The 47,073-nt window shown below is 68.7% G+C and carries 44 protein-coding genes and 1 tRNA gene (2 of these 45 only partly in view); 27 read left to right on the top strand and 18 right to left on the bottom strand.

Translation table 11 applies throughout. The annotated features are described in order from the left end of the window. Both EI73_RS05935 and EI73_RS05930 read right to left on the bottom strand, forming a co-directional pair. Nucleotides 1–446 carry the 5' portion of a ribonuclease HII gene (locus EI73_RS05935; protein WP_034385073.1) on the bottom strand. It extends 184 nt beyond the left edge of the window, so the window shows 446 of its 630 coding nt (coding positions 1–446); its start codon is at nt 444–446; its stop codon lies off the left edge, out of view. Between the two features lie 17 nt (nt 447–463). Continuing rightward, nucleotides 464–2,029 carry an AMP-binding protein gene (locus tag EI73_RS05930; RefSeq protein ID WP_034385070.1) on the bottom strand — a complete coding sequence of 522 codons (1,566 nt, stop codon included), beginning with the start codon at nt 2,027–2,029 and terminating at the stop codon, nt 464–466. A gap of 47 nt (nt 2,030–2,076) precedes the next feature. Between EI73_RS05930 and EI73_RS05925 the strand changes: the two genes are divergently transcribed. From EI73_RS05925 to EI73_RS05885, 9 genes are all read left to right on the top strand, one after another. Beyond that, nucleotides 2,077–3,309, top strand: a complete 1,233-nt coding sequence (locus tag EI73_RS05925; protein WP_081908968.1) for an RNA-guided endonuclease TnpB family protein — start codon at nt 2,077–2,079, stop codon at nt 3,307–3,309. 327 nt (nt 3,310–3,636) lie between these two features. Continuing rightward, the gene (locus EI73_RS05920) at nt 3,637–4,419 is read left to right on the top strand and encodes an ABC transporter ATP-binding protein (protein ID WP_034385068.1); all 783 of its coding nucleotides are present in this window, start codon (nt 3,637–3,639) and stop codon (nt 4,417–4,419) included. Continuing rightward, complete coding sequence (locus EI73_RS05915; RefSeq protein ID WP_034385066.1) at nt 4,416–6,371, top strand: AMP-binding protein; 1,956 nt, start codon at nt 4,416–4,418, stop codon at nt 6,369–6,371. Before EI73_RS05920 ends, EI73_RS05915 begins: the two co-directional genes overlap by 4 nt. Nucleotides 6,372–6,425: 54 nt before the next feature. Then, nucleotides 6,426–7,322 (top strand): branched-chain amino acid ABC transporter permease, encoded by an 897-nt coding sequence (locus EI73_RS05910; RefSeq protein WP_156103468.1) that lies wholly within the window; start codon nt 6,426–6,428, stop codon nt 7,320–7,322. A gap of 267 nt (nt 7,323–7,589) precedes the next feature. Next, nucleotides 7,590–8,663, top strand: coding sequence for a branched-chain amino acid ABC transporter permease (locus EI73_RS05905; RefSeq protein WP_034385064.1), 1,074 nt, complete (start codon nt 7,590–7,592; stop codon nt 8,661–8,663). A gap of 70 nt (nt 8,664–8,733) precedes the next feature. Further along, entirely contained in the window at nt 8,734–9,921 is a 1,188-nt protein-coding gene (locus EI73_RS05900; RefSeq protein WP_034385061.1) for an ABC transporter substrate-binding protein, read from the top strand. Between the two features lie 91 nt (nt 9,922–10,012). Next, nucleotides 10,013–10,855: an ABC transporter ATP-binding protein gene (locus EI73_RS05895; protein ID WP_034385057.1), complete on the top strand. Its 843-nt coding sequence runs from the start codon at nt 10,013–10,015 to the stop codon at nt 10,853–10,855. Nucleotides 10,856–10,882: 27 nt separating this feature from the next. Continuing rightward, nucleotides 10,883–12,052, top strand: coding sequence for a phenylacetate--CoA ligase family protein (locus tag EI73_RS05890; protein WP_051935427.1), 1,170 nt, complete (start codon nt 10,883–10,885; stop codon nt 12,050–12,052). 37 nt (nt 12,053–12,089) lie between these two features. Continuing rightward, nucleotides 12,090–13,292 (top strand): class I SAM-dependent methyltransferase, encoded by a 1,203-nt coding sequence (locus tag EI73_RS05885; RefSeq protein ID WP_034385055.1) that lies wholly within the window; start codon nt 12,090–12,092, stop codon nt 13,290–13,292. Here EI73_RS05885 and EI73_RS05880 read toward each other — a convergent pair. Together EI73_RS05880 and recF are read right to left on the bottom strand one after the other, a co-directional pair. Continuing rightward, nucleotides 13,289–14,152 (bottom strand): DUF721 domain-containing protein, encoded by an 864-nt coding sequence (locus EI73_RS05880; RefSeq protein ID WP_034385052.1) that lies wholly within the window; start codon nt 14,150–14,152, stop codon nt 13,289–13,291. The two genes, EI73_RS05885 and EI73_RS05880, sit on opposite strands and share 4 nt — an antisense overlap. A 25-nt stretch (nt 14,153–14,177) precedes the next feature. Next, nucleotides 14,178–15,254, bottom strand: a complete 1,077-nt coding sequence (gene recF, locus EI73_RS05875) for a DNA replication and repair protein RecF (protein ID WP_034385049.1) — start codon at nt 15,252–15,254, stop codon at nt 14,178–14,180. Between the two features lie 89 nt (nt 15,255–15,343). On the opposite strand from recF, the gene EI73_RS05870 reads away from it, so the two are divergent. Further along, on the top strand, nt 15,344–16,132 hold the full coding sequence (locus tag EI73_RS05870; protein ID WP_034385047.1) for an N-formylglutamate amidohydrolase: 789 nt from the start codon (nt 15,344–15,346) through the stop codon (nt 16,130–16,132). A 21-nt stretch (nt 16,133–16,153) separates the two neighbouring features. Here the strand turns inward: EI73_RS05870 and EI73_RS05865 are convergent, their stop codons facing one another. Then, nucleotides 16,154–17,143 (bottom strand): polyprenyl synthetase family protein, encoded by a 990-nt coding sequence (locus EI73_RS05865; RefSeq protein WP_034385045.1) that lies wholly within the window; start codon nt 17,141–17,143, stop codon nt 16,154–16,156. Between the two features lie 70 nt (nt 17,144–17,213). Here EI73_RS05865 and EI73_RS05860 point away from each other — a divergent pair, with 70 nt between their 5' ends. The 7 genes from EI73_RS05860 (at nt 17,214) to EI73_RS05830 (ending at nt 23,818) form a co-directional block, all read left to right on the top strand. After that, complete coding sequence (locus tag EI73_RS05860) at nt 17,214–17,918, top strand: TVP38/TMEM64 family protein (RefSeq protein ID WP_034385043.1); 705 nt, start codon at nt 17,214–17,216, stop codon at nt 17,916–17,918. 46 nt (nt 17,919–17,964) lie between these two features. Beyond that, nucleotides 17,965–19,032, top strand: a complete 1,068-nt coding sequence (gene purM, locus EI73_RS05855; protein WP_034385041.1) for a phosphoribosylformylglycinamidine cyclo-ligase — start codon at nt 17,965–17,967, stop codon at nt 19,030–19,032. Beyond that, nucleotides 19,029–19,742, top strand: coding sequence for a histidine phosphatase family protein (locus EI73_RS05850; protein ID WP_034385039.1), 714 nt, complete (start codon nt 19,029–19,031; stop codon nt 19,740–19,742). Before purM ends, EI73_RS05850 begins: the two co-directional genes overlap by 4 nt. 150 nt (nt 19,743–19,892) lie before the next feature. Next, a complete protein-coding gene (locus tag EI73_RS05845; RefSeq protein WP_034385036.1) occupies nt 19,893–21,470 on the top strand; it encodes a diguanylate cyclase in 1,578 nt (525 codons plus the stop codon). 6 nt (nt 21,471–21,476) lie between these two features. Further along, the gene (gene meaB, locus EI73_RS05840) at nt 21,477–22,415 is read left to right on the top strand and encodes a methylmalonyl Co-A mutase-associated GTPase MeaB (RefSeq protein ID WP_034385033.1); all 939 of its coding nucleotides are present in this window, start codon (nt 21,477–21,479) and stop codon (nt 22,413–22,415) included. A 10-nt stretch (nt 22,416–22,425) separates the two neighbouring features. Next, entirely contained in the window at nt 22,426–23,286 is an 861-nt protein-coding gene (locus EI73_RS05835; RefSeq protein ID WP_034385030.1) for a hypothetical protein, read from the top strand. Between the two features lie 10 nt (nt 23,287–23,296). Further along, nucleotides 23,297–23,818 (top strand): isoprenylcysteine carboxyl methyltransferase family protein, encoded by a 522-nt coding sequence (locus EI73_RS05830; RefSeq protein WP_051935426.1) that lies wholly within the window; start codon nt 23,297–23,299, stop codon nt 23,816–23,818. Here EI73_RS05830 and EI73_RS05825 read toward each other — a convergent pair. Beyond that, the gene (locus tag EI73_RS05825; protein WP_034385027.1) at nt 23,815–24,291 is read right to left on the bottom strand and encodes a hypothetical protein; all 477 of its coding nucleotides are present in this window, start codon (nt 24,289–24,291) and stop codon (nt 23,815–23,817) included. The two genes, EI73_RS05830 and EI73_RS05825, sit on opposite strands and share 4 nt — an antisense overlap. A 123-nt stretch (nt 24,292–24,414) precedes the next feature. Here EI73_RS05825 and EI73_RS05820 point away from each other — a divergent pair, with 123 nt between their 5' ends. After that, the gene (locus tag EI73_RS05820) at nt 24,415–25,581 is read left to right on the top strand and encodes an MFS transporter (protein WP_034385025.1); all 1,167 of its coding nucleotides are present in this window, start codon (nt 24,415–24,417) and stop codon (nt 25,579–25,581) included. A gap of 114 nt (nt 25,582–25,695) precedes the next feature. Here the strand turns inward: EI73_RS05820 and EI73_RS05815 are convergent, their stop codons facing one another. The 5 genes from EI73_RS05815 to EI73_RS05795 form a co-directional block, all read right to left on the bottom strand. Then, the gene (locus EI73_RS05815) at nt 25,696–27,396 is read right to left on the bottom strand and encodes a DNA polymerase/3'-5' exonuclease PolX (RefSeq protein ID WP_034385022.1); all 1,701 of its coding nucleotides are present in this window, start codon (nt 27,394–27,396) and stop codon (nt 25,696–25,698) included. Continuing rightward, entirely contained in the window at nt 27,389–28,177 is a 789-nt protein-coding gene (locus EI73_RS05810; protein WP_034385019.1) for a histidinol-phosphatase, read from the bottom strand. Before EI73_RS05810 ends, EI73_RS05815 begins: the two co-directional genes overlap by 8 nt. Nucleotides 28,178–28,202: 25 nt before the next feature. Beyond that, nucleotides 28,203–29,294, bottom strand: coding sequence for a transposase (locus tag EI73_RS05805; RefSeq protein ID WP_231557293.1), 1,092 nt, complete (start codon nt 29,292–29,294; stop codon nt 28,203–28,205). 257 nt (nt 29,295–29,551) lie between these two features. Further along, nucleotides 29,552–30,547: an MBL fold metallo-hydrolase gene (locus EI73_RS05800; protein ID WP_034385015.1), complete on the bottom strand. Its 996-nt coding sequence runs from the start codon at nt 30,545–30,547 to the stop codon at nt 29,552–29,554. Nucleotides 30,548–30,556: 9 nt separating this feature from the next. Next, the gene (locus EI73_RS05795; RefSeq protein WP_034385013.1) at nt 30,557–31,453 is read right to left on the bottom strand and encodes an EamA family transporter; all 897 of its coding nucleotides are present in this window, start codon (nt 31,451–31,453) and stop codon (nt 30,557–30,559) included. A 97-nt stretch (nt 31,454–31,550) separates the two neighbouring features. Between EI73_RS05795 and argF the strand changes: the two genes are divergently transcribed. From argF to EI73_RS05780, 3 genes are read left to right on the top strand one after another with little or no spacing between them, the layout of a single operon-like run. Then, nucleotides 31,551–32,582, top strand: a complete 1,032-nt coding sequence (argF, locus tag EI73_RS05790) for an ornithine carbamoyltransferase (RefSeq protein WP_051935424.1) — start codon at nt 31,551–31,553, stop codon at nt 32,580–32,582. 9 nt (nt 32,583–32,591) lie between these two features. Further along, nucleotides 32,592–33,557, top strand: a complete 966-nt coding sequence (gene argC / locus EI73_RS05785) for an N-acetyl-gamma-glutamyl-phosphate reductase (RefSeq protein WP_034385011.1) — start codon at nt 32,592–32,594, stop codon at nt 33,555–33,557. 55 nt (nt 33,558–33,612) lie between these two features. Next, complete coding sequence (locus EI73_RS05780) at nt 33,613–34,044, top strand: hypothetical protein (protein WP_034385008.1); 432 nt, start codon at nt 33,613–33,615, stop codon at nt 34,042–34,044. Here EI73_RS05780 and EI73_RS05775 read toward each other — a convergent pair. From EI73_RS05775 to EI73_RS05765, 3 genes are read right to left on the bottom strand one after another with little or no spacing between them, the layout of a single operon-like run. After that, the gene (locus tag EI73_RS05775; RefSeq protein WP_051935569.1) at nt 34,041–34,784 is read right to left on the bottom strand and encodes a ScpA family protein; all 744 of its coding nucleotides are present in this window, start codon (nt 34,782–34,784) and stop codon (nt 34,041–34,043) included. The genes EI73_RS05780 and EI73_RS05775 overlap by 4 nt on opposite strands. 43 nt (nt 34,785–34,827) lie before the next feature. After that, nucleotides 34,828–35,826, bottom strand: a complete 999-nt coding sequence (gene trpS / locus EI73_RS05770) for a tryptophan--tRNA ligase (protein WP_034385006.1) — start codon at nt 35,824–35,826, stop codon at nt 34,828–34,830. 49 nt (nt 35,827–35,875) lie between these two features. Beyond that, entirely contained in the window at nt 35,876–37,807 is a 1,932-nt protein-coding gene (locus EI73_RS05765; protein ID WP_034385004.1) for a peptidylprolyl isomerase, read from the bottom strand. Nucleotides 37,808–37,847: 40 nt separating this feature from the next. On the opposite strand from EI73_RS05765, the gene EI73_RS05760 reads away from it, so the two are divergent. Continuing rightward, nucleotides 37,848–37,924: transfer RNA gene (locus EI73_RS05760), tRNA-Arg, on the top strand. 206 nt (nt 37,925–38,130) lie between these two features. After that, nucleotides 38,131–39,144, top strand: a complete 1,014-nt coding sequence (locus EI73_RS05755; RefSeq protein WP_034385002.1) for an SIS domain-containing protein — start codon at nt 38,131–38,133, stop codon at nt 39,142–39,144. A gap of 7 nt (nt 39,145–39,151) precedes the next feature. Here the strand turns inward: EI73_RS05755 and EI73_RS05750 are convergent, their stop codons facing one another. The 4 genes from EI73_RS05750 to EI73_RS05735 all read right to left on the bottom strand — a co-directional run bounded on the left by EI73_RS05750 (nt 39,152) and on the right by EI73_RS05735 (nt 43,287). Continuing rightward, nucleotides 39,152–39,403, bottom strand: coding sequence for a hypothetical protein (locus EI73_RS05750; RefSeq protein ID WP_034385000.1), 252 nt, complete (start codon nt 39,401–39,403; stop codon nt 39,152–39,154). Between the two features lie 46 nt (nt 39,404–39,449). After that, entirely contained in the window at nt 39,450–41,585 is a 2,136-nt protein-coding gene (gene recJ, locus EI73_RS05745) for a single-stranded-DNA-specific exonuclease RecJ (RefSeq protein ID WP_034384997.1), read from the bottom strand. Continuing rightward, on the bottom strand, nt 41,582–41,932 hold the full coding sequence (locus EI73_RS05740; protein ID WP_034384995.1) for a hypothetical protein: 351 nt from the start codon (nt 41,930–41,932) through the stop codon (nt 41,582–41,584). Before EI73_RS05740 ends, recJ begins: the two co-directional genes overlap by 4 nt. An 89-nt stretch (nt 41,933–42,021) precedes the next feature. Beyond that, a complete protein-coding gene (locus tag EI73_RS05735; protein ID WP_034387803.1) occupies nt 42,022–43,287 on the bottom strand; it encodes an S-layer homology domain-containing protein in 1,266 nt (421 codons plus the stop codon). A gap of 403 nt (nt 43,288–43,690) precedes the next feature. On the opposite strand from EI73_RS05735, the gene EI73_RS05730 reads away from it, so the two are divergent. The 4 genes from EI73_RS05730 to EI73_RS05715 all read left to right on the top strand — a co-directional run. After that, nucleotides 43,691–44,407 (top strand): purine-nucleoside phosphorylase, encoded by a 717-nt coding sequence (locus tag EI73_RS05730; protein WP_034384992.1) that lies wholly within the window; start codon nt 43,691–43,693, stop codon nt 44,405–44,407. A gap of 58 nt (nt 44,408–44,465) precedes the next feature. Beyond that, nucleotides 44,466–45,263, top strand: a complete 798-nt coding sequence (locus tag EI73_RS05725) for an enoyl-CoA hydratase/isomerase family protein (RefSeq protein WP_034384990.1) — start codon at nt 44,466–44,468, stop codon at nt 45,261–45,263. Nucleotides 45,264–45,265: 2 nt separating this feature from the next. Then, a complete protein-coding gene (locus EI73_RS05720; RefSeq protein ID WP_034384988.1) occupies nt 45,266–46,363 on the top strand; it encodes a phosphohydrolase in 1,098 nt (365 codons plus the stop codon). 76 nt (nt 46,364–46,439) lie between these two features. Next, nucleotides 46,440–47,073, top strand: the start of a protein-coding gene (locus EI73_RS05715) for a VanW family protein (protein WP_034384986.1). It continues 1,064 nt past the right edge of the window; only the first 634 of its 1,698 coding nucleotides appear in the window; it begins with the start codon at nt 46,440–46,442; the stop codon falls past the right edge of the window.

The following is a 47,073-nucleotide window of genomic DNA, read 5'->3' as shown; positions in this document are numbered from 1 at the left end:
AGCAGGCTGGCTGCCGCGACGCTGTAGCTGAGGGCGTCGGCCTTTGGGGGGGCAAGGAGGGGGAGGGCCGTGCGCAGCCTCAGGTAGTCGGTGACGAGGGCCTGCGGCGGGGGAGCGAGGCGGGCAAGGGCGCGTTCTGCCGCCGCGTGCGTGGCTCCCAGGATGTTCAGGCGCTCAATCTCCTCCGGCCAGGCGTGTTCGACGGCCCAGGCGACCGCCACCCGCCGCACCTGGGCCGCGAACACCTCCCGCTGGGCTGGCGTGAGCTGTTTGGAGTCGCGGAAAGGGTACTCGGCCGCCAAGCCGGGCAGGATGACCGCCGCGACCGTCACCGGCCCCGCCCAGGCCCCACGCCCCGCCTCGTCCACGCCCGCCACACGAAAGTGGCCGCGCCGCCAGTGTTCGCGCTCGAGGGACCAATCAGGGGTGATGAGGGGAAGAGGCATAGGAGCAGACACCGCCTTTAATCTGCCGGTTGTCCAGCGACCCGCTCGCGGGCCTGTTCGCGCAGCACGTACTTCAGCACCTTACCACTCGCGGTCTTGGGCAACTCCGGGGTAAACACGATGCGGGCGGGAAGGGCATGCGGAGGCAGGTGCGGGCGGGCAAAGGAGAGCAGCTCCCGGCCCTGCACCTGTGCCCCGGGGTGCAGCGTCACAAAGGCGACGGGCACGTCCCCGTCCTCGCCGCGCGCTGCGACCACGACCGCCTCGCGCACGCTGGGATGCCGGTACAGCACGGCTTCCACCTGGGCGCTGGACACAGGCTGCCCGGCGACATTGAGCAGGTCTCCGGCGCGGTCGAGGATCTCTAGCCGTCCGTCGGGATGCACGCAGGCCACGTCACCGGTGTGGAGCCAGCCGTCCCGCACGGCGCGGCGGGTGGCAGCGCGGTTTTTGTAGTAGCCCTTCATGATCTGGTTGCCGCGCAGAACAATCTCACCGGGGGTCGCGCCGTCGTGTGGCACGGGTGTGCCGTCGTCACGCACCACCGCCACCTGCCCGGCCAGCAGCATGGTGTACCCCTGCCGGGCGAGCAGCCGAACCTGCTCCTCCGGCGCAAGGGCCTGAGTCTCCGGCGTGGGGTCCGCCAGGGTCACAAGGGCGCTGCTCTCGGTCAGGCCGTACCCGTGGAGTACCTCGAAGCCCTGGGTCTGAAGGGCCGTGATGAGGCGGGGCGGCGGACTTGTTCCGGCCAGCATCACCCGCACGGGATGGGGGAGGGGCAGCGGCGCGGCGGTGTCGGCCAGCGGGGCCAGCAGCGCGGGCGAGGCACACAGGTGGGTGACGCCGTGCGCGGTGATCGCGCCGCGCAGCTGGGCGGGGCTGGGGTCCGGCAACATGACGTGTGTGCCGCCCGCTGCCGTCACGGCCCACACGCTGCCCCAGCCGTTCGCATGCGCGAAGGGCAGGGCGTGTAAAAAGACGCTGCCGGGCCGCAGGTTCAGGTGGTAGAGCATGTTGGTGACGCTCAGAAACACGCCGCGGTGCGTCAGCATGACGCCCTTGGGGTCGCTCGTCGTGCCGGAGGTGTAGTTCACGCTGATGGGGTCATTCTCGGCCAGTGGGTCGGGGAGGGTCAGCGGCGCGGGGGGCACACGCGCGAGCCGCTGCGCCAGGGTCCCCTGTGAGCCGGTCACGATCACCGGCACTCCCCGCTCGGCCAGCGTGGCCGCTACACGGGGAAGGTGCGCCGCGTCCACCAGCGCGAGCACCGGATCTGCGTGCGCGCTCAGGAAGGTCAGTTCGGCGTCACGAAAGCGCGGGTTCAGCGGCACGATGACGCCCCCGGCGAGCGGCACCGCGTGAAAGGCGGTCAGGGCATCGGCGGTGTTGGGCGAGAGCAGCAGGACATGGCCGCCCGGGGTCAATCCCTCCTCGCGCAGCAGCGTGACGAGGCGCGCGGTCCGGTCGGCGAGGCCTTCATAGCTCAGGTGTCCGCCACCGTCGGCCTCGATCAGCGCGGGCCGGGACGGATACACGCGCAGCGCGCGCAGCACGGGTTCCAGGGGCGTCAGCGGCGTCTTCACCGAAATCGCCCCCGGAAAAAGCCTGATGCCCGTGCCATCCTGTGTTCATGCACAGGGCGGAAACGGTCATTCTGAAGATCGCCGCCCCGACCACACGCAAACGCGACTGGCTGACCAGCACCGCGCAGGCGTTCCGGGACGGGGTGGGCATGGTCTTGAGGGTGGCCGAATCCGAGAAGACCAGCAGCCGCGCCAGGCTCCACAACGCCTGCTACGCCGCCATTCGGGAAAAGGCTGGCCTGCCCAGCGACTACGCCCGCATGGTGGTCAACGCGGGTGTGGCGCTCGCACGCTCCTACTGGGGTCTGCGGAAGGGCAAGCGCAAGGCCGGCTTCCCGAAGGTGGGGAAGTCGCAGGGCATCGGTCTGGGCGTCAACGCCTACGCCGTCCTGAAGCGCGGCGAGCGCTTCTTTCTGCGGGCTTCCACCGGGAAGCGAGGCGAGTCCATGTGGTTGCCCCTGGCTGTTCCTGTGCATCTGGCCTCCAAACTCCAGTTCGTTCATGGCGACGCCAAACTGTTCCAGCGCGGGCAGGATTGGTTCGTCATGCTGCCCTTGCGGCTTCCCCACACGCCAGCCGTCCGTGACGGTGAACCTACGGTTCTGGGCGTGGATTTGGGCATTGTCCGGCTGGCAACGGTGGTGACACCGGACGGCTGCAAAATCTGGAATGGCCTGCCTGTCCGCCATCGCCGTGAACACTTTGCTTCCCTGCGGCGTCGTTACCAGCGCCACCGCCGCACCGACCGCATCAAGGCTCAGGGTGGGAAGGAACGCCGCTGGATGCACGACCTGAACCACAAGCTCAGTCGTGAACTGGTGGACCTGGCCCGCTTCTACCCGAACGCCGTGATTGCCCTCGAGCAACTGGATGGGATTCGGGACCGGGTACGGGGCAGCAAGAGGTTCAACCGGATGATGAGCAGCTGGACGTTCCGTGACCTTGTGGACAAGGTGCGCTACAAGGCGGAGGCGGCTGGAGTGGGTGTGGTGTTCGTTGACCCGCGCCAGACCTCTCAGACCTGCCACCGTTGCGGGCACGCGACACGGAGCAACCGGACGTCTCAGGCTGAGTTTCGATGTGTGAGCTGTGGGTTCCGTGGAAATGCGGACATCAATGCAGCCACGAACATCGCTGCTGCCGGGCTGCGTGCCGTGCAGCAGGGGCCGCTTGACACGGCCCGGCCCGCTGAGGGCCAGGAGCTTCCCCAGTCGGAGGCTCTGGATGGGGTAAAGGAATGTGGCTTGCTGCATTCAGACCCTAACCTCGCAAGCCCCTAGCAGGGGAATCCCCCGGCTTGAGCCGTGGGGAGGATGTCAAAAAAGAACCTTGGGGCACTGACCAGGAAAGGAGACAGCGTCTGGCCGCCGTTCAGTCTGCGAAGGGCGAGGAGCTTCATGCTTCTTCCTGTCTAGACCAATAGACGGTCTCTGCCGTTAGAGCTTGTGTTGTCTAGACAAATCAAAAAGGTGAACGAGAGCACAGCCCTCATAATCCGGGCACCGACAGCTTCTGCCGTTCCACGCTCTGCCGACTGCGGTGCCAGAGCTGTGGCCCCTTCCGGTTTGTCTCTCCAGCCCGGTTGACCCCGGCCCACAGGAGGTGAAATGCCGCAACTGCATGTCGAGCACGTCACGCTCACCTTTGGGGGCCTGAATGCCCTGACGGACGTGAGCCTCACCGTGCCGGAAGGCGAGATCGTCAGCATCATCGGTCCGAACGGGGCGGGCAAAACCAGCCTGCTGAACTGCATCAGTGGCTTCTACCACCCCACGCGGGGCCGCATCACCTTTGGCGAATACGACCTGACGCACGCCGCGCCCAACGTCGTGACCCGCTACGGCATTGCCCGCGCCTTCCAGAACCTGGAACTCTTCCGGGGCCTCAGCGTCGTCGAGAACCTGCTTCTCGCTCGGCATACGCACCTGCGCTACAGCCTGCTGGACAGCCTGATCTTCTATGGCCGCGCCAGCCGCCGCGAGGCCGAGAACCGCGCCTATGTCGAGCGAATCGTGGACTTCATGGAGCTGGAACCCTACCGCACGCACCCGGTCGGCACCCTCAGCTACGGCATCCAGAAGCGGGTGGAGGTGGCTCGGGCGCTCACCCTCGCGCCGCAGCTTCTGCTGCTCGATGAGCCGATGGCGGGCATGAACGTCGAGGAGAAAGAAGACATGGTGCGCTTTATCCTCGATATCCAGCGTGAGCAGGGAATCACGGTGGTGCTGATCGAACACGACCTGGGGGTCGTGATGGACATCAGTGACCGGGTGTACGTCCTCGACTTCGGGCAGCGCATCGCGGGCGGCACTCCCGCCGAGGTCAGCGGCGATCCGCGGGTGATCGAGGCGTATACGGGCGTAGCGGAGCCGCAGGCGGTGGGCGCATGAGCCTGGGTGACGTGACGGCCCTCACCATCCCGCAACTGCTGGCGCGCCGCGCCGCTCTTACGCCGAAGGCCGTCGCGCTGCGCCACAAGAAATACGGCATCTGGAACGAAACGACCTACGCCGCCTACCTGGAGCGGGTGCGCGAGGTGGCCGCCGGATTGCACGCGCTGGGCGTGCGCCGGGGCGACAAGGTCGCCATCATCGCGGAAAACATCCCCGCCTGGGTCTTTATGGAACTGGGCGCGCAGGCGCTGGGGGCGATCAGCGTGGGGGTGTACCAAAGTAGCGCCCCCTCCGAAGTCCGTTACGTCGTGGACTACACCGACGCGGTTGTTGTGCTCGCCGAGGACGAGGAGCAGGTCGACAAGCTCCTCGAACATCGCCACGAGCTTCCCAAGGTCCGCCGGGTGATCTACGAGGATGGGCGCGGCATGCGCAAGCACGCTGGAGACGAGTGGTTCCTCAGCTTTGAGGAGTTGCTCGCGCTGGGCCGCCGGGACGCCTCGGACGTGTTCGAGCGGGAGGCCGCCCTCGGCAAGCCGGACGACATCTGCCACTTCTCGCTGACGAGCGGCACGACCGGTCTGCCCAAGGCCGCGATGCTCAGTCACCGCAACCTCCTCTACATGGGGCAGGCGCTGGGCGAGGTGGACCCCCTCAGACCCGGTGACGACTACCTCTCCTTTCTGCCGCTGGCCTGGATCGGCGAGCAGATGATGACGGTCGCGGTGGCGCTGGCCTGCGGAATCACGGTGAATTTCCCGGAGAGCACCGAGACGGCCATGCATGACCTGGTCGAGGTTGGCCCGCACGTGATGTTCGCGCCGCCGCGGGTATGGGAAAACATCCAGAGCCAGATGTTCCTGCGCGTGCAGGAAAGCTACAGCCTGAACCGCGCCGTATACCGCTGGCTGCTGAGGTGGAGTACCGATGCCGCTGACGCCAGCCTGACCGGCAAGAAACCGAACGCGCTCACCGCCCTGAAGCGCTGGCTGGCGTACTGGGGGCTGACCAGGCCGCTGCTCGATCAGCTGGGCTTTCTGCGTCTGCGCCGAGCCTACACCGGCGGCGCGGCCCTCGGCCCCGATGTGTTCCGCTTCTACCACGGCCTGGGGGTGAACCTGAAGCAAATCTACGGGCAAACCGAGATCGTGGGGATCGCCTACGTGCACCGCGACGGCGACGTGCGCTTTGACACGGTGGGCAAGATTCTTCCCGGCGGCGAGGTCCGCATCAGTGAGGAAGGCGAGATCATCAGCCGCAGCCCCGCCGTGTGCCACGGCTACTACAAGAAACCGGAAGCGAGTGCCGAAACCATCCGGGACGGCTGGTTGCACTCGGGCGATGCGGGCCGCCTGACCGAAGACGGCCACCTGATCGTGATTGATCGCCTCAAGGACGTGATGCAAAACGCTCGGGGCGAACGCTTTAGCCCGCAGTTTATCGAAAACCGCCTGAAGTTCAGCCCCTACATCAAGGAGGCGGTGGTGCTTGGGGACGGTCAGGAGGACGTCACCGCGCTGCTGAATGTGGACCCCCTCACCGCCGGGCAGTGGGCCGAGAAACGCCAGCTTGCCTACACGACGTACATGGACCTCAGCCGCAAACCCGAGGTGGCCGAGCTCATCGCGCGGGAGGTGCAGGCGGTGAATGAGCGCCTAGAACCGCACGAGCGGGTCAAGCGGTTCGTGCTCCTCTACAAGCAGCTGGATGCGGACGACGATGAGCTGACGCGCACCGGCAAGATTCGCCGGGGAACCATCCACCAGAAGTACGCCCCCATCATCGCCGCCCTGTATGACGGCTCAGACAGCGTGCGCGTGCAGGCCGAGTTCCGGTACCAAGACGGGCAGGTGCAGCGGGTCGAGACGGACGTGCCCATTCACCGGGTGCCGGGCGAGGTCGCCCCAGCGGCTCCGGCGGTTCTGCCGCGCGCGGCGGTGGGTGCCTGACCCCGGGCGCCCCCTTGGTGAACCCCCCACAAGACAGAGAGAAAGGACAGCTTCGTGGACCTTCTTCCGCAACTGCTTCTGGCCGGTATGGTGATCGGTAGCATCTACGCGCTTGCCGCGCTGGGGTTCGTGCTGATCTACAAGTCCAGCCGCGTCATCAACTTCGCGCACGGGCAGATCATCGCCACCGGGGCCTTTCTCGCCTTTGCCCTCACGCAGCGGGGGGTGAACTTCTGGCTGGCGGGACTGATCGCCATGCTGGCCACCTTCCTGCTGGGCCTGCTGATCGAGCGGGTGTTCCTGCGGCGGATGGTGGGGGAACCCATCATCGCGGTCATCATGGTGACCATCGGCCTCAGCAGCGTCATCGACGGCCTGATTCACCTCACGCCCTACGGGGCGGGCAGCTTCAGCTTTCAGACGCCCGCCGTCCTGAGCGGCGCGGGCCTCGAAGTGTTTGGTACGCCGCTTTCACGAACACAGATCGCCGGGGTGCTGGCGGCCCTCGGCCTGCTCGGCGCCTTGACCTACTTCTTCAACCGGTCCACCCTGGGCATCACCATGCGCGCCGTCGCGGATGACCAGCTGGCCGCCATGAGCGTGGGCACCAGCGTCGAGCGCGTCTTTGCCCTCGCGTGGGCCGCTGCGGGCCTCACCGCCGCCGCCGCTGGCGTCATCCTCGGACTGCTGAGCGGCCTGACGCTGGGCGGATTGGCCGGCATCGGCCTCAAAGTCTTCCCAGTGGTGATCCTGGGTGGCCTCGATAGCGTGATCGGCGCGATTGTCGGGGGGATGCTGATCGGCATTCTGGAAAACCTCTCTGCCGGGTACCTGGACGCCATCGTGCCGGGCGGCGGGACCCGTGACGTGTTCCCCTTCATTGTCCTGATCGCCGTGCTGCTGCTCCGGCCCTACGGCCTGTTCGGAACGAAGGAGATCGAGCGTGTGTAATCGCTGTGTCGTGTCCGCCCGCTTACCGGGCCGCAGAGTCGTCCGGATTCCGGTTGAGCAGGGATGCCATCCCTGTGAAGCCCAACCGGCGGAAGAAGGAAAAAGGACGGATTTCAGCATGGCGTTCGCCTTGGGCGCTTTCTTGGAGGCGAACACCTGGGGCGGAATCCGGAGCAGACTGTCTCGCCGCTCGGTGTGCCCGAGCCGCCTGGCCGTCTCGCCGTTTGCTTCGACCTGGCCGCCAAGCCGCCTAGCGGAGGCCCCCTGATGCCCGCTTCCCGCTTGACCCAGACCGGCAACTACCGCACGCGGTACACGCAGGACCAGACGATTTTTGCCACCGCGGCCGAACAGCTCTCGCTGATCGTGTTCGTGCTGTTGCTGCTCACCCTCCCGCTGCTGCTCCCCAAGACGCTGCTGCGGGACGTGAACCTGATCATGATCTACGCGGTGGCCGTGATCGGCCTGAATGTCACCACCGGATACACGGGGCTGATCAACATCGGGCAGGCGGCCTTTATGGGGGTGGGCGCGTATGCCACCGCTCTGGCCGCGACCCGGCTGAACCTTCCCTTTTTCCTGGCGATTCCGCTGGGTGGGGTGGTTGCCGCCCTGATCGGCACCCTGGTGGGGCTGCCCAGCCTGCGGCTGAAATACCTCTACCTGGCGATCGCTACGCTCGCTTTCCAGATCATCTTCGAGTGGACGGTGGGGCACCTGCCGGTGTTGCAGCAGGGGAGCGCGATTTCCCTGCCGACCGTGCAGGTGTTTGGTATCCGCGACACCTTTCTCAACCACAACGCGTTCTGGTACTACATCATCCTGCCTGTTCTCGTGCTGATGGCGCTGCTGTGGCGCAACGTCTTGCGGACCAGGCATGGCCGCGCCCTGATCGCTGTTCGCGACAACGACCGCGCCGCTGCCGCGATGGGCATTCACCCCGGTACGGCGAAACTCACGGCCTTTTTGCTGGGCAGCTTCTACGCGGGCATCGCGGGCGGGCTCTTCGCCTACTTTCAAAAGGCCGTTGTGATCGAGGACTACGGGCTGCACGTCAGCGTGCAACTGCTGGCGATGGCGATCGTGGGCGGGCTGGGCAGCCTGCCGGGTTCCTTCCTGGGGCCGCTCTTCATCGTGGCGCTCGACCGCAGCATGGAGGCCCTCAGCGGGTGGCTGGGTGCCCAAAACCTCTTCCCGGAAGGGGTGGACGTGGCGACCGCGCTGCGGCCCCTCGCCTTTGGCCTCACCATCATGCTCTTCCTGATGTTCGAGCCGCGCGGCCTGGCCAACTGGTGGCGGCTCACGCGGCTGTACTTCAAGAGGTGGCCGTACAAATTCTAGCTGCCCGCTTGTGACCCTGACGTTCTCCCGCTCCTCTGCCCTTCGCCCTTTTTCCTCCCTGGAGGTTCCTATGAAAAAAGCCCTGGCCCTGTCTGCCCTCGTCGCCCTCTCGCTTGCCGCTGCGCAAAAGACAGTCACGCTGGCGTGGTCGGGTGCGATCACCGGCCCCACCTCGGATGCGGGAGCGAGCTATGCGGCGGGTGTGGAGGACTACTGCAAGTACGCCAACGCCCAGAACCTGCTGCCCGGCGTGCGGCTGAACTGCGTGGTGCGCGACGACCAGTACAACAACGCGAACACGCAGCGCAACTTCGAAGACTTCGTGGGCAACATGAACGTGCCCGTTTTCCTGAGTTACAGCACGGGCAGCAACCTCCAACTCAAGGGGGTGATAGAGGAGACAAAGGTTCCTACCCTGCCCGCGAGCTACCACATCGGATTGATCGATCCGCCGAACAACACCTACATGTTCTTGCCGGTGAGCTCCTACAGCGAGAACATCGTGGCGCTGCTGGAGTACATCGCCAAAAAAGACCGCGGCGCGAAGGTGGCGCTGGTGGTCAATCCCAGTCCCTTTGGGCGTGATCCGGTGGTGGACGCCCGCAAGGCTGCGCAGCGCCTGGGCCTGAAGATCGTAGACGTGCAGGAGGTGGGGGGCAACAACCTGGACAACACCGCGATGCTGCGCCGCTTCGAGTCACAGGGCGTGAAGTACGTGATCAACCAGAACACCGCCGGACCGGTGGCGAACATCCTCAAGGACGCCAAGCGGCTGGGTCTGCTGGGCAAGATGCAGTTTATGGGCGCACACTACACGGGCGGCGAGGACCTGACCAAGCTGGCCGGGGACGCCGCCGAGGACTTTATCTGGGCCACGAGCTACTACCTCTACGACGAGGGTGACCGGCCCGGCATCCAGCTCGTGAAGAAGATCGGCGCGCAGTACGGACGCAAGGCCGACACCATTCGCAGCGTGCACTACACGAGCGGCATGCTGGCCGCCGCCATCGCCGTGGAGGCCCTCAAGCGGGCCAAAAATGACCTGACGGCGGCTGGGCTGTACAAGGGCCTGACCAGCATGAACGGCAGCCGCGCCTTTCAACCCGGCTTCACCGTGGGTCCCGTGACCTTTAGCGCCAAGGACCACGTGGGGGCCGAAAGCCTGCGCCTCTTGCAGGCCGACAAGACCGGCAACTTCAAGGCCATCACGGGACCGCAGCGAAGCCAGATGTTCCAGCTTGTACATCCGCTGCGCTAGGCCGAGCCCCCTTTCGCAGGGGTCTGGCTCGTTGACCCCAGAGGCGCGTGACGGCCAAGACGGCCCTTTCCCAGCCAGGAGGTGCTGACCCTTGACCCTCTCTTCCCCCCCGCCCGCCGCCGCTTCGCTCGTCGGGCCAGCGACCGCAGACCTCACGGTGAACAATGTGGAGGTCGTGTATCACGACGTCATTCAGGTGCTGCGCGGCGTGTCGCTGACGGTGCGCGCGGGCAGCGTGACCGCCCTGCTGGGCACGAACGGCGCGGGCAAGACAACCACCCTGCGCGCGATTTCCGGCCTGCTGAAGCCCGAGAACGGCAAGATCCGTGAGGGAACAGTGACCTTGGGCCAGCGGGTTCTGAGCACCCTGACCGGTTCGGAGGTGGTCAAGGCCGGGGTGGTGCAGGTGCCGGAAGGCCGCCGGGTGTTTAAGCATCTCTCCGTCGAGGAGAACCTGCGTGCCGGGGCGATTCTGGGGCGCGGGGACTGGCGAGCGGACCTCGAGCGCATCTACACCTACTTTCCCAAGCTGCGGATGCTGCGCGCGCGGCAAGCCGGCTACACCTCAGGCGGCGAGCAGCAGATGCTGGCCATTGGCCGCGCGCTGATGGCTCATCCCAAGGTCCTGCTGCTCGACGAACCCTCTCTTGGGCTCGCTCCGCTGCTCGTGCAGGAAATTTTCGAGAATGTGCGCCGCATCAACCGCGAGGAGGGCCTGAGTGTTCTCGTCGTCGAGCAGAATGCGAACATCGCTCTGCGCCACAGTGACTACGGCTACGTGATGGAAGGCGGGCGCATCGTGCTGGAAGGGGAAAGCGCGGCGCTTGCCCGCAACCCCGACGTCAAGGAGTTCTACCTGGGCGTCACCGAACAGGGCCAGCGCAAGAGCTTCCGCAACGTGAAAAGCTACAAGCGCCGCAAGCGCTGGATGTGAGCTCGCCGCCGCATCCCGGGGACCTGCATGACCGACACACTCGCACCCTCTGTTCACGCTCCCCCCAACGCCCCCAGCCTCCTCGCCCGGCTGCGTGCCCTGCCCCTGTACCGCAAAGCCCTGGCAACGGTTTCCGACGACGCCGACTGGCGGGCGGTCCCGCTTCTGACCCGTGAACGCCTGACCGAAGCGTGGGCGGCGGGCGAACTGGCTCACCCCCGGGCCGTGCGGGTTCATCTCACCCCCCATCCGGGTGGGGGCTGGCTTCCCGAGTACGCGACGCGAGCGGATATCCGCGCCCACGGGCGAGCGGCGGCGGCGGCCTTGGCGCGGGCGGGCATCCGCCCCGAAGACCACGTTCAGGTGGCCTTTGGCTACCACCGCTTCGCGGGCGGCTGGTTGATGCAAGACGGGTTAGAAACGCTGGGTGCCAAGACGATTCCTTTTGGGCCGGGTGAATCCGAGGCGCAGCTCGAAACCCTGCGGCAGCTGGGTGTACGCGTGCTGGTGAGCGCGCCGAGTTTCGCGCAGCGGCTGGGCGAAGCGGGCGCACGGGTGGACCTCCTGATCGCGGCGGGTGAGCCGCTGACCTCCGTCGCGGGTCGCCGGGAACGGGTGCAGGCTGCCCTGTCGGGTGAAACGGGGCGCTGCACGGCGCTCGACTGCTACGCCACGAGCGAGGCGGGCCTGATCGCCCTGGAAACACCGGAGCAAAACGGTCTGCGCGTCCTCACCGACTGGGTGTTTGTGGAAGTTCTTGACCCCGACACCGGGCAGCCCGTCCCTGACGGCGAGCGCGGCGAACTCGTCGTCACCCACCTGACTCGGGAGGCCATGCCGCTGCTGCGGTTTCGGACCGGAGACCTGACTCGGCTGGAACGGCGGGAGGACGGGACCTACCTGCCGGGCGGCGTGTTCGGTCACGTGGGCGGGATGCTGAAGGTGAAGGGCGTGAAGCTCTTTCCGCGCGAGGTGGCGTTCTGGCTGGCTGGACACGGTCTCGACCACACCGAACACACCCTGCGCCTCTGGTCGCGGAGCGGCGCTGACCGTCTGGAGCTCACCGTTCGCGGCGAGGGGCCCGTCAACCTGGAGGCGATGCAGGCGGACTTTCAGCGCCGGTTTGCCGTCAGGCTCGACGCCCTGGCGCTCGACCCCACGCACGAGGGCCGGGGGGTGATCGACGAGCGGACGTAGCGCCCGCTGACTCCCCGTCCTGTGCCACTCTGTGAACGTGAATGGCAGGAGCAAACAGAACATCAGAGTCAAGCGCCCAGCGGGCGGGAGGCAGCCTGAACGGCTGGGCCAAGCGGAGGCCGGGACGTATTTTGACGTGCGCCCCGCGCGGCTGCCTTCCCGGCTGGAGGGCCTACACGCGCTGACCAAACCCGGGGTGCGCGGGTTTCCGGAGGTGGACCCGGCGCAGGCCCTTCTCGCGTGGGTGATGGGCCGGGACCGCGTGCGGGGCGACGTGTTGGACCTCACAGCGCTGGGCGGCCTGCTCGCCAGCCTCCCCGGAGTGACGCTGCGCGCCGTGGAGGGCTCGGCGGCGGCTCTGACGGTGCTGGAGCGAGCTGGCCTCAACCCGCTTGCCGCCGTGCCGGGTGACGACCTGCGGGAGCGCTGGCCCGAGCGGGCCCGTACCGTGGCCCTGGTGTTGGCGGGCGACCGGGGAAACGCCTATGCCCTCGCGCAGATCGCCTGGGCACAGGCCTGCACGCCGCCGGGCGGCACGCTCTATCTCGCCGGAGACCGTGACAAGGGCTTTGACCGCTACGTGCGCATTGCCGCCAGGGCGTTTGGTCGGGGAGAGACGGTCGCCCGCGACGGCGGGATGCGCGTGGCCCGTCTCAGCCGCTTTCCGGGACCCACACCAGCCTCTCCGGAGCCCGAGGGCTATGAGGCGTTCGGCGTGCGGGTGGTGGGCTTGCCCGGCGTCTTCAGCGCCGCGCGCCCCGACAGAGCGACGGCCCTGCTGCTGGAGACGCTGAATGACCTCGAGCTGAGCGGCCAACGCGTCTTGGACCTGGGCTGCGGCACCGGCCTGATCGGGGCTTGGGCCGCTCTCCGGGGCGCGCAGGCCACGCTGGTGGACGGAGACCTTCAAAGTGTTCGCAGTGCCGAAGCGACCCTCAGGGCGAACCACCTGCTCGGAGAAGTCCTGCACAGCGACGTGGACGCGGCACTGGGAGAGCGCACCTTTGACATGATTCTCACCAATCCTCCCTTTCATGTCGGTCGGGGTGTGGTGCTGGATGTGGCGCGTGAATTCATCGCGGCGGCCGAGCGCCGTCTGAAGCCCGGTGGGACGCTGTACCTCGTCGCCAACGAGCCGCTGCCCTACGAGCCGCCCCTGCGTGCCCTGGGAGAGCTGCGTGAGCTGCGGCGTGAGGGGGGCTTCAAGGTGCTGTCGGCGACGCGAGCGGGCGGACACTAGCGGGGTGGCCCCGCCTCCAGCACCTGCCGCACCCGTTCGGGCAGGGCCGTGCGGTCCTGGCGCGTCACGGCGCTGCGGGGCTTGCGGGACCACAGGGCGAGGTACACCTCGGCTTGTTGGGTCAAAAAGGCGCGGTAGCCCTCCTCGCCGCCGCTGCGGACGCATTCCAGCGCGAGGAGGTCGAGTTGTTCTTCCAGCTGCCCCAGTGCGATAAAGCGGGCGGCGTTTGTTCCGCTGTCCCCCAGCAGGGCGGGCAGGACGGCGAGGCGTTCGGGCGCTCGGATCAGCGTTCGGGCGGCGCGTTTGACGTTGGGGTCTTCCAGAGTGAGCTGGCAGGCGCGGCAGGGCTGCTCCCGGCTCGCCTCGCCGCACACCGGGCAGGCCCGCCAGCCCTGGGCTTCGCGCCACTTGCGGGCGCGGGTAATCGCCTCAGCGGCTCGGAGGGCCACATCCCGAAGGTCACCGTTCACGTTCCGCACGAGTTCGCGGGCGCGCTCGCGGTCCGGGGCCGGAAGCGGCGCCAGGCGTGGCGCGGCGGCCGGAGCGCGGACCGTGCCCACACTGAAGCGGATCTCGGTGACTCGCTCCTCGCCCAGCAGCTCGTTGAGGCGCCTGAGAAAGTGATGCCGCTGGAGGGTGAGGTGATGCGCCGTCGCGCTGTCGCGTACCTCCACAAACAGGGTGCCCCCGTGCTGGGTGCGTGGCCGCGTCAGCCGCGCGATCTCCGGTCCAACCGCTTGCGGCCAGGCCAGCAGCGCCCTCGCCCGCTGCACGCCCCTGGCCAGGCGCGCGGCCCCCAGCGCTCCGCCCAGCAGCTCTGAGACGTTGCGGGGACCACCCAGACGGCGGGGCTTACTCATGGGCAACCTCTGCTCTGCCGCTGGGTCATGCCCCCACCCCCACCGCTGCCGGGCGGCTTTCTTCGGTGAAGCGGCCAGCCTGAGCGTGCAGGGTCAGCGCTGCTTCTGGAATTCGCTCGGTGCCGGTCACGATGGCCTGCGGCACGCTGGCAGCGAGGTCGAGCAGGAAGCTGCGGCGCCCGGGGTCGAGCTCGGCGGTGAAGTCGTCGATCAGGAGGACCGGCTTTTCCCCGAACTTCTCCGCGAGCAGTTCCAGTTCGGCGCGGCGCAGGGCCAGCGCGACGGTGCGCCCCTCGCCCCGGCTGGCGTACTCGCTCGCAGGAAACTCGCCCAGGGTGAGCGTCAGGTCGTCGCGGTGCGGGCCGGTGACGGTGGCTCCCCGGCTCAGCTCCTCGGCTCGGCGGCTGGCCAGGTCGTGCGCGTAGGTTTGGGGCGTGGTGGACTCGCTCAGGCTCAGGGTGAGGGGCTTGCGGCTGCCCAGCTGGGCATTGGCCTCGCGGGCGAGCTCGTCCAGCCGGGTCAGCGCGCGGCGGCGAAACAGCATGATGTCGGTGCCGAGCTTGACAAGCTGCTCATCCCAGACGTGCATGGCCCAGTCTTCCCCGGCACGCAGGGCCGCATTTCGCTGCGCGACCGTGCGCTCGTAGCGAGCGAGCTGCTGTCCGTAGCGAGCGCTCAGGCGCGAAAGCAGCGCGTCGAGGTAGGCCCGCCGCCCCGCCGGGGGGCCAAAGACCAGTTCGCTGTCCTCAGGACGAATCCACACCGCGTTGCCGCGCGGCAGATCGCCCGTGCGGGCCCGCACCCCGTCCACCTTGAGGTGACGGCGCCCGCGCCCCAGCCCGACCTCCTGGATGCTGAGGCTGCCGCCCTGCTGCACGTCGGCGCGCACGTACGCCTCCTTCTCGCCGGACTGAATAAGCTGTTCCAGCCGGGTCACGTCCGTCAGGCCGGTCAACGCCAGGTACGCCGCCTCCAGCAGGTTGGTTTTGCCTGCCCCGTTCTCCCCGTACACGCCGGTCACGCCCGCCGGAAAATGAAGCGTGCCGGGCGCGAGATTCCGGTAATTGAGGGTGGAAAGAGACGAGAGCCGCACACCCAGCATTGTACCGGCGAGGGGCGGGAGCGGGCGTGCGTGGGCCGCAGTTGGGGAGGGAGGTGGAGAAAGGCTCTCTGCCCCTTATCCTCCTCCCCATGCCCCCCGACCGTGACCGCCTCCTGATCCTCACGCCGCACCCGTCCGGGGCGCTGCCCGCCGACGTGCTGCGGGAGATGCTGGGCGAGGACGCCTTCGATCTGAACAAGCGGGCAGCCTTCCTCACGCGGCTTTTCAAGGAGGGTGACCCGTATACCGATCTGATCTACGCGGTGCCCGGTGCGCGCTACCTGGAGGCCCCCTGGAGCCGCTTTGCCGCCGACCTCAACCGCGAGCGCGACGACCACGCGGACAACGGCGTGCTGAAGCTGACCGATTTCGCGCGGCGGCCGCTCTATCCGGCAGGCTTCACCCTGACGCCCGGGCGCCGCGAACGTCGGCTGCGCCGCCTCTGGGACGCCTTTGATGCGCAGGTGGGCACCGAGCTGGACGGCGCGGCGCTCATGATCGTGGGACACAGCATGGCCTCGCGCGGCCCGGCCCTCGGCCCGGACCCCGGCCAGCCGCGCCCCGCCCTGACGCTGATGCCCGGCACGGAGCGCGCGCCCACCTTCCCCCGGAACCGCTGGGAGGCGTTGCAAGCCGCCTGCGCCGAAGCCTTTGCGCCGGTCCTGACGGGTGACCTCACGCGGGTGGCGGTGGGTGACCCCTGGACCACCGACACCCTCAGCGCCCGCTGGAACGCCCGCACCGGTGTGCCCGCCTTCGGGCTGGAGATCAACGTGGCCCTCTACCTCAGCGAGGAAGGGGAACCCAGGCCGCAGGACATCCGCGCACTGGCCCGCGCCTTCGAGCACTTTGCGGACGCAGCGCTGGAACTGGTGTGAGGGGAAGCGGGACCCGCGCCCCTACGCTTCTCGTGTCGCCAGCCCCCGCACCTGAGCGAGGAGTTCCTGAGCCGCCTGCGGGTCAGGCGCGTCCCCCAGCGCCTCGGTGAGCTGGGCGAGCCCCTTGCGGGCCTGCGCGTCGGCATAGGCCTGGGCGTACTGCACGCTGCCGCTCGCCAGCAGCCAGCGGTGGATGGCCGCCATGGCCGTTTCGTCCTTTTGGGCTCGGTCACGGCGCATCTGCTCCAAAAAGACCTGCCGCTGCTCCTGTGGCGCCTGAGCCAGCCAGTGCAGCACGATCAGGGTGCGTTTGCCCTCCCAGAGGTCGCCGCCGATCTCCTTGCCGTACTTGGCGGGATCGCCGGCCAGGTTCAGCACGTCGTCACGGATCTGGAAGGCTGCGCCCAGCGCTTCACCCGCCGCCGTAAAGCGCTCGTCCGGCGTCACCCCGGCGGCGAGTGCGCCCAGCCGCAGCGGCGCGACCACCGTGTACAGGGCCGTTTTGAGGCGCACCATCGCCAGGTAGTCGCTTTCTCCCAGCGCCCAGCTGCGCTCCTGCACCCAGGTCAGGTCGAGGTGCTGGCCTTCTGCCGTGCGCCAGACCATGTTCAGAAATTCTTCCATGGCGCCCGGCACCCCCGCGCGGTGAACGGCCGCCCACATGGAGGCGTGCAGGGCGTCTCCCACGTTGATCGCCAAGGGTACCCCGTGCAGGCGGTGCAGGGCGGGCCGGCCCCGGCGCTCCTCCGAGTCGTCCTCGATGTCGTCGTGGATCAGCACCCAGTTCTGAAAGAGTTCCAGACCCGCCGCGAGCCACAGTGCTCCTTCCCAAGCCGCCGTGCCGGGCAAGGCTCCATGGGCGCGGGCACTGGCGAGAAGCAGCTGGGAGCGCAGGCCTTTGCCGCCGCGCTCGGGATAGTCGCGCAGCATGGCCCAAAAGGCTTGCAGTTCCGGGCGGTCACGGCGCTCAGGCAGCAGAGACAGCACGCGGGGAAGCAGGTCGGGGTGCATCGGGAAGCAGTCTAGCCTGCCGCTCGAGCGCGCCTCCCGGCTTCTCACATGCTCCCTCTACACTGGGGGCGTGACCCTCGCGGCCCCCCGCTCCGCCCGTGTTCTTCGCGCCGTGTTGCTGGGGGCGGGTGTGGTCCTGCTCGCTGGGCCGCTGCTGCTGCCGGAGGTGCGCGACTTCGTGCAGCGGGCCTACCTGGCCCTTGTCTCCCGTGATCCCGCCGTCACCCGGGCCTTTGTGGACGGGCTGGGCTGGGCGGGGCCGCTTGCCATCCTGCTCGGCTTTGTGCTTCAGGCGGTGTTTCCGGTGCTGCCCGCACTGGTGATGACGGCGGTGACGGCACGGGCCTACGGTCCGGTGGAGGGCTTTTTCCTCGTGTACCTCGGCACGCTGCTGGGGGCCGCGGCCGGGTACGGCCTGGGCCGCGCGCTGGGGGACACGCTGGTGCGGATGCTGGCAGGAGAACGTGCCCGCAGCGCGGCGCAGGCCTTTGCCCTGCGCTACGGGGTGTCGGGCGTGCTGCTGGTGCGCCTGATGCCGGTGCTGTCGGCCGACGTGCTGAACCTGGTGGCGGGTGCGGCGCGCATGCCTTTTCGGGCCTTTTTGCTGGCGACAGGGGCGGGGGCGCTCCCGGTCACGGCGCTGGTGGTGTGGCTGAGTGGCAGCATGCGGCGTCTCGCCTGGGGCCTGGGGCTTCTCTCGGCGGGTGTGGCGCTGGGGGTAGGGGTACGCTGGTGGCTGGCCCGCCGCGCCCTGACCGGGGCCAAAGTCGAGTAAACTGCGCGGCGAACCGTCCCCGACGCGGGGCACTTCCGGGAGGAGCATGACGCAAGGCAAGACGGACGCGGTCCAGGTGGGAGCGTCGGCATACGAGCGGGCAGGCGTGAATATTGATGCGGGGCACCGGGCGGTTGCCCTGATGCGGAGCGCGGTGGCCCGTACCCACACGCCCGCCGTGCTGGGCGGCATCGGGGGCTTTGGCGGCCTGTTTCGCGCGGCCTTTGAGAACCTCAAGGATCCCGTGCTGGTGGCGTCCACCGACGGCGTAGGCACCAAGACGAAGGTGGCGGTGCGAACTGGGCGCTGGGCGGGCCTGGGAGCGGACATCGTCCACCACTGTGTCAACGACATCCTGGTGCAGGGCGCGCGCCCCCTCTTTTTCCTCGACTACGTGGCCATGGGCCGCCTGCTGCCCGAACGGGTGGCCGAAGTCGTGACCGGCGCGGCTCAGGCTTGCGAGGCGCTTGGTGTGGCGCTCTTGGGGGGGGAAACCGCCGAGATGCCCGGTGTGTACGTGGAGGGCGAACTCGACATCGTGGGCACCATCGTGGGGGTGGTGGACCGGCCCAACCTCATTGACGGCTCGCGCATCATACCCGGTGACACGGTGATTGCCCTGCCGAGCACTGGGCTGCACACCAACGGCTACAGCCTCGCCCGAATGGCCCTGGACGACCTGGACTGGGAGGAGGCGCGCCCCGACCTGGGCGGTGAGCGGCTTGCGGACCTGCTCACCGTACCCCACCGGGCCTACCTGGGAGCCTTTGACGCGCTTGCGGCGGCGGGCGTGGACGTGCGCGGCATGGCCCACATCACCGGTGGCGGGCTGGTGGACAATCCGCCGCGCATCTTTCCGGCAGGGGTAGGCCTGCGGGTGGACGCCTCGTCCTGGAGGGTGCCGCCCCTCTTCGAGCTGATCGTGCGGCGGGCAGGAGTGGCCCGCGAAGAGGCCTTCCGCGCCCTGAACATGGGGGTGGGTTTTCTCTTTATCGTGCCTGCCGTGCAGCGGGAGGCGGCGCTTGCCGCCCTACGCGGCGCGGGCGAGGCGCCGTGGGTGATGGGGGAGATGGTGTCCGGCACGGGTGTGACCTTTGACGAGGTGCCTTCTTGACCAGGCACCGGCCCCCGACGGGCTTCGCCCTCCCCGACCGCCGAACCGCCACGGAGTTCTGGGTCGTGCGGCACGGCGAGAGCACCTGGAATGCCGGCGGGCGCTACCAGGGTCAGACGGACGTGCCGCTGAGCCACGTGGGGATCCTCCAGGCATCGAGCCTCGCCGAGCGGCTCACCGGCCAGCACTTCGACGCGGTGTACTCCAGCGACCTGGCCCGCGCCTTTCAGACGGCCGAGATCGTCGCGGAGCGCCTCAGCGGACGTCCCCCGGTTCAGCCTGATCCCGGTCTGCGTGAGATCGACGTGGGCGAACTCAGCGGGCTGGTGCTCGCCGACATCGAGGCGCGGCACCCCGAGTACCTGCGCGACCTGCGGGCCGATCCCTGGCGAACGCGCCGCCCGGGGGGCGAGAGCATGGAAGACCTTTTTGTTCGCTCCGGCGCAGCGTTTGAGCGCTTACGCGCCCGTCATCCCGGTGGGCGAGTGCTCGTCTTTACCCACGGCGGCGTTGTGCGGGTCGCGGTGGGGCTCGCGCTGGGAGGCGTTCCGAACAACGCCTGGGCGCGCCTCAGCGTGACCAATACCTCGATTACCCGCATCCTGCTGGGCGAGAACAGCGGCACGCTGCTGGGGTTTAATGACGACGCGCACCTAGAGAACCTGATCGAGGCGACCGAGGCCGATGACGTGCTGGGGCAGGCGCCGTAGGGCGGAGTGCTCCAGGCAGCCCGGCTTGGGTGTGCCCCGCCCTACGGTAGCCTGACCACCAAGCATGCCCCCGCTGTTGACCCGCTGCCGCTGTGGTGGCTCTTCCCTCCCGGGTTGTCCCGGGGTGCTGTGGGTGCGGGAGGCGCCCCGATGAACCCTGTCTACGCTGCCTGGCTCCTGGTGGCCACGCTCACGGCCCTGTTTACCGCGGGGGTGGCCTGGTCGCGCCGCCACGCACCGGGGGCTTTTCCGCTGGTGCTGCTGCTGCTCGCGCTGGCCGAGTGGACCCTGACCTACGCCCTGCACTGGCTCGTGGCGTCTCCCGAACTGCGGCGCGCCTGGCTCGACGCCACCTTTGTGGGCGTGTCCCTCGCCCCGGTGTTCGTGCTGCTGATGACGCTCGAGCTCACCGGGCGTGCGTTGGGCCGCGCGGTTCGGGCCGCTTTGTTCGGCGTGCCGCTGGTGACCCTGCTGCTGCTGTTGGGGGGGGATCCCCAGGGCCTGCTGTTCGGGGGGCGAACGCTTGGCGCAAATCACCTGCTGCAGGGCGGCCCCTGGTTCCGGGTGGTGGCCCTGTACGGCTACGCGCTGCTGCTCTTCAGCGTGGCGCTGCTGGTGCACTTCGCCTGGCACGCGCCGCCCCTCTACCGGCGCCAGGGCATGCTGCTGCTGGCCGGGCTGGTGCTGCCCTGGGGCGTGAATGTGGTGAGCGTGCTGGGGGCGCGGCCCTTTCCGAACCTGGACCTGACGCCGGTGCTGTTTTTGCTCACCGCACTGGTGTTTTTGTGGGGGATCAGGGGCTTTCGGCTGTTTGACGTGCTCCCGGTGGCGCGACATCTCTTGGTCGAGCAGATGGCAGAGGGCGTGCTGGTGCTGGACGAGCAGGCGCGGGTGGTGGACCTCAATCCGGCGGCCCGCCGACTGAGTCGCTCGTCTGGTCCTTCCCCGATCGGCCAGCCGCTGGAGGAGGTATTTGCCGACTGGAGTGCCGTGCTGGAGCGCTACCGCGGTGTGCAGCAGGCGCATGCTGAACTGCGGCTGGACGACCACCTTTTTCTGGACCTGCGCATCTCCCCGCTGTATGACCGCCAGGGGCGGCTACGGGGCCGACTCGTGGTCTGGCGCGACGTGACCGCACGCCGCCAGGCCGAGGCGCGGCTGCAGCAGGCGCACGCCGAGTTGCAGGCCCGACTCGCGCAGATCGAGCAGCTGCAACTGGCCTTGCGTGAACAGAGCCTGCGCGATCCCCTCACCGGCCTGCACAACCGCCGCTTTCTCCAGACGGCCCTGGAAGAGGCGCAGGCACGGGCGGCGGCGAGCGGGCAGCCCTTGAGCCTGGTGATTTTGGATATCGACCACTTCAAGCAGATCAATGACCAGGCCGGGCACGGGGGTGGGGACGCCGTCTTGCGCAGCGCCGCGCGCCTGCTCGAGAGGCACCTGCGCGCGGGGGAGACGCTCTGCCGCTACGGGGGGGAAGAATTCGTGTTCGTCCTCCCCGAGACACCGCTGACGGAGGCGCTGAGCCGGGCCGAAGCCTGCCGGGCAGCCCTGGAGAAGCAGGTGGTGGTGTACGATGAACAGCTGCTGCGCTGCACGGCCTCGTTGGGGGTAGCCACCTTTCCCGACCACGGGCCGGATGCAGGCGCGGTGCTGCTCGCCGCTGACCAGGCCCTCTACGCGGCTAAGAACGAGGGACGCAACCGGGTGGCGGCCCCGCTATCCTGAGGCGGCATGACTGCCTCCACCCTCGAAACCCGTTTCCGGGCTGGCGATCCCCGTGCCCTGGCCCGCGCGATCACGCTGGTTGAAAGCGGCCTGCCCGCCGCTCGACCCCTGCTGCGCGCCGCTCGGGAGATCGCGGCGGCTCGCGGCCCGGCAGGGACCGTTGTGCTGGGCGTGACCGGCAGCCCCGGCAGCGGCAAAAGCACCCTGACCGACGCCCTTATCGCCCACCTGCGCGGCCAGGGCCAGCGTGTGGCGGTGCTGGCGGTGGATCCCAGTAGCCCCTACTCGGGGGGTGCCATCCTGGGAGACCGCATCCGCATGCTGCGCCATCACGCCGATACGGGCGTATTCGTGCGTTCGCTGGCCAGCCGGGGGGCGCTGGGCGGGCTCTCCCCGCGGGCCATGCCGGTGCTGGCCCTCCTGGAGGGGGCGGGCTTCGACTGGGTGATTCTGGAGACGGTCGGTGTCGGGCAGTCGGAGGTGGACGTGGCTGCGGCCTGTGACCATACCCTGCTGGTGCTCACACCCGCCGGGGGTGACGGCGTGCAGGCGTTCAAGGCCGGCATTATGGAGATCGCCGACGTCATCGCCGTCAACAAGGCCGACCTGCCCGGTGCTGACCGCACCGTCCGCGAACTGCTCGCTGCCCAGGGCCTGGGGCGACACGACGAACACACCTGGCTCGCCCCCGTTCGCCGCACCGTCGCGCAGACGGGCGAGGGGGTGGACAAGATCGTAGACGCCGTTCTCGCGCACCGCGCCTTCCTGGGTGAGGCGGGCCTGCATGACCGCCGTGAGCGCCGTGCCGAGTTCGAGGTGCGGACGCTGGTGCAAGACCGCGTGCTCAGGCGGGCCCGCGAGATGAGCGGTAACCTCTATGCCCGCGTCGCCCGGGGCGAACTCGACGCGGACGCCGCTGCCGACGCGCTGCTGGCGGGGGCGTAGGCTGGGGCACATGAGCGAACGGGTCACCTTGGACGCTGAATTTGTGCGCCGCGCGCTGGGCTTTGGGCGGGAGGGCAATCCTGCGGACGTGCAGGTGACGCCGGACGCGCTGCCGCCGGACTTTCCCCTCAGGCTGCCGGACCTGGCAGGGCTGCGGGTGCTGGGCGGGATTCGCTCGGCCGCGCCGCGCTGGGTGTTTTCCTTTCCGGGGGCGGAGCCGCAGCAGTCCGCCGAGCACGTCCTGTGGCGGGCCTTTCTGGACGTGCCTGCGCCTCAGCCGGAGGTAATGGAGACCCTGCTGGCTCACTTCTTGGACCAGGGCTGGCAGACCGCCCGGATGTTCCAGGCGGTCTTCGTCGAGGCGGCACGCTCGCAGTGGCTGGCCGCTCGGTGCCAGCCCCCGCGCATTCTGAAGGTCTTTGTGCGCGGCGAGAGCGGGATGACGCAGGTGTGGCTGGAGACCCGGGACACCGACTCGGAACACGCAGGCCACCTGCTGGGCCGTCTTTCCTACGTTCAGGATCAGCCTGACCCGCTCCTCCCGACCCTGACGCTTCCGGGAGGCTGGACCGCCCGGATGCTCTCGGGCCACGGCGGCCCGGTCTGCTCCCAGACTTTCCTGCTGCGGTCCGCAGGGACCCGGTTCGACCCGGCCGCCCTGCTGTCTGAGCTCCTCCCGCAGCTCGAGCGGCAGGGGTGGCGTCTCCTCTGCCGCGAGGACGGCCCGGAATGCCTCTCCGTGTACCGCACGGCCCTGGGCTTGGGCACGCTGTTCCTGCGCGCGGAGGAAAGTCAGGTGAGGGCCCGGATCGTCCACGCCACGGCGGGGGAGGAGAGAGGCGCGGGGGCTGCCGCGTTCGAGGTCCCCTAAGCTGATTGCTATGCGTGCCCGTACCCTCGCCCCCATCCTCTTTGCCTTTCTGACCGGGCAGCGCCTCCTCGAGCTGCGTCTTGCGCGGGCCAATGAGCGTTGGGCGCGGGCGCGCGGCGCAGCCGAATACGGTCAGGAACACTACCCGCTCTTCTTCGTCCTGCACCCCGCCTGGATGCTGGGCCTGCTGCTTGAAGGCCGCGCCTCCCGCGGGCGCGTCCACTGGTTGGCCCTCGTGCTCTTCGTGGTCGCGCAGCCCTTGCGCGTCTGGGTGATTCGTACGCTGGGCCGGTACTGGAATACGAAAATTCTGATTGTGCCCGGCGGGGAGCGGGTGCGGCGCGGTCCCTTCCGCCTCCTGCGGCACCCCAACTACGCGGTGGTGGCGCTGGAGATGGCCGCAGGCCCTCTCGCGGTGGGCGCCTGGCGCACAGCGCTGGTGGGCAGCGTGCTGAACGCCGCGCTGCTGCTGCTTGTGCGGCTTCCGGCGGAGGAGCGCGCGTTGCGGGCCTACCACCAGGGGGAACGCTAGGAAGCCCTGCGGCGCTCAAAGGTCAGGCCGCGCGGTGTATCGGCGAGCCGCACGGCAGCCCGCACCGGCACGGCCTGGAGTTCCAGTCGGGTGCGGCCGGGGGCATTGGTCTGCTCGAGGGCGGCAGCGACCGCCAGCACCCGCAGGCCCCGCCGCTCCGCACGGAGGAGCGCCGCCAGCTCAGGCAGGCCGTCCGTGAGGTGGGCGGTCACCAGGGCCACCTCTCCGGGGAAGAGGTCGGGCACGGCGCGCAGATCAGGAGCGAGCACCGGAATGCCGCGCGCGCGGGCCAGGGCCCGGGCGAAGTGTTCGCCACCCGGCAGGGCCAGCACCGCGTCGAGTTCGGGCAGCGCGGCGGCAAACAGCCCCGCCAGTTCCTCCCACTCCTGCTCCGGCAGGCCCGCCAGCCAGGCCCGCAGCCGAGCCTCGGAGGGGAGAAGCCCGGCCACCGCATCCCGAAAGGCGAGGTTCATGCCCCAGCGTACACTGTTCAAAACTTCACGTCTTGCTGGTGTGTGGACACAAGGGGGGGGAGGGGTGGCCCGTCACGCTGGACGCCTCTGCCGAAGAGGGAGCAGCTGACGTAGGGTAGGTCGATGCAAGCGACTGCTGCCCAGACCGCCGCCCGCCATGGGACCGCCATCGCGGTGACCGTGACCGCCGGGCACTTTATCAACGATGCCTACGGGGCGATGCTCACGCCCCTGACACCGGCCCTACAGGGCAAATTCGGCGTTTCCATCGCGGCCGTGACCCTGCTCTCCAGCGTGTACAGCCTGACGAGCAGCGTGCTGCAACCGCTGCTGGGCATCTTGGGCGAACGGGTAGACCGCCGCTACGCCGCGGCGCTTGGGCCGCTGCTGACCGGCCTGGGCCTCACGCTGATGGGATTTGTTCCGTGGTTCGGGGCGCTGGTGCTGCTCGTGGCGGTGGCGGGCTTTGGCAGCGGCTTCTTTCACCCGGCGGGCGCGGCCTACATCGCCCTGAGCAGTCCTGCGCAGCAGCGGGGGCTGTGGGCCAGCCTCTTTAGTGCGGGCGGCACGGCGGGGATGGCTCTGGGACCGGTGTTCGCGGGGGTAGGGCTCACGCACCTGCCCTGGTTTGCCCTGATCGGCGCGGTGATCGCCGCCGTGTCCTTTGTCGTGACGCCCGCCAGCCGCGCCGAGGGCCGCCGGACCGGATTCCGCGAATACGCCGGTATCTTCCGTGGCCCGTTGGTCGCCCTGTGGGCGATGGCCGTGCTGCGCTCGCTCGCCAGCATGGGCTATAACGCCATGCTCCCCTTTCTCCTGCTGAACCGGGGGTTTGGTACCCGGGAGGTCGGCGTCACGCTGGCCATCTACTCCGTCGCGAGCGCCGTTGGCGGCATCATTGGCGGCCGGGCCAGCGACCGTTACGGGCGGGTGCCGGTGCTGCGGGCGGCCATCCTCAGCACCATTCCGCCCTTTGCGCTGCTCATCCTGTCCAGCCCAGCGAACCCGTGGTTTTATCCCCTCACGTTTCTGGTGGGGGCGGCGGTGAACGCCAGCATTCCGGTCGGGGTGGTCGCCGCGCAGGAGTACGCGCCGGGGCATGTCGCTGTCGCGAGCTCCATCATGATGGGCTTCTCGTGGGGATTTGCAGGACTTCTGGTGTTTCTCGTCGGGGCGCTCGCGGACGTCACCACGCCGACCGTCGCGGCGCTGGCCAGCCTGACCCTGCTGATTCCCAGTGCGCTCATCGCGTACCGGTTGCCGGAGCCGCGGAAGGCGGAGTTCGAGTAGGTGGGGAGGGGCGCTGCGCTGGGCAAGAGCCGTTCCGGACGTTTCTGGGGTTGTACGCCCTTGCCCCATGAGAAGGCCTCGGCGCTGGCGCGCCGAACGGCTCCCCGCCCCATCTCATCCCCGCGCCTCCCGCTGCCGCCGCACAAAGGTCAGAAAGTCCTCCTGGTCCAGCGTGTTCACGATCCTGTCCGGCGTGAGCCCCGCCTTGCGGGCGACGGCCACCCCGTAGCGGGCATCTCCCAGCCCCGCGAGGGTATGGGCATCGGTGTTGATGGCAAAGCGGAGCCGCTCGCGCCAGCGCAGAGCGTCGCGCCAGTCCAGGTCGAGGCGGTAGGGGTTGGCGTTGATCTCTACGACGGTGCCGCTGCGCTCGCAGGCCGCGAGGACCGCGTCGAGGTCCAGCTCGTAGCCGGGGCGGCGCAGCAGCAGGCGGCCCGTGGGGTGCCCCAGGACCGTGACCAGAGGGTGCGAGACGGCCCGCAAGAGCCGTTCGGTCTGCCGCCCCGCGTCCAGGGTGAAGTGGCTATGAACGCTCGCGACGACGTAATCGAGGTTCAGCAGCTCCTCGTCGGGGTAGTCCAGGGTGCCGTCGGCGAGGATATCGACCTCGGCACCGGCCAGGATGGGGAGGCCCGCTCGCTGAAGCTCGCGGATCTCGCGCACGTAGGCTCGCAGGCGCTCGATGCTCATGCCATTCGCGTAGTGCGCCGCGCGGGAGTGGTCTCCGGTGCCGAGGTAGGTGTGGCCACGCCGCAGCGTTTCTTCCACCATCTGGGAGAGGGTGGCCGCGCCGTCCGACCAGACGGAGTGGGTGTGCAGCAGGCCCCGCAGGTCCGCCACCGTGACCAGGGCTTCGGGCGGCGGAAGGGTCTGCCACAGCGCGTCGTGCTCGGGTTCGCGGTACTCGGCGGGCCGCAGGGGAAGGCCCAGGGCGCGGGCCACGTCCACCTCGGCCGGGGTGGGGAGGCGTTGGCCTTCGCGTTTCAACCCCCACCCGCTGAGGTCAAAGCCCCGCGCCTTCGCCTCAGCCCGCAGCGCCTCGCGGTACTCGGTGCCCCCGCCCATCATCAGGTCCAGCGCCCCACGTGCCCCAGCGGGGGCGTAGGCGACCTCCACCGGCACACCGTCCACCCGCCCGGTCAGGAGCGGCTTGCCCTCGACCGGCCTGAGGTCTTCGGCCACGCCGGACAGTCGGGCCCTGACGTCCTCGGCGGACCCGGTCACCGTCACGCGGGCCGTTCGCACGGTCTCCAGCCCTCGGCGGACATCTCCAGCCAGGCGGGGCTCTTGGTCCACCAGCCGCGCCGCAAGGCCCTCAGCCACATTCAGCCCTACGGCGAGGTGCTGGCGGTCCTGCGCGGCCAGTGCAAATTCCACCGTTTCCAAAAGGGCCGCGGCACTCTTGGGGCCAAAGCCCTTCAGGGCCGCGACCCGGCCGTCACGGGCGGCCGCGCGCAGCCCTTCCAGCGAGTCGATGCCGGCGTCCCACAGCGCCCGAATCTTTTTGGGCCCCAGCCCCCGCACCCGAAAGAGGCCCAGCACGCCGGGCGGGACCTGGCTCGCGGCGTCCTCCAGCGGGGCGAAGCGGCCGGTTTTGGCGAAAGTGACCAGCTCGGCGGCGATCGTCTTCCCGACTTTCGGGACGCCCGCGAAGCTGGAGGCGACGAGTTCTGCCGCGTCTGTGTCGAGCGCCTCCAGGCTTCGCGCCGCACTTCGGTAGGCGTTCGCGCGGAAGGGCTCCTGGCCCAGCAGCTCGAGCAGGTCCGCCGTGGTTTTTAAGACGCCCACCAGCTCCTTGCGGGTGACGTCAGCCATGGCGCACCCTCCCCGCGTAGGTCACGACCTGCCCGCCCGCCTCCCCAATCTGCCGCCAGGCGTCCGCGAAGCGGAACCCGACCTCCCCAGGCGCGTGGGCGTCGCTGCCCAGGACAAAGGGAAGGCCGCGCTCGGCGGCGGCGCGGGTCAGCTCGGGTGAGGGGTACGCCTCCGCGACGGGCTTGCGCCAGCCCGCCGTGTTGAAGTCGAGGGCCAGACCGGCCGCGGCGATCACGTCCAGGGCGCGCAGGGCCGCCGAGCCGTCCGGATCGCGGTGCCCGAACTTCTTGGGCAGATCGAGGTGGCCCACGCTGTCAAAGAGACCCGTCTGCGCGGCACCCGCCACCAGCGCGTAGTAGTCGCGGTACAGCTCCCCCAGGTCGCGGGCCTCGTACTCGGCGGCGAATTCGGGGTTATCAAAGCCCCACGCGCCGAGGTAATGGACGCTGCCGATCACGTAATCCCAGGGATAGGCGTTCAGGACACGCTCCACAAAACGCTCCGTGCCGGGGTGAAAGTCGGCCTCCAGGCCCAGCCGCACCGTGAGCCGCCCGGCAAACTCGGCCTGTACCTCGCGCACCGTGTCCACGTACTCGGCCAGCTGGTCCAGCCGCATTCGCCAGGGCGCGTCGTACCAGACGGGCATGGGCATATGGTCGGTGAAGCAGATGCCGCTGAGGCCCGCGTCCAGCGCCGCCTGCGCATACTCGCGCGGCGTGCCGGTCGCGTGGCCGCACAGCGGCGTGTGAAGGTGAGAATCGAAGAGCGAGGAAGTGACCAACCCCCCTCCTGAAGTCGGGGGCTTCTCAGGCGACGGCATGACTTCCACCGTTCTCGCCTGAAGGCAAGGCCCTTGCCAGGATGTTCTTCGCCGCGTTGTGGTCGGCATGGTCCTCATGCCCACAGGACACGCACCTGAACACCTCATTGTCCCGGTTCTCCCGGCAGGTATGCCCGCAGGCGTGGCAGCGCTGCGAGGTGTACTGCGGGGGAACCCGAACCACCACGCGGCCAGCACTCTCAGCCTTGCCGCGCAGGATGTCGAGGAACGCACGCCATCCGACATCGGAGATGGAGCGGGCGAGATTGCTGGGCACCAGGTTGGACACCTTCAGGTCTTCATGGGCAATCAGGTCGTGTTCCCGAACAAGCTTCCGGGCCGTCTTGTGATGGAAGTCCTGCCTTGAGCGACGAATCCTCCGGTAGGTCTTGGCGAGTTGCCGAACCGCTTTCTGACGGCGGTGGCTGCCCTTCTGGCGGCGGGAGACGGTGCGCTGCTGGACGCGCAGCTTCCTGAGGGACTTCCCCAGGTGCCGGGGATTCTCGACGAACTCCCCATCCGAGGTGATGGCGAAATACCGCGTTCCCACGTCCACGCCTACAGCGCTTCCCGTTTCGGGAAGCGGACTGACCGGGACTTCACAGGTGTAGACCGCGTACCACTCGTCCACGTCCAGCACGATTTGCAGGGTCTTGGGCTTGCCTTCCAGCGGGCGGTGAAACCGGCACCTCACCGCGCCGATCTTGGGAAGGGAGATACGCCGCCCGTCGTCCACGGGACGCCCGCAGGCCGTCCAATCGTTCTTCTTGTTGTCCCAGCACTGCTTGAACCGGAAGGAGTTCCAGCGTTGCGCGGGTTTGAAGCGGGGGAACCCCGCTTTCTCCCCGCGCTTCACGCGCCTGAAGAACGCCTTGTATGCCTTGTCGAGCCGGTCCAGCGTGTCTTGCAGGACGTGGGCGTAGACCTCGGCGTACTCCGGGCACTCTGCCTTCAGGGCGCTCAGTTCACGCTGCTGGTCGTAGGCGCTAAGGGTCTTGCCCTGCTTGCGGTAGGCTTCGCGGCGCTGCTCAAGGCCCGCGTTGTAGAGCCGCCGAGTGAGGCGCAGGGTCTCAAGCATGGCGGCCTCTTGGGACTTGGTCGGGGATAACCGAAAACGGAAGACCCGGATGGTGGGACGCTCTGACATGCGAGGCGGCTCCTCTCCGCCCTGCCACGCTCCCAGCCGCTCCCGCGGTGTGGGGGCATCGCTCATTGAGCGTAACAAAGAACCGGGGGCTTCGGCTTCGCCGCCCTGCGGGCGGGAGCCGCTTGACCCCGCTCTGAAGAACGGGGCATGCGCGTCACTTTCGGTCATGGAGGACAGGGTACGGCAGCTCAGCCCTCCAGCCACCCCGCTGGAAAGCGCGTGTTCGGAAAGATGGACTGGGCGGCCGCGAGCAGTTCCGGCCAGCGCCCCCGCCCGTAGCGGCGCGAGAGGTGGAGCAGGCACAGTTCCCGCACCCCCGCTGCTCGCGCCAGGGCGGCCACCTGCGTGACCGTCGTGTGGTGATGCCGCGCCGCCAGGGCCGCCTCCTCGGGTGCGTACTGTGCTTCGGCGTAGAGGGTGTCCACCCCGGACAGTAGGGGGGCCAGCCTGTCCTGCTCCGGCCCGTCGAGCAAAAAATCCGTCAGGTAGGCGACGCTCTCGCCGGTTTGCCGCCGCAGCAGCCGTGCGGCCAGATCGTCCGCATCAAAGGGGGTGCCGTGAATGTCCAGCCTGCCCCTCGCTCCTGCCTTGAGCTGCGCGAGCCAGGGACCAGGCTTCAGGTCGAGGGCGGCGAGCTGCGCCGTATCCACCGTCATCCGCTCCGGCTCACGCACCACGTAGCCCAGGCAAGGGCCGTGGTGCTGGAGGAGAAGGGCCTTGACGGTGGCCTGGGGAGTGGTCAGCAGGAGGCTTGGCCGCGGGGTCGTGCCTTCCTCGTGCATCCCTTCAAAGGCCTCACGCGCCTCAAAGCGAAAGGTACGGACTTCGCGGGCGTCCACGTCGTGCACGTGCCAGGTCGCATGCAGCTCGGGCGCGTGGTTCCACCAGTAGCCCTGAAAGCGGTGGCCCAGGATGCGGGCGGTGCCGGGCGGCCCCCAGATGTGGTTGGGGCGGTTCGTTCGGTCGAAGGTGGCGCGGAAGAAGCGGTCGAAGCCCGCCACATGGTCCATGTGCAGATGCGAGAACAGCAGGTGGTCGGTGGCCTGGATCTCCGCGAGCGGCAACCCGTCCAGCGTGTCCTCCCCGCAGTCCAGGAGCAGCCGGGTCTGCCCCTGGCCGCTGTCGGCGGTGACCCAGAGGGCGTTGTCCCCGGTGGGGCGGCCAAGCACCTGTACCTTCAGCATGAACGTAGCCTAGTCGGCGGAGGAGCGGACCGGGCGCAGGCGGCTTCCCCGCACGTGCAGCACCAGGCCGCCCAGCACCAGCCCTGCCCCCAGCAGCTTCAGGGGCGGAAAGCTCTCGTGATAGAAGGCGGCGCTCGCCAGCATCCCGAACACGGGCACAAGCAGCGAGAGGGGCGCGACGCGGGCGGCCCCGTGCTGCTGGATCAGCCCGCTCCACACGCCGAAGCCCAGCACCGTGTTGCCCAGGCCCATGAAGAGCACCGCCGCCCAGAAGGCGGGGCCCGAGGTGGTCAGGGTGTCGGCGACCGCCTCCCAGCCGGAGGTCAGTCCCGCCAGCAGCGTGAGGGGCAGCGGCGCGATCAGGCTGCTCCAGATCACCAGGCCGAAGACGTTTGCCCCGCCCGACGCCCGTACGAGCAGGTTGCTCACCGCCCACCCCAGGGCCGCGACGAGCGTGAGGGGCAGCCCCGCCAGGGTGACGTCCCCGCCTGCCGTGAGTCCGATCAGCGCCATGCCGCCAAAGGCGAGCGTCATCCCGAGCATCTGTGGCGGTGTGACGCGTTCCCCCAGGAAACGTGCGGCCAGCAGCGCCGTGAAAAAGGCCTGCGTCTGCATCAGCAGCGAGGCCACACCCGCGCTCATGCCCAGCTGCACGGCCAGGTACAGCAGCCCGAACTGCACCACCCCCACCGCGAGGCCGTACCCCCACAGGATGGGTGCGGAAACCCGCGGGCGCGGCACGAACAGCACGGCGGGAAAGGCGGCCACCGCGAAGCGCAGCGCGGCCACCAGCAGCGGCGACGCCCCGGCCACCGACCACTTGATCACCACGAAGTTCACCCCCCAGAGAAAGGTGATCAGCAGGGCGAGCAGCAGGCTCCGGGGGGGCAGGGCAGCGGGGGGCATCGGCTCCCGAGTGTACGCCCGTCCCCGTCCGTGCGTGCAGCTATACGGGACGGGCCTTTCTGCATCTTTACTCAGGGCCTGCGTATACTCATGCTCTATGACCAAGGCCGCCCGCCCCTCAGAAAAGTCCAGTACGGCCAAGAAGTCGCGGATGAAGGCGAATAATCCTGCGCTGCTCACGCCGGAGACGCTGCCTGAGCCGGTGATGCCGGGCCGCGACTTCCTCAGCAACCTCGACATGACGCCCGCCGAGCTGCGGACGGTGCTGGATACCGCCCACGCCATGAAGCGCGGCGAGTGGCGGGCCGTTAGGCCCCTGGCGGGCCTCAGCCTCGCGCTGATTTTCGAGAAGGCGTCCCTGCGCACCCGCACCACCTTCGACGTGGGCATGTACCAGCTCGGGGGGCACGCGATCGCCCTGAGCAACGCGGAGATCGGCCTGGGCACCCGCGAGCGCGTCTCGGACGTGGCCCGCAACCTGGAGCGCTGGGTAGACGGGGTGATGGGCCGGGTGTACCTCCAGCAGACGCTGCAAGAACTTGCGGACCATGCCGCCATCCCCGTCATCAATGGCCTGTCCGACATGCTGCACCCCGCACAGCTCCTGGCCGACTACCAGACCATCGAGGAAGAATTTGGCCCCGACCTGCGCGGGCGGCGGGTGGTGTACATCGGGGACGGCAACAACCTCGCCAATAGTCACATTCATCTGGGCATCCTGACGGGGACGGACGTCACCATCGTCACCCCCGTCGGGTACGAGCCGAACGGCTCCGTTCTGCTGGACGCCGTGAAACGCGGGGCGCAGGTGACCCTCACGAACGACCTGGGGGCTGTGGAGGGGGCCGACGTGCTGTACACCGATGTCTGGATCTCGATGGGCCAAGAGGCCGAGGCGGAGATTCGCCGCCGCGCCTTCCGAGGGTATCAGGTTACGCCCGCCATGCTGGATACCATCGCGCCACACGGCATCTTCCTGCACTGCCTCCCCGCCCACTACGGCGAGGAGACGGTGCCCGAGGCGACCGAGCACCCCAAGAGCCGCGTCTTCGACCAGGCCGAAAACCGCCTGCACGCGCAAAAGGCGCTGCTGTACCACGTGCTGGGCGCCTCGAGGCCCCGCTGGTAGCGTGAGCGTATGTCTCGCCCCCGCATCTTTATCGACGGCGAAGCCGGAACCACCGGCCTGCAAATTCGCGCTCGATTGGAGGGCCGCCGCGACCTCGACCTCCTGAGCATCGACCCTGCCCGCCGCAAGGACCCGGAGGCCCGGCGCGAGCTGCTCAACAGTGCTGATATCGCCATCTTGTGCCTGCATGACGACGTGGCGCGCGAGGCCGTGGCGATGATCGACAACCCCCGGACGCGGGTGCTGGACGCGAGCAGTGCTCACCGCACGGCGGACGGCTGGGTGTACGGCTTTCCCGAACTGACCCCGACGAGCCGCGAGGAGATTCGTGCGGCTCGCCGCGTCAGCAACCCGGGCTGCTACGCCACCGGCGCGGTGGCCCTGCTGCGGCCCCTCACGGACGCCGGGTTGTTGCCGCCGGATGTTCCGCTCAGCGTGCAGGGCTTTTCTGGCTACTCCGGCGGAGGCCGCGCCCTGGTGGACGCGAACGAGGGCCGGGGCGAGCATCCGATGGCGGGGCCCTTCAAGAGCTACGCCCTCGGCCTGACCCACAAGCACCAGCCGGAAATGGCGCGGCACGGCGGCCTGAAGCGCGCCCCCCTCTTCACGCCGCACGTGGGCGGCTGGCGCCAGGGCATGCTGGTGCAGATTCCGCTGCACCTCGGACCGCTGGGCGTGACGGCGGCGCAGTTGCATGAGGCCCTGGCCGACCACTACGCCGGAGAGCGCTTCGTCCGGGTGATGCCCTTCGAGCACGGTCAGCCCGCCGAACCCATCCTTGATCCTCAGACGCTCAACGGCACCAACGAACTCGAACTGTTCGTGTACGCCAGCGCAGGGGGCGAGCATGCCCTGCTCGTCTCGCGGCTGGATAACCTCGGCAAGGGAGCCAGCGGCGCCGCCGTGCAAAACCTTGACGTGATGCTGGGACTGGAGGAGGCGGGGCACAGCTACCGGGTGCCGGAGGAGAACTAACGAAAGCGAACGAAAGGCAGACGATGCCCGCCCGAGGTCGCCCTACGCTAGGACGATGGCTTGGCGGCTCCTTCCCGGTGTCCTGGGTGTGGGCCTGCTCCTGCTGGCCGCGCCGCTCTTTCAGCCGCGTTACCGGGTCGAGCAGGTCTGGGCCGCGCCCCCGCCCCCCCATCCGCTCGCCGGACTGCGGCTTCAGGGGGTGGCGGAATACGGTGGGCTGGGGCCAGGGCGCATGGACATCGACCGTTTTCTGGAGGTCAAGTGCAGCGTTCTCCCCGGACGCGGCTGGCGACTCCCCGGCACCTCGACCGGGCGCGAGCCGGCCCCCGAGCCCATCTGGACCCGGCGCGGCTTTCAGGTCACCTGGGAGGCGAACGCCCTGCGCCTGCGCCTGCCGGGTCGCGTCTTGCGTTTCGACGAACCTGGGATGGTGCGGGAGCTGGTGGTGCCGGCCCAAGACGTGGCGAATGGGCGAGTCTGCCGCTAATCCTCCGCGAGGTGCGACACCACCCGAATCTCCCCGTATGTCTCCGTCTGCTCGGCGCTGAAGCTCCCCTCCTTCACGCCTTCGAGCAGCGCGGCGAAATAGGTGGTGCGTTCCCCCCAGTCTCCCGCCGGAATGCCGCGGAAGGGAAAGGTGCGCAGGCGGCGGCCAAAGGCGTGCAGGGCGGCAAGGGCGTCCGCCAGGGTCAGGCGCTCGCGGGCCAGGAGGGGCACTTCGACCTGACGGACGGCGTTTCGCGCGGCCTTGACCAGCCGGGCGAGGCTGCGGGCGGGCCCGCCGGGGCGTTCGCGGCGCGGAAGGTCCAGCGCGACCGGGCGGGCCGGAATCAGGCCCTCGCGTTCGCGGCGGCGAGCGGCCAGAAAGCTCACCAGCGCGTCCAGCTCGGCGAGCGCCTCCACTCCCTCCACCACGTCGTCCAAAAGGTCATCCGCGAAGTCGCCGGGGTCGGGGCCTTCTGGCTCGGGCTGGGGCAGCAGCAGCCGCGCCTTGAGGGCGATCACGTTCGCCAGGGCGGGCAGCGCCTCCGGGTGCGCGTCCAGGGTTCCGGCCTGCGCCTGCGCCCAGCCCAACACCTCCCGCGTGAGTGGGAGTAGCGGCACGGCCGCAGGCAGCACCCGCCCCGCCCGCAGCGCCGAGGCGAGGTCGGCCAGCGTCCCCTCAAAGACGGGAAGCCGGACTGTAAACCCGGCAGCGAACGCGGGCGGCGGGGCCAGAACCGTCAAGGCCTCCTCCTGCCACAAGCTCCGCGCGACCCGCCGCACCCCATCAGAGCCTCAGGAACCCCACCTTCTCCCGCACTTCCTCCATCACGGGCCGGGCGATCTCGCGGGCCTCCTGCGCGCCCTGTGCGAGGGCGTCCCGCACCCAGTCGGGATCGGCCCGCAGCTCGGCGGCCCGCTCCTGGAGCGGCGTGAGTTCGCGGCGTATCCCCTCCATCAGCATCTTTTTGCAGTCCACGCAGCCGATGCCGGCAGTGCGGCAGCCGGTGAACGCCACCTCGATGGTCGGAAGGTCCGAAAAGAGCTTGTGGTAGTCCCCGATCAGGCACTTCTCGGGGTCGCCGGGGTCAGAGCGGCGCACGCGGGCGGGATCGGTCGGGGCCACCCGCAGCTTCTGCCAGATCGAGTCCAGCGGCTCCAGAATCCCGATGGTGCTCCCCTCGCCCTTGCTCTTGCTCATCTTGCCCTGACCGTCTACCCCGGGAATCCGCAGGGCGTCTTTGGCATACACCGCCTGCGGCTCGGGGAAGGTCTCGCCGTAGGTATGGTTAAACTTGCGGGCGATCTCACGGGTCAGCTCGATGTGCTGGGTCTGGTCCTCGCCGACGGGCACGGTGTCTGCCTTATACAGCAGGATGTCGGCCGCCATCAGCACCGGGTACATCAGCAGGCCCGCTGGAACACTCTCCAGGTGCGCCGCCTTGTCCTTGTACTGCGTCATGCGCTCCAGCTCGCCCACGGGGGTGAGGGCCGTGAACACCCAGCTCAGCTCCTGGTGCTCCGGAACCTGCGACTGCACGAAGAAGATGACCCGCTCGGGGTCAAGGCCCGCCGCGAAGTTCGCTACGGCCATCTCCAGGGTGCGTTCGGCGAGCGCCGCTGGATCGTAGGCGGCCGGGTTGGTGATGGCGTGGAGATCGACCACGCAGTAGATCGAGTTCTTGCCGTACGTATCACCCAGCCGCACGTAGTTTTTCATCGCCCCGAAGTAGTTGCCGATGTGGGGGTTGCCCGTCGGTTGAATTCCTGAAAACACGCGCGGCATAACCCACCCATTCTAGCGGGGGCGGCCCCCAAGGGCGGCGAAGCCAAGATCAGCGCTTCGCTGCGTCCTGAGCGCTACCGGTTTCGGGCGTGCCCCCCTTCGTTGCCGCGCTGTTGTCGGTAGACGCGGCGCCCTTACCGCTGCTTGCTCCGGCATCCTGCTTGCCCTCGGCGGACGACTGGGGTGCGGCGGCGGCCAGGCGCTTTTCTTGGGCGGCAAGGACCTTTTGCAGGTTATTCACCGGCTTCAGCGCGGCGACTTCCTTGGCCAGGTAGGCCTGTCCGACCTCGTTGCGCTTCTCAGCCAGGACCGTTTCCCGAATCTGGTCACGCACCTGCGCGAGCGGCTGCACGGCCGCGGGTTTCAGATCGGTCACGTAGGCGACGAGGTAGCGGTTTCCCACCTTGACGACGTCACTGAGGCGGCCTTCTCCCACGGGCCGCAGGTCTTTGGCGGTAAACACCGCAGCTTCCAGCGCTGCGTCGAGGGTGCCCGGAGTACCGGCAGTCCCGGGGCTGACCTCACCGCGCTCGCTGACGGTGCCGCCTGCCTTGGCCGCAGCGGTGGCCAGGCTGCCTTGTCCGTTCCAGCTCTGCCGGAAGGCAAGGGCCTTGTTCTGGTCGGGGAAGCTGATCTCGGTGACGGTCGCCTGAGCCGGAGTCTCGAACTGCTGGCGGTTGTTGGCGTAGTACTGCCGGATCTCGGCGTCGGTAACCTGCACGTTCCGCGCCCCGTAGGCGGCGAGGCCCGCGGCGAGTTCCTGACGCGTGCCGGTGAGGGCGAGCTTCTTGTCCTGCACAATCTTTGGCGCCGCATAGCCCTGGATCAGCCCCTCGACGATCTGCGGCTTCAGGATGCTATTCACGAGCTGCCCGGCCTGCTCCGGGGGCACCTGCCCCAGCAGCCCGGCGAAATTCTGGTTCCCCACGACCTGCGCCACCACCTCGGAGTAGGGGATGTTCTGCCCGGCGACGCTCGCCACCGTCGGGTTTTCGGTCTTCCAGTTGGGATCAAGAACCTCGATCTTGGCGCCCCGTTCGAGCTCGGTCAGCCAGCGTTCCACCGCCGCATTCTTCTTCTGCTCATTGACGGCAGTGACCGCGTCCGCCTTGGCCTGGTCGAAGGGTTTGGTGACGGGCGGCAGGTACCGCTCGACCTTGACGATGTAGAACTTGCCGCCGCTTTCCACCACGTCCGTGACGCCGCCCCCAGTAAGCGCGAAGGCGGCCGTCCCCACCTCGGCGGGCAGAGCGACCTGCGCGACCGGGCGGGGGCTGCCGTTTTCAATGGGACCAAGGGCGCCGCCACGGTCCTTGAATTCCAGGCTGTTCTGGCTGGCGAGCTGGGCGAAGTCGGCGCCCTCCCGGATCTGCCGCAGCAGGCGCTCGGCCTTGGCCTTGTCGTTCACGACGATCTGACGGCCCACGATGCGGGGATCGGTCTGGAAGCTTTCCGGGTGCAGCTCGTAGTACAGCCGCGCTTCCGCGTCGGTGGCAGGCTGGGCGCTCTTCTGGATTTCCTCGACCTTGCGGTTCACGGCGAGCTGCTCGCGCATCTGCTGCCGGAACTCCGCGTCGGTCAGGCCCGCCGCTTGCAGGGCGTCCGTCCAGGCCTTGTTGTCTGTGAGGTTGTTCGCCTCGCGGATCTTCTGGACCTCGGCGTTCGCGTCCGCGCGGCTCACCTCGATATCCCGGGCCGCCTGCTTGAGCACCTCCTGGCGGGCCGCCTGCGCGACCACCAGGGTTTTGAAGTCGTCGGCCAACACGCCGCTGTCGGCACTGGCGAGCACAGGATTGGCCCGGCGCAGAGCCTCGAGCTCCTCGACCGTCACCGTCTGCCCGTTGACCTTCAGTGCCGGCGTGCCCTTTTGCCCCCTTCCAAACAGCGCGCCCACATTCGGCGTGAACTGGTAGGCCATGCCAACCACCAGCAGCAATGCCAGAACGCCCAGCAGGACGTTGACGAATCTCTTCCTCTTCACTTGATCTCCTTTTCGCTGCGTGCTACGTTACCTGAGCTTTGCGCTCGTAGCTCAGGTGGATAGAGCGTTGGCCTCCGGAGCCAAAGGTCACTGGTTCGAGTCCAGTCGAGCGCGCCACCCACCCTCAAGACGCCACCCGCACGGGTGGTGTTTTTGTTGGCCGCGCGTGGGCGGCGGGCGTGTGGGACGGCTTTCTGAGGCGCACGCGGGCGATTCTAGCACGCCCTCTCAAGGGCACATGAAGCCCTGAAGCTCGGCCAGGCCGCTGTTTTTTTTGCTGCTCTCATACTTGCAGCAGGGCAGGCGCGCTGTACCCTAGGAGCATGAATGTGCTTGCTCTCCTGGAGCGCCTGCCCGGCAGCTACGCCGGTCCTACCCGCCCTGAACCCGGTCCCCACGGGCTGATGGGCGTGGGGGAGGGGGCGCTGGCCGCGCACCTGGCGGCCCCGTTGGTGTCTGGAACCTTTACCCGAAGCGGGACCCAGTTCGTGCTGTCGAGTGCCGATGCGGGGGACGCGGCGCGTGACTACGCTGACCTTGCGGAGGTCGCGGGCGTGGCGGTGCGGCGCGTGAGCACCGGCGGCAGCTCCGACGACGTAGACGTGCTTGTGCCCGGCGGGCTGAGTACGCCCTACCACGCCGGGCAGTACCTCGCCCACGCCACCGGACACGCGGCGGAAGCTGAGGAGGCAGAGCTGCTGCTGGCCAACCTCCGCGACCGCTGCGCTCCCCACGTCACTGAGGCCAACCCCGCCCGGGACCTCGCCTGGACCCTGTGGGGTCGCCTGCCCCTGCTGCTGGCCGCGCCCGAGGCCGACGCGCTTCCGCACGCCTGGCAGTCACTCCTTGCTCGTGTGGGCAAGACGCTCTCGGTGCCCGTACTGGGTGATCCCCTCGCCCTGGCGACCGGGGCTTTTGAGGCGCAGCACGAGAAGGGGGACGCCAAGGTGGCCCTGATTCTGGGCGATTCCGATCCCACCCTTGACATCGTGCGTGAGGTGCTCGAAACCCGGATCGACGAGGTGGTACACGTCCCCTACCCGGAAGGCGTTCATCCCGACCGTCCCGGTGGATACGCCGCGCAGCTTGCCCTGTGGTACTTCGGGGCGTGGGTTGCCGCCTACCTCGCCGAACGCTATGCCGTAGAGGCGAGCGATCCCCCCATGCTGGCCCGAGCACAGGCCGTATTGGCGGGCGAACCGGTCGCCTCGTCGACCGAGCCAGAGGGTGGAACAGGTCCGCGCCGCAACCTCATTCGCAACGAGCGCGAGGGCGCAGCAGACGAGTCCGAGACCTACGACGAGGCTTACGACGAGGACGAGCCCGCAGAGCGGTAGGGCAAGGTCAGCGGTGCGGTCCGCCCGTGTTCGCTCGTTCCCGCCGGACCTGCTCAGCCAGCTCGCGGGCGGCCTGAGCGACCGCCTGAAGCTCGGGGGCGGAATGGAGGGCCTCCAGGTACCGCTCGCTGAGGCGCTGGGCCGGTTCCCAGTAGCGGGTGTCCTCGGCGACGAGAACCAGCGCCTCGGCAACCTCACGCCGGGTCTGACAGCGCAGCTTGAAGAGGTCCAGAAGGGCACGGCGGGCAAGCGGGCGCATACTGTTATGGTGACGCGCCGCTCTCACACGGCTCTGACACGCCGGGTCAGCGGGTGGCCGCAGCAAGCTCCGGTTCTGCGGTCGGCGGCCGCTCCTCTGCCAGCCCCAGCAGGTGCCAGACGGCGGCATTCCACCCGCGGTCGTCGAGCACGCGGTACAGGTGGGCCCACTGCCAGCGGCGATAGGCGTCGGCGGCAGCCTCCAGTTCGGCCTCGTCCGCGTCCACCTGGGCGGGCATGAACAGGGGACGAAGCCGCGGGGCAGACAGCGCTCCTTCCAGTTCCGCAAGCGTTTTGGGCCCAAAGGCGAACGCGACTCGGCCCGCCCTGAGCCAGCGGACCAGGTCAGCCTCCTCCGGCAGGGTATACAGAATGAGTTCGCCCCCCGGGTGGGCCTCGCCGGCAGCCACCAGCGTGAGGCCCGGCACCTGGTTCCGCAGATAGGCTGCCACCGGCCCGGTTGCATAGGCGCTCGCTCCGGCACCCAGGTGCTGCATCGCGGCTTTGGGCTCGAGACGGGGGAGGGGCGGGGCGTCAAGCCAAGAGCTGTCTAGACCCAGCGGGGCAGGGGCGCGCAGGGCCTGCCCCTGAAGCTCCAGACGCACCTCACCGCGCCACTCGCTGCTCACGAGGTGCGCGGCGAGGTCTCGCTCACCGGGAGCGGCATTCTGCTCCCCGTGTTTGATGCCGCGCAGGCCGCCGATCTGGAATTGCAGGCTGTCCCCGCGTTTCCCCACCAACCGCGTGTTGCTCAGCGGTTCGCGCACGTGCCAAAGGGGCGGGGCATGCCCAGTGCCAAAGGGCTCGAACGCCTCGACCTGCCGGACCAGTTCTGGGGTGACCCCCAGCGTGGGGAGCGGCGCGTCCAGGCGGTGCACCGGAACAGGGCGGGGAAACTGCCGCACGTACTCGTGCAGGCGCCGCCGCAGCGCCGTGAAGTTCTCCTCCTCCAGCGCGAAGCCGGCAGCACCTGGGTGCCCGCCGTAGCGCTTGAGGAGGTCATGGCTGTAGCGCAGGCCCTCCACCGCGCTGATGCCGGGCGTGGAGCGCACGGACCCCTTGCCCTGCGCGACGATGTACACCGGCTTGTGGAAGGTCTCCACCAGCTTGCTCGCCACGATCCCCATCACGCCGGCGTGCCAGTCCGCTTTCGTCAGCACCAGGGCGGGATCAGCGGGGTCGGCAAGATGCAGGGCTTCCGCGTACATCCGCTCTTGGATGCCCCGGCGTTCCAGGTTCCGGGCCTCCAGGTGCGTCACCAGGGTTCGGGCCTCGTGGGTGCTCTCGGTGGTCAGGAGGTTCAGGGCGAGATCGGCGTCCCCCATGCGCCCGGCCGCATTGACCAGCGGCGCGAGCAAAAAGGCCACGTCCCGAGCACCCGGGCGCGTGACCCGCTTCGCCTCGAGCAGCGCACGGATGCCGGGCAGGGAAGAACCCGCCAGCGCCTCCAGTCCCGCGCGCACGAGCGCCCGGTTCTCCCCCAGCAGCGGGGCGACATCGGCGATGGTGCCCAGGGTGGCCAGGGCGGTGAGGTCGAGCGGGGCGGGCAAGCCCAGCTCCTCGTATACGGCCCACAGGAGGTGATACGCCACACCTGCCCCGGTGAGGTTGTGCAGTTCGGGATCGTACCCCGTGGTGCGGTGCGGGTGCACCACCAGGCAGTCGGGGTAGTCGGGCCCCGGCGCGTGGTGGTCAGTCACGATGACCTCCGTGCCGCGAGCGAGGAGGGCCCGCACCTCCTCCAGGTTGGTCACCCCGCAGTCCACCGTCACCAGCAGGTCACAGGCGGCGGCGTGTTCCTCTATTCGGTCCGGGTGCAGGCCGTACCCCTCGTTCAGGCGGTGTGGGATGAAGCCGTGCACGTCCGCGCCCAGGTGACGCAGCCCCCGAATCAGGGTGGCGGTCGCACTCACGCCGTCTGCGTCGTAGTCGCCGTGGATGCGGATCCGCCGGTGCTGGCGCAGCGCCGCAACAATCCGCTGCGCCGCCTCCCGGAGGGCTGGATTGGGCGTGAGGGTCAGGGGCGGGTCCAGGTGCGCCGGGGTGAGGCGGCGACCAGACAGAACCTGCGCGAGCGGCGGCGCAACGCGCCACTGCCGCATGCTCTCCAACAGGGCCACGCGACTCGCGGGCGGTGCGAGCAGCCAGCGAGCTTCCAGCGGTGCCGAAAGCGCCGGTGTCATGCCTGCTCCAGGGGGGTGATCTCTTGCCCCGGGACAGGTGGTGTGGGAAGCGTTCCCAGCCGTGCCTGGAGGGTCGCCGTCAATCGCCGTTCCAGGGCCGCTTGTTCCCGCAGCGCTCGGCGGCGGCGCAGCCCGGCCAACCACAGGGGCGGGAGCAGCAGCAGGGCCATGTAGGCGGCGCCCAGGCCCAGGAACAGCGCAAACGCCTCACCGGCCGGCAGCAGCAGTTCGCCGCGACCCAGCGGCAGCGGCAGGCGTACTCGGGCCGGGTTTTCGAGCGCGACGAGCAGCAGGTAGGTGCCTAGGGCGAGCAGCAGCAGCACCTGAATAAACTGCACGAGTCGCATGGAATCAGTCTAGCGCCCGAAGTGAAGCGGAAGCCAGGCAAACAGGAAAAAAGGCCCCACTGGGGGGCCTCAGGGGAGGGGACGGGCGTTTAGAAGTAGAACTTCAGGCCAGCCTTGACGGCGGGCGCAAAGCCGCGGTCCGTGGTGGTGGTCGAGCTGCTCAACGCGCCGGTGCCCTTGTTGCTCAGGTAGTAGCGGCCGTTCCCCTCCACGAAGGCGGCGATGGAGTTGGTGATCTGGAAGTCCACGCCCACCAGGCCGTTCACGTAGGTGTCGGTCACGTTGGTGGTGGTCGAGCTGCGGCTGGCGCTGCTCGTCAGGCCCAGACCGGCGCCCACGTAGGGCTGGATGTTGCTGCCGGTGTTGATCTGGTAGGTGGCGTTCACGTCCGCCGAGACCGCGTTCTGGCCGGGCTTGTAGTCGGCCGAGACGCGGGCACCAAAAGGCCCGATGAGCTGGGTGCTGCCGATCATGCCGCCGAAGCTGGCGCAGTAGTTCACGGGGCGGCCGCCAGCGCGGGGCACGTAGCAGGGCTGGCCCGCGGGAGCGGCGCTCGCCCCGACGCTGACCCCGGCGTACAGGTTGCCGCGCGTCACACCGTTGGCCTGGGGGGTGGTGTCACCGATCACCACCGTGCTGGGCGCGGGCTCGGTGGTGACGGTGCCGGTCGTGGTGGTGCCGGTCGCAGGAGCGGCATTGATGCGCTGTTCCAGGGCAGCAATCCGGGCTTCCAGCGCCGTGGTGTCGGCGGCGGGGCCAGCAGGGCCAGCGGGGCCGGCAGGACCCTGGGGACCGGCGGGAATGTTGCGCACGGCGGCCTCCAGAGCGTCGATACGGGCGGTGAGGGCCGTCACGTCCGCACCCGCTGCCCCGGTGCCCAGGGCGTTGATGCGCTCTTCCAGCGCCGCGATGCGGGCCTGCTGTTCGGCGCTCAGGCGCTCCAGATCCGTCACGCGGCTGCTGATGGCGGCCAGCTCCGTGCTGACTTCCTGCATGCCGCGCGTGATGGTCGCCAGATCCGTCTGACTGAGGTTACCGCTGCTGAGCGCGCCGGTCTGAAGCAGGCGGTAGAAGATCAGGGCTGCCTGGTAGCGCGTCAGGTTCTCGTTGCCGCGGAAGGTGCCGTCGGGAAAGCCCTGGATCAGGCCACGCTGCGTGATGATGTCCACGGCGTCCTTGGCCCAGTGCCCGGCGGGCACGTCACTAAAGGTGACCACCTGGGCCGGAGCGGCTGTGGTCGTGGCCGGAGTGGTGGCCGGAGCCGTAGGCGTCGTGGGCGTGGTCGTGCCGGTCTGGGCGCTGGCCGCGCCGAGGCTAAGAGCCAAGGTGGAGGCGATCATCAAGGACTTGCGCATGAGGTTCTCCTTTGTCTCGCACAGGCACGGCTTGCCGCCCTGGTGCATGGGATCACCGTAGGCAGACCCGGTGAGTGGCTTGTGAATCGTGCCGCGAGAGCGGCTCCCCAGCACCCCGATTTTTTCTCAACCTGACGAGCTTTTGCCAAAACTAAGTCTATAATGAGAAAGTGCTCAGCCCGAATGAGAGCAAGGGTTGCCTCTAAAACGTACTTTCTCCTAAAGAAATGAGAAAGCTTCTGGAAGCTTCAGCCATCACCTTCATGAGAAAATGCTCATTCCCCCTCAGAAGAAAAGGGCGGATCTCGCCGCCCTGTGAAGATGGGGTGAGAATAACCGGATCCCCCTTGTGTGGAAAAATTCACGGCTCAGGGCGAAACGGTGCCCGCGTATACTCGCCCGCATGAGTCAGATTCACCTTCGTGCGCAGCCCGGCGACGTGGCCGAGTACGTTCTGTTGCCCGGCGACCCCAACCGGGCGCGTCACATCGCCGAGACGTACCTGGAGGACGCCGAACTCTACACCGAACACCGGCAGCTGCTGGGCTTTACCGGCAGCTACCGCGGTGTTCGGGTCAGCGTGCAGACCACCGGCATGGGCTGCCCGAGCGCGGCCATCGTCGCCGAGGAGCTCGCGCGGCTGGGCGCGACAACGCTTCTGCGTGTGGGGACCCTGGGCGGCGCGACGCCCCGGGTGAAGCCCGCCGACCTCGTGGTGGCCACGGCGGCCGTTCCCCACGACGGCACCACCCGCCAGCTGCTGGGGGGAGCACCCTACGCGCCCGCGGCGAGCTTCGAGGTGGTCGAGGCCGCGGTGCAGGCGGCTCGCGCCCAGGGCGTGCCGCACCACGTCGGCTTGATCATGACCGAGGACGCTTTTTACGCGAGCACACCCGAACACGCTCGGCTGTGGGCCGCGCGCGGCGTGCTGGGCTTTGAGATGGAAGCCAGCGCCCTTTTCCTCGTCGCCGCGCAGCATGGCCTGCGGGCCGGGTGCCTGACCACCTGCAGTAACGACATCGGTGACCCGCAGCTTGTCCCCGGGGAGGTGCTGGCCGAGGGGGTGGACCGGATGATTCGGGTCGCGCTCGACACGGTGGTGACGCTGGCCAGCTGCTGAGCCCCGTACTGCGGCCCGGCTTCCCCTTGCCGCGGCGGCCTCGTGTCAGGATGAAGGCATGACGATGCTTGACGAGCTCGACTTTCGCAACCTGCACCTCGATCAGCATGGCCCGTTGGCGGTGCTGACTGTCAGCCGCCCCAAGGCGCTCAATGCCCTCAACGGCGACACCCTCAGCGAGTTGCGCGAGGCGCTGGACCTCGTGGGCGAAAACCCGGAGATCGGCGCGCTCATCATCACCGGGGGAGGCGACCGGGCCTTTGTGGCAGGGGCTGATATCAGCGAGCTCGCGCAGCTCGGTGACGTGTACGCGGGCCGAGAACTCGCGCTGGCCGGGCAAGACGTGATGCATCAGGTGAGCACCCTGCCGATTCCCGTGATTGCTGCCGTGAATGGCTTTGCGTTGGGGGGCGGCCTGGAACTCGCGCTGGCCTGTGACGTCCGCGTTGCGTCCCCGCGTGCTCGGCTGGGCCTGCCCGAAGTGACCCTGGGCCTGATTCCCGGCTTTGGCGGCACGCAGCGCCTTGCCCGGCTGATCGGCGCTGGCCGAGCCCTGGACCTGATGCTGACAGCGCGGCAGGTCACCGCCGAGGAGGCCCTGAGCCTGGGCCTGGTGAACTACGTCGCCGACGACCCCCTGCAAAAGGCCCGAGAAGTCGCCCAGCAGATGCTGCAGAACGCGCCCATCGCCCTCTCGCTGGTCAAGGAGGCGGTGCGCCGGGGACTCGACACCACCCTAGAGGGCGGACTGGAGGTCGAAGCCGATCTCTTTGGCCTGGCGGTGGCCACCCAGGATTTCCGCGAGGGGACCAGCGCCTTTCTCGCCAAGCGACGCGCGGAGTTCAAAGGTGAGTAAGGGTGAGTGAAGAACTGCCGCAGGCGCCCTCCCTGGGAACAGGCGAGAGCAAATTTACCCTGAGTGTGGCGGACGGCCATGTGCAGGAGGTCGAGGGACGCCGTCCCGAGACCGAAGTGGCGACGCCGCTTCTGGAAGTGCCCAGCAGGCGAATGGTGGAATTCACCACGCCCCGGTCCAAACTCATCGAGGAAGCCCACCGCGCCATTCAGGCCGACCTGGCCAACGCCCCGCGGGCCTTGGCCGCCTATGAGGCGCTGCGCACCGATCCCGAAGCGCTCGCCTGCTGGGACATGGCGAACTACGTGACGATGCGCAAGCTGGGCTACAACGACCACGGGCGCGTTCACGCCTTTATCACCGGTGCGGCGAGCCTGGCGATCACCGAGCTGCTGCTCGAGGCGGGGGTCAAACCCGACATCATGGAAAGCGGGGTGGGTGACGCAGATGACGTGTTCCTGGCGGTGATTTTGGGGACCATGCTGCACGACATCGGCAACCAGATTCACCGGGTGGGCCACGAGCAGTTTGGGGTGACCCTCGCCCTGCCGATCCTCGACCGGATTCTGGGCCCGCTGTACCCCGATCCCTTGAAGCGCACCAAGGTCCGTTCCTTTATCCTGGGTGCCATCGACTGCCATGACCTCAACCCGCCGCCCCTCACGCTGGAAGGCGGCATCACGGCGGTCGCGGACGGAACCGATATCACCAAGGGGCGCGGCCGCAAAGCCTTTGCGCTTGGCAGCGTGGATATCCACTCCATCAGCGCGCTTGCGGTGGATCAGGTCGTGATCGAGCGGGGCAAGAGCAAGCCGGTGCTTATCAGCGTCACCATGAACAACTCCGGCGGCATCTTCCAGGTGGAGGAGGTGCTGGCGCCCAAAGTGATTCGTACCCCCATGCAGAAGTACGTTGAGCTGCGCGCCACCACCCGTGAGGAGGGTGACGAGCAGATCCTGCGCCGCGTTCGCCTGGAGGGTGACCACTTCGTCATGGACCTGGAGGGCGGCGAACGGGTGGTGGCGGAGGTGCAGGACACCCAGAAGCAGGTGGCCCAGACAGTCGCGCAGAACCTGGGCGTAGGAACGGAGCGGCGGTAACCGGCACGGCTGCGGCGAGCGTGAATGTGCCCAGCCCGCACTTGCGCGGGGCTGAACCTCCGTACACTGCCGGGTGATGAAGGTCTGGGTGACTGGTCTGTCTGCCGCCGCGTTGCTCGGCGGCGCTCTTGCGATGGGCGTCGCCATTCAGGACGACGGGAAGATCGCGCCGGGCCTGCGCGTGGCCGGTGTGCCCGTCGGCGGCCTGACGCGCGAGGAGGCGCTGGCCGCCTTGGCTGGCCGTTTGCCGCCGCCGCACCCGGTGACTGTGGTGGCCGGAGAGAACCGCTGGACCGTGAGCGCAGACCAGCTGGGCTGGCGGGTCGATCCCGAGGCCAGCGTAGACACCGCCCTGCGCCTCAGTCGGGAGCGGACCCTGCTTCAGCGGGTGCGGGGCTGGGCGGGTCAGGCGAACGGGGAGAACCTGCCCCTGGTGGAGCGGGTGGACGTTGCGGCGGCCTTGGACGGCATCAAGCGCCTCACACGTCACCTGTATGCCGAGCCGAAAAACGCGGTCATCACCTTCGACAAGACGGCGAAAAGGTACGCGGTGCTGCCGGACAGCCCTGGTCGGCGGCCCAACGCTGCCGCCGCAGCCAATGCTTTGGCCAACGAGCCCTCCCGCACCACCGTGACGGTGCCCGTGACCGAATGGAAGGCGCAGCGCACGGCGCAGGCCCTGAGGGCGCAGGTGGAGCGCGGCAACCGCC

The sequence above is a fragment of the Deinococcus sp. YIM 77859 genome, from assembly GCF_000745175.1.
Classification (GTDB): Bacteria; Deinococcota; Deinococci; order Deinococcales; family Deinococcaceae; genus Deinococcus.
This window is presented reverse-complemented; position numbering and strand designations above follow the sequence as displayed.

Bases quoted from the DNA above. Each gene is read 5' to 3' on its own strand.
- EI73_RS05925 (WP_081908968.1), top strand. From the start codon at position 2,077: ATGCACAGGGCGGAAACGGTCATTCTGAAGATCGCCGCCCCGACCACA.
- EI73_RS05920 (WP_034385068.1), top strand. From the start codon at position 3,637: ATGCCGCAACTGCATGTCGAGCACGTCACGCTCACCTTTGGGGGCCTG.
- EI73_RS05915 (WP_034385066.1), top strand. From the start codon at position 4,416: ATGAGCCTGGGTGACGTGACGGCCCTCACCATCCCGCAACTGCTGGCG.
- EI73_RS05905 (WP_034385064.1), top strand. From the start codon at position 7,590: ATGCCCGCTTCCCGCTTGACCCAGACCGGCAACTACCGCACGCGGTAC.
- EI73_RS05900 (WP_034385061.1), top strand. From the start codon at position 8,734: ATGAAAAAAGCCCTGGCCCTGTCTGCCCTCGTCGCCCTCTCGCTTGCC.
- EI73_RS05890 (WP_051935427.1), top strand. From the start codon at position 10,883: ATGACCGACACACTCGCACCCTCTGTTCACGCTCCCCCCAACGCCCCC.
- EI73_RS05880 (WP_034385052.1), bottom strand. From the start codon at position 14,152: ATGAGTAAGCCCCGCCGTCTGGGTGGTCCCCGCAACGTCTCAGAGCTG.
- recF (WP_034385049.1), bottom strand. From the start codon at position 15,254: ATGCTGGGTGTGCGGCTCTCGTCTCTTTCCACCCTCAATTACCGGAAT.
- EI73_RS05870 (WP_034385047.1), top strand. From the start codon at position 15,344: ATGCCCCCCGACCGTGACCGCCTCCTGATCCTCACGCCGCACCCGTCC.
- EI73_RS05865 (WP_034385045.1), bottom strand. From the start codon at position 17,143: ATGCACCCCGACCTGCTTCCCCGCGTGCTGTCTCTGCTGCCTGAGCGC.
- purM (WP_034385041.1), top strand. From the start codon at position 17,965: ATGACGCAAGGCAAGACGGACGCGGTCCAGGTGGGAGCGTCGGCATAC.
- EI73_RS05845 (WP_034385036.1), top strand. From the start codon at position 19,893: ATGAACCCTGTCTACGCTGCCTGGCTCCTGGTGGCCACGCTCACGGCC.
- meaB (WP_034385033.1), top strand. From the start codon at position 21,477: ATGACTGCCTCCACCCTCGAAACCCGTTTCCGGGCTGGCGATCCCCGT.
- EI73_RS05835 (WP_034385030.1), top strand. From the start codon at position 22,426: ATGAGCGAACGGGTCACCTTGGACGCTGAATTTGTGCGCCGCGCGCTG.
- EI73_RS05830 (WP_051935426.1), top strand. From the start codon at position 23,297: ATGCGTGCCCGTACCCTCGCCCCCATCCTCTTTGCCTTTCTGACCGGG.
- EI73_RS05825 (WP_034385027.1), bottom strand. From the start codon at position 24,291: ATGAACCTCGCCTTTCGGGATGCGGTGGCCGGGCTTCTCCCCTCCGAG.
- EI73_RS05820 (WP_034385025.1), top strand. From the start codon at position 24,415: ATGCAAGCGACTGCTGCCCAGACCGCCGCCCGCCATGGGACCGCCATC.
- EI73_RS05815 (WP_034385022.1), bottom strand. From the start codon at position 27,396: ATGGCTGACGTCACCCGCAAGGAGCTGGTGGGCGTCTTAAAAACCACG.
- EI73_RS05805 (WP_231557293.1), bottom strand. From the start codon at position 29,294: ATGCTTGAGACCCTGCGCCTCACTCGGCGGCTCTACAACGCGGGCCTT.
- EI73_RS05800 (WP_034385015.1), bottom strand. From the start codon at position 30,547: ATGCTGAAGGTACAGGTGCTTGGCCGCCCCACCGGGGACAACGCCCTC.
- EI73_RS05795 (WP_034385013.1), bottom strand. From the start codon at position 31,453: ATGCCCCCCGCTGCCCTGCCCCCCCGGAGCCTGCTGCTCGCCCTGCTG.
- argF (WP_051935424.1), top strand. From the start codon at position 31,551: ATGACCAAGGCCGCCCGCCCCTCAGAAAAGTCCAGTACGGCCAAGAAG.
- argC (WP_034385011.1), top strand. From the start codon at position 32,592: ATGTCTCGCCCCCGCATCTTTATCGACGGCGAAGCCGGAACCACCGGC.
- EI73_RS05780 (WP_034385008.1), top strand. From the start codon at position 33,613: ATGGCTTGGCGGCTCCTTCCCGGTGTCCTGGGTGTGGGCCTGCTCCTG.
- trpS (WP_034385006.1), bottom strand. From the start codon at position 35,826: ATGCCGCGCGTGTTTTCAGGAATTCAACCGACGGGCAACCCCCACATC.
- EI73_RS05755 (WP_034385002.1), top strand. From the start codon at position 38,131: ATGAATGTGCTTGCTCTCCTGGAGCGCCTGCCCGGCAGCTACGCCGGT.
- EI73_RS05750 (WP_034385000.1), bottom strand. From the start codon at position 39,403: ATGCGCCCGCTTGCCCGCCGTGCCCTTCTGGACCTCTTCAAGCTGCGC.
- recJ (WP_034384997.1), bottom strand. From the start codon at position 41,585: ATGACACCGGCGCTTTCGGCACCGCTGGAAGCTCGCTGGCTGCTCGCA.
- EI73_RS05740 (WP_034384995.1), bottom strand. From the start codon at position 41,932: ATGCGACTCGTGCAGTTTATTCAGGTGCTGCTGCTGCTCGCCCTAGGC.
- EI73_RS05735 (WP_034387803.1), bottom strand. From the start codon at position 43,287: ATGCGCAAGTCCTTGATGATCGCCTCCACCTTGGCTCTTAGCCTCGGC.
- EI73_RS05730 (WP_034384992.1), top strand. From the start codon at position 43,691: ATGAGTCAGATTCACCTTCGTGCGCAGCCCGGCGACGTGGCCGAGTAC.
- EI73_RS05725 (WP_034384990.1), top strand. From the start codon at position 44,466: ATGACGATGCTTGACGAGCTCGACTTTCGCAACCTGCACCTCGATCAG.